The sequence below is a fragment of the Curvibacter lanceolatus ATCC 14669 genome (assembly GCF_000381265.1).
GTDB classification, from domain to species: Bacteria; Pseudomonadota; Gammaproteobacteria; order Burkholderiales; family Burkholderiaceae_C; genus Curvibacter; species Curvibacter lanceolatus.
On sequence record NZ_KB906277.1, the window covers coordinates 1 to 55,140 of the forward strand.

General features: G+C 67.9%; 53 protein-coding genes and 1 pseudogene (1 of these 54 only partly in view). 32 read left to right on the forward strand and 22 right to left on the reverse strand.

Annotated features, from left to right (window positions below):
• Positions 1-469: 469 nt before the first annotated feature.
• The 5 genes from F624_RS0126825 to F624_RS0126845 are packed head-to-tail and all read left to right on the forward strand — an operon-like array spanning position 470 to position 4,978.
• Positions 470-1,327 (forward strand): 3',5'-nucleoside bisphosphate phosphatase, encoded by an 858-nt coding sequence (locus F624_RS0126825; protein WP_031256427.1) that lies wholly within the window; start codon positions 470-472, stop codon positions 1,325-1,327.
• Between the two features lie 43 nt (positions 1,328-1,370).
• Positions 1,371-2,252 carry a DMT family transporter gene (locus tag F624_RS0126830; RefSeq protein ID WP_019577477.1) on the forward strand — a complete coding sequence of 294 codons (882 nt, stop codon included), beginning with the start codon at positions 1,371-1,373 and terminating at the stop codon, positions 2,250-2,252.
• A gap of 17 nt (positions 2,253-2,269) precedes the next feature.
• The gene (locus tag F624_RS0126835; protein ID WP_019577478.1) at positions 2,270-2,905 is read left to right on the forward strand and encodes an L-threonylcarbamoyladenylate synthase; all 636 of its coding nucleotides are present in this window, start codon (positions 2,270-2,272) and stop codon (positions 2,903-2,905) included.
• 47 nt (positions 2,906-2,952) lie between these two features.
• Positions 2,953-3,627, forward strand: a complete 675-nt coding sequence (locus F624_RS0126840; RefSeq protein ID WP_019577479.1) for a site-2 protease family protein — start codon at positions 2,953-2,955, stop codon at positions 3,625-3,627.
• 52 nt (positions 3,628-3,679) lie between these two features.
• Positions 3,680-4,978, forward strand: coding sequence for a tryptophan--tRNA ligase (locus F624_RS0126845; RefSeq protein WP_019577480.1), 1,299 nt, complete (start codon positions 3,680-3,682; stop codon positions 4,976-4,978).
• Between the two features lie 103 nt (positions 4,979-5,081).
• Here F624_RS0126845 and F624_RS0126850 read toward each other — a convergent pair whose 3' ends face one another.
• The 5 genes and pseudogenes from F624_RS0126850 to F624_RS0126865 all read right to left on the reverse strand — a co-directional run bounded on the left by F624_RS0126850 (position 5,082) and on the right by F624_RS0126865 (position 10,352).
• The gene (locus F624_RS0126850) at positions 5,082-6,194 is read right to left on the reverse strand and encodes a methyl-accepting chemotaxis protein (RefSeq protein WP_245573748.1); all 1,113 of its coding nucleotides are present in this window, start codon (positions 6,192-6,194) and stop codon (positions 5,082-5,084) included.
• Between the two features lie 81 nt (positions 6,195-6,275).
• Positions 6,276-6,707: pseudogene (locus F624_RS36075) on the reverse strand (MCP four helix bundle domain-containing protein); the annotation flags it as partial.
• A 169-nt stretch (positions 6,708-6,876) separates the two neighbouring features.
• Positions 6,877-8,604 carry a mechanosensitive ion channel family protein gene (locus tag F624_RS0126855; protein WP_019577482.1) on the reverse strand — a complete coding sequence of 576 codons (1,728 nt, stop codon included), beginning with the start codon at positions 8,602-8,604 and terminating at the stop codon, positions 6,877-6,879.
• Between the two features lie 4 nt (positions 8,605-8,608).
• Positions 8,609-9,628 carry a Tll0287-like domain-containing protein gene (locus tag F624_RS0126860; protein ID WP_019577483.1) on the reverse strand — a complete coding sequence of 340 codons (1,020 nt, stop codon included), beginning with the start codon at positions 9,626-9,628 and terminating at the stop codon, positions 8,609-8,611.
• 220 nt (positions 9,629-9,848) lie between these two features.
• A complete protein-coding gene (locus F624_RS0126865; RefSeq protein ID WP_027476052.1) occupies positions 9,849-10,352 on the reverse strand; it encodes a MarR family winged helix-turn-helix transcriptional regulator in 504 nt (167 codons plus the stop codon).
• Positions 10,353-10,482: 130 nt separating this feature from the next.
• Here F624_RS0126865 and badH point away from each other — a divergent pair, with 130 nt between their 5' ends.
• The 7 genes from badH to F624_RS0126900 all read left to right on the forward strand — a co-directional run bounded on the left by badH (position 10,483) and on the right by F624_RS0126900 (position 17,875).
• Positions 10,483-11,250, forward strand: a complete 768-nt coding sequence (badH, locus tag F624_RS0126870) for a 2-hydroxycyclohexanecarboxyl-CoA dehydrogenase (protein WP_019577485.1) — start codon at positions 10,483-10,485, stop codon at positions 11,248-11,250.
• A gap of 33 nt (positions 11,251-11,283) precedes the next feature.
• Entirely contained in the window at positions 11,284-12,066 is a 783-nt protein-coding gene (gene badI, locus F624_RS0126875) for a 2-ketocyclohexanecarboxyl-CoA hydrolase (protein ID WP_019577486.1), read from the forward strand.
• 16 nt (positions 12,067-12,082) lie between these two features.
• Complete coding sequence (gene aliB / locus F624_RS0126880; RefSeq protein ID WP_019577487.1) at positions 12,083-13,237, forward strand: cyclohexanecarboxyl-CoA dehydrogenase; 1,155 nt, start codon at positions 12,083-12,085, stop codon at positions 13,235-13,237.
• 76 nt (positions 13,238-13,313) lie between these two features.
• Complete coding sequence (aliA, locus tag F624_RS0126885) at positions 13,314-14,969, forward strand: cyclohexanecarboxylate-CoA ligase (RefSeq protein WP_019577488.1); 1,656 nt, start codon at positions 13,314-13,316, stop codon at positions 14,967-14,969.
• 37 nt (positions 14,970-15,006) lie between these two features.
• Positions 15,007-15,993 (forward strand): Bug family tripartite tricarboxylate transporter substrate binding protein, encoded by a 987-nt coding sequence (locus F624_RS0126890; protein ID WP_031256431.1) that lies wholly within the window; start codon positions 15,007-15,009, stop codon positions 15,991-15,993.
• The gene (locus tag F624_RS0126895) at positions 15,983-16,786 is read left to right on the forward strand and encodes an enoyl-CoA hydratase (protein WP_019577490.1); all 804 of its coding nucleotides are present in this window, start codon (positions 15,983-15,985) and stop codon (positions 16,784-16,786) included. Before F624_RS0126890 ends, F624_RS0126895 begins: the two co-directional genes overlap by 11 nt.
• Before the next feature lie 57 nt (positions 16,787-16,843).
• Positions 16,844-17,875 (forward strand): zinc-binding dehydrogenase, encoded by a 1,032-nt coding sequence (locus tag F624_RS0126900; RefSeq protein ID WP_019577491.1) that lies wholly within the window; start codon positions 16,844-16,846, stop codon positions 17,873-17,875.
• Positions 17,876-17,886: 11 nt separating this feature from the next.
• On the opposite strand, the gene F624_RS0126905 is transcribed toward F624_RS0126900, so the two are convergent.
• Together F624_RS0126905 and F624_RS0126910 are read right to left on the reverse strand one after the other, a co-directional pair.
• Positions 17,887-18,105 carry a hypothetical protein gene (locus tag F624_RS0126905; RefSeq protein ID WP_019577492.1) on the reverse strand — a complete coding sequence of 73 codons (219 nt, stop codon included), beginning with the start codon at positions 18,103-18,105 and terminating at the stop codon, positions 17,887-17,889.
• Complete coding sequence (locus F624_RS0126910) at positions 18,102-19,016, reverse strand: helix-turn-helix domain-containing protein (RefSeq protein ID WP_019577493.1); 915 nt, start codon at positions 19,014-19,016, stop codon at positions 18,102-18,104. The genes F624_RS0126905 and F624_RS0126910 overlap by 4 nt, the downstream gene beginning before the upstream one ends.
• A 111-nt stretch (positions 19,017-19,127) precedes the next feature.
• Here F624_RS0126910 and F624_RS0126915 point away from each other — a divergent pair, with 111 nt between their 5' ends.
• The 10 genes from F624_RS0126915 (at position 19,128) to F624_RS0126960 (ending at position 29,759) form a co-directional block, all read left to right on the forward strand.
• A complete protein-coding gene (locus F624_RS0126915) occupies positions 19,128-19,952 on the forward strand; it encodes an SDR family NAD(P)-dependent oxidoreductase (protein ID WP_019577494.1) in 825 nt (274 codons plus the stop codon).
• Between the two features lie 20 nt (positions 19,953-19,972).
• Complete coding sequence (locus F624_RS0126920; protein WP_019577495.1) at positions 19,973-21,679, forward strand: FAD-dependent oxidoreductase; 1,707 nt, start codon at positions 19,973-19,975, stop codon at positions 21,677-21,679.
• On the forward strand, positions 21,676-22,053 hold the full coding sequence (locus F624_RS0126925; RefSeq protein WP_019577496.1) for an NIPSNAP family protein: 378 nt from the start codon (positions 21,676-21,678) through the stop codon (positions 22,051-22,053). Before F624_RS0126920 ends, F624_RS0126925 begins: the two co-directional genes overlap by 4 nt.
• A 175-nt stretch (positions 22,054-22,228) precedes the next feature.
• Entirely contained in the window at positions 22,229-23,086 is an 858-nt protein-coding gene (locus F624_RS0126930) for an SDR family NAD(P)-dependent oxidoreductase (protein WP_019577498.1), read from the forward strand.
• Positions 23,087-23,094: 8 nt separating this feature from the next.
• The gene (locus tag F624_RS0126935) at positions 23,095-23,946 is read left to right on the forward strand and encodes a branched-chain amino acid ABC transporter permease (protein WP_019577499.1); all 852 of its coding nucleotides are present in this window, start codon (positions 23,095-23,097) and stop codon (positions 23,944-23,946) included.
• A gap of 35 nt (positions 23,947-23,981) precedes the next feature.
• Positions 23,982-24,968: a branched-chain amino acid ABC transporter permease gene (locus F624_RS0126940; protein WP_019577500.1), complete on the forward strand. Its 987-nt coding sequence runs from the start codon at positions 23,982-23,984 to the stop codon at positions 24,966-24,968.
• Between the two features lie 20 nt (positions 24,969-24,988).
• Positions 24,989-25,711: an ABC transporter ATP-binding protein gene (locus tag F624_RS0126945; RefSeq protein WP_027476037.1), complete on the forward strand. Its 723-nt coding sequence runs from the start codon at positions 24,989-24,991 to the stop codon at positions 25,709-25,711.
• Positions 25,708-26,421 (forward strand): ABC transporter ATP-binding protein, encoded by a 714-nt coding sequence (locus F624_RS0126950; protein ID WP_019577502.1) that lies wholly within the window; start codon positions 25,708-25,710, stop codon positions 26,419-26,421. Before F624_RS0126945 ends, F624_RS0126950 begins: the two co-directional genes overlap by 4 nt.
• Positions 26,422-26,460: 39 nt before the next feature.
• Entirely contained in the window at positions 26,461-27,648 is a 1,188-nt protein-coding gene (locus F624_RS0126955; protein ID WP_019577503.1) for an ABC transporter substrate-binding protein, read from the forward strand.
• A gap of 155 nt (positions 27,649-27,803) precedes the next feature.
• Positions 27,804-29,759 carry a putative bifunctional diguanylate cyclase/phosphodiesterase gene (locus F624_RS0126960; protein WP_019577504.1) on the forward strand — a complete coding sequence of 652 codons (1,956 nt, stop codon included), beginning with the start codon at positions 27,804-27,806 and terminating at the stop codon, positions 29,757-29,759.
• Positions 29,760-29,789: 30 nt separating this feature from the next.
• On the opposite strand, the gene F624_RS0126965 is transcribed toward F624_RS0126960, so the two are convergent.
• On the reverse strand, positions 29,790-31,697 hold the full coding sequence (locus tag F624_RS0126965) for a bifunctional sugar phosphate isomerase/epimerase/4-hydroxyphenylpyruvate dioxygenase family protein (protein WP_019577505.1): 1,908 nt from the start codon (positions 31,695-31,697) through the stop codon (positions 29,790-29,792).
• Between the two features lie 88 nt (positions 31,698-31,785).
• Complete coding sequence (locus tag F624_RS0126970; protein WP_019577506.1) at positions 31,786-32,874, reverse strand: porin; 1,089 nt, start codon at positions 32,872-32,874, stop codon at positions 31,786-31,788.
• Positions 32,875-33,490: 616 nt separating this feature from the next.
• Between F624_RS0126970 and F624_RS0126975 the strand changes: the two genes are divergently transcribed.
• Positions 33,491-34,345, forward strand: coding sequence for a shikimate dehydrogenase family protein (locus F624_RS0126975; protein ID WP_019577507.1), 855 nt, complete (start codon positions 33,491-33,493; stop codon positions 34,343-34,345).
• 1 nt (position 34,346) lies between these two features.
• On the opposite strand, the gene F624_RS0126980 is transcribed toward F624_RS0126975, so the two are convergent.
• The 6 genes from F624_RS0126980 to F624_RS0127005 form a co-directional block, all read right to left on the reverse strand.
• The gene (locus F624_RS0126980) at positions 34,347-35,009 is read right to left on the reverse strand and encodes an HAD family hydrolase (protein WP_019577508.1); all 663 of its coding nucleotides are present in this window, start codon (positions 35,007-35,009) and stop codon (positions 34,347-34,349) included.
• A complete protein-coding gene (locus tag F624_RS0126985; protein WP_019577509.1) occupies positions 35,006-35,791 on the reverse strand; it encodes an IclR family transcriptional regulator domain-containing protein in 786 nt (261 codons plus the stop codon). The genes F624_RS0126980 and F624_RS0126985 overlap by 4 nt, the downstream gene beginning before the upstream one ends.
• 60 nt (positions 35,792-35,851) lie before the next feature.
• Positions 35,852-37,462, reverse strand: a complete 1,611-nt coding sequence (locus F624_RS0126990) for an acyl CoA:acetate/3-ketoacid CoA transferase (RefSeq protein WP_019577510.1) — start codon at positions 37,460-37,462, stop codon at positions 35,852-35,854.
• An 8-nt stretch (positions 37,463-37,470) separates the two neighbouring features.
• The gene (locus tag F624_RS0126995; protein WP_019577511.1) at positions 37,471-38,631 is read right to left on the reverse strand and encodes an acyl-CoA dehydrogenase family protein; all 1,161 of its coding nucleotides are present in this window, start codon (positions 38,629-38,631) and stop codon (positions 37,471-37,473) included.
• A gap of 104 nt (positions 38,632-38,735) precedes the next feature.
• Positions 38,736-38,876, reverse strand: a complete 141-nt coding sequence (locus F624_RS35125) for a hypothetical protein (protein ID WP_019577512.1) — start codon at positions 38,874-38,876, stop codon at positions 38,736-38,738.
• Positions 38,877-38,961: 85 nt separating this feature from the next.
• On the reverse strand, positions 38,962-39,885 hold the full coding sequence (locus tag F624_RS0127005; protein WP_019577513.1) for a LysR family transcriptional regulator: 924 nt from the start codon (positions 39,883-39,885) through the stop codon (positions 38,962-38,964).
• 116 nt (positions 39,886-40,001) lie between these two features.
• On the opposite strand from F624_RS0127005, the gene F624_RS0127010 reads away from it, so the two are divergent.
• The 3 genes from F624_RS0127010 (at position 40,002) to F624_RS0127020 (ending at position 42,825) form a co-directional block, all read left to right on the forward strand.
• Complete coding sequence (locus F624_RS0127010; protein ID WP_019577514.1) at positions 40,002-41,051, forward strand: Gfo/Idh/MocA family protein; 1,050 nt, start codon at positions 40,002-40,004, stop codon at positions 41,049-41,051.
• A gap of 55 nt (positions 41,052-41,106) precedes the next feature.
• Positions 41,107-41,553 carry a type II 3-dehydroquinate dehydratase gene (aroQ, locus tag F624_RS0127015; RefSeq protein WP_019577515.1) on the forward strand — a complete coding sequence of 149 codons (447 nt, stop codon included), beginning with the start codon at positions 41,107-41,109 and terminating at the stop codon, positions 41,551-41,553.
• Positions 41,554-41,874: 321 nt separating this feature from the next.
• Entirely contained in the window at positions 41,875-42,825 is a 951-nt protein-coding gene (locus F624_RS0127020) for an AEC family transporter (RefSeq protein WP_019577516.1), read from the forward strand.
• Between the two features lie 242 nt (positions 42,826-43,067).
• On the opposite strand, the gene F624_RS0127025 is transcribed toward F624_RS0127020, so the two are convergent.
• Together F624_RS0127025 and F624_RS0127030 are read right to left on the reverse strand one after the other, a co-directional pair.
• Positions 43,068-43,904: a shikimate dehydrogenase family protein gene (locus F624_RS0127025; RefSeq protein WP_019577517.1), complete on the reverse strand. Its 837-nt coding sequence runs from the start codon at positions 43,902-43,904 to the stop codon at positions 43,068-43,070.
• Between the two features lie 119 nt (positions 43,905-44,023).
• Positions 44,024-45,415 carry an MFS transporter gene (locus tag F624_RS0127030; RefSeq protein ID WP_019577518.1) on the reverse strand — a complete coding sequence of 464 codons (1,392 nt, stop codon included), beginning with the start codon at positions 45,413-45,415 and terminating at the stop codon, positions 44,024-44,026.
• 229 nt (positions 45,416-45,644) lie between these two features.
• Here F624_RS0127030 and F624_RS0127035 point away from each other — a divergent pair, with 229 nt between their 5' ends.
• From F624_RS0127035 to F624_RS0127045, 3 genes are all read left to right on the forward strand, one after another.
• Complete coding sequence (locus F624_RS0127035; RefSeq protein WP_019577519.1) at positions 45,645-46,415, forward strand: IclR family transcriptional regulator domain-containing protein; 771 nt, start codon at positions 45,645-45,647, stop codon at positions 46,413-46,415.
• Positions 46,416-46,611: 196 nt separating this feature from the next.
• The gene (locus F624_RS0127040) at positions 46,612-47,496 is read left to right on the forward strand and encodes a 4-hydroxyphenylpyruvate dioxygenase (protein ID WP_031256435.1); all 885 of its coding nucleotides are present in this window, start codon (positions 46,612-46,614) and stop codon (positions 47,494-47,496) included.
• Positions 47,497-47,507: 11 nt separating this feature from the next.
• Positions 47,508-48,395 carry a sugar phosphate isomerase/epimerase family protein gene (locus F624_RS0127045; RefSeq protein WP_031256436.1) on the forward strand — a complete coding sequence of 296 codons (888 nt, stop codon included), beginning with the start codon at positions 47,508-47,510 and terminating at the stop codon, positions 48,393-48,395.
• 228 nt (positions 48,396-48,623) lie between these two features.
• On the opposite strand, the gene F624_RS0127050 is transcribed toward F624_RS0127045, so the two are convergent.
• Positions 48,624-49,400 (reverse strand): IclR family transcriptional regulator domain-containing protein, encoded by a 777-nt coding sequence (locus tag F624_RS0127050; RefSeq protein ID WP_019577522.1) that lies wholly within the window; start codon positions 49,398-49,400, stop codon positions 48,624-48,626.
• 169 nt (positions 49,401-49,569) lie between these two features.
• Between F624_RS0127050 and F624_RS0127055 the strand changes: the two genes are divergently transcribed.
• Positions 49,570-49,818: a type II toxin-antitoxin system Phd/YefM family antitoxin gene (locus F624_RS0127055; RefSeq protein WP_019577523.1), complete on the forward strand. Its 249-nt coding sequence runs from the start codon at positions 49,570-49,572 to the stop codon at positions 49,816-49,818.
• A complete protein-coding gene (locus F624_RS0127060; protein ID WP_019577524.1) occupies positions 49,808-50,089 on the forward strand; it encodes a type II toxin-antitoxin system RelE family toxin in 282 nt (93 codons plus the stop codon). Before F624_RS0127055 ends, F624_RS0127060 begins: the two co-directional genes overlap by 11 nt.
• Here F624_RS0127060 and F624_RS0127065 read toward each other — a convergent pair.
• The 4 genes from F624_RS0127065 to F624_RS0127080 are packed head-to-tail and all read right to left on the reverse strand — an operon-like array spanning position 50,078 to position 54,153.
• Positions 50,078-50,902, reverse strand: a complete 825-nt coding sequence (locus tag F624_RS0127065; RefSeq protein WP_019577525.1) for a sugar phosphate isomerase/epimerase family protein — start codon at positions 50,900-50,902, stop codon at positions 50,078-50,080. The genes F624_RS0127060 and F624_RS0127065 overlap by 12 nt on opposite strands.
• Positions 50,903-50,912: 10 nt before the next feature.
• Positions 50,913-51,539, reverse strand: a complete 627-nt coding sequence (locus F624_RS0127070; RefSeq protein ID WP_019577526.1) for an NIPSNAP family protein — start codon at positions 51,537-51,539, stop codon at positions 50,913-50,915.
• Between the two features lie 46 nt (positions 51,540-51,585).
• Positions 51,586-53,307, reverse strand: coding sequence for an FAD-dependent oxidoreductase (locus F624_RS0127075; RefSeq protein WP_019577527.1), 1,722 nt, complete (start codon positions 53,305-53,307; stop codon positions 51,586-51,588).
• 18 nt (positions 53,308-53,325) lie between these two features.
• Complete coding sequence (locus F624_RS0127080) at positions 53,326-54,153, reverse strand: IclR family transcriptional regulator (RefSeq protein ID WP_031256437.1); 828 nt, start codon at positions 54,151-54,153, stop codon at positions 53,326-53,328.
• Positions 54,154-54,350: 197 nt separating this feature from the next.
• Between F624_RS0127080 and F624_RS0127085 the strand changes: the two genes are divergently transcribed.
• A protein-coding gene (locus F624_RS0127085) for a shikimate dehydrogenase family protein (protein ID WP_019577529.1) crosses the window boundary here: on the forward strand, positions 54,351-55,140 show its 5' portion. Its footprint extends 17 nt past the window's final position; only the first 790 of its 807 coding nucleotides appear in the window; its start codon is at positions 54,351-54,353; its stop codon lies beyond the right edge, outside the window.

Below are 55,140 nucleotides of genomic sequence, written 5' to 3' on the forward strand. Positions count from 1 at the left end.
GAGCCTCGAATTATACATCGCTTTTTACAGCAGCAAACTCAAAACCAGAAAACTTCTCAAACCACTCACAACAACCAACCCAACCAAGCACCAGAGGCTTCTCACCTCCGCCACTCGTAGAGCACTGTTCTGTGCAGTCGAGCCCGCTAGTATACACAGAGAAATGCGGCGGAAAGATGAATCGGCACAGAATTCATTAATACCCATGTTACCAATTTGGTTATTTAGTATCAAATCATCCCCTATGGAGCGCAGAGGATTCACACAGTGCTGCCAAGCCCACTTCAGCGTGCTGGTTGCCCTGAGGTGTGGGGTCGCGGCCTCTATATATAGAGAGCAGCAAACACCGCACCCAGAAAGCGCTCGCAGCCAGAGTCGCAGTGCCGCATTCACCTGCAACGCATGAGCGCCAAGCCCCTCTGGCCACAAGGGCCGGCGAGAAAAGGCGCGCGCGCCCTAAAATGGGCCTGTGACTACTTCTATCCTCAACGCAGACCTGCACTGCCATTCCGTTGTTTCAGACGGCACCCTGACCCCAGAAGCCCTGGCTGCGAGAGCCAAGGCCAATGGCGTTGAACTCTGGGCCCTGACTGATCACGACGAAGTGGGTGGGCAGTTGCGTGCGGCAGCTGCCGCGCGCGAGTTGGGGCTGCGCTACCTGACAGGCGTCGAGATCTCTGTGACCTTCGCCGGGGAAACGGTCCACATCGTGGGTCTGGGTTTCGATGCAACGGATACCCGGATGACCGATGGACTGCACCTGACCCGAGGGGGCCGCGAACAACGCGCCAGGGAGATGGCAGATCAGTTGGCCAAAGTGGGTATCGCGAATGCCTACGAGGGGGCACTGCGATTCGTGGGCAATCCCGAGTTGATTTCACGCACGCATTTCGCGCGGTTCCTGGTCGAATCAGGGGTTTGCAAAGACACCGGTGAGGTGTTCCGGCGCTTTCTCACCGAGGGGAAGCCTGGTTACGTGCCCCATCGCTGGGCCAACTTGCAGCAAGCGATTCAATGGATCACCGACGGTGGCGGGGTGGCTGTGATTGCCCACCCGGGGCGGTACCGCTTCACGGCCAACGAACAGTACGCGCTGTTCTCCGAGTTCAAGGCCCATGGCGGGCAGGGCGTCGAAGTCGTGACAGGCAGTCACTCCACCTCAGAGTACCTGACCTATGCCGACATGGCCATTGAGTTTGGTCTGGCCGCCTCTCGCGGCAGCGATTTCCACAGCCCGGATGAATCCCACACCGACCTGGGCGCCTTGCCCTACCTGCCGGGCAAGTTGACGCCGGTCTGGGAACTGCTTGCCGATCGGATCCAGTGAGAGCGACATCGTGAGTCTGGCTTCGGGATACACGCCCCGCGGCATGCTGGCGGGCATCGGACTGGCCATCGCGGCCACGGCCTGCTTTGCCACGCTGGACACCACCACCAAATTCATCAGCGCCTCCGTGCCCTTGATGATGGCCTTGTGGGTTCGCTATGCCTCGCAGGCCGTCGCCACCACCCTGGTCGCCCTGCCGGCCCGGGGCAAGGCCTTGCTGAAGACGGCCAACCCCAAGTTCCAGCTCTTGCGAGGACTGCTGCTGATGGGCAGCAGCATGTTCGCCTTTTTCAGTCTGAAACACATGCCCGTGGGCGAATTCACCGCCATCGTCATGATTGCTCCGTTGGTGATCACCGTGCTGGCAGCCATCGTGTTGCACGAAAAGGTATCGGTGCTGCGGTGGCTGCTCGTGCTAATGGGTTTTGCGGGCACGCTGCTGATCATCCGCCCCAGCGGCGCCAGCAGCAGTGGCTGGGCCGTTCTGCTGCCTCTGGGGCTGGTGAGCACGAATGCGGCCTTTCAGATCGTCACCAGTCGCCTGGCCAGGACTGAAGATCCGCTGACCATGCACTTCTACACAGGCTGGGTCGGCACCTTGCTGTCCTCCTTGATGCTGCCTTTTGTCTGGGCGGCCAACCTGCCCTGGCAAGCCTGGGCAGGCATGTTGCTGATGGGTCTGATGGGTTGCGTAGGCCACTTCATGCTGATCCTGGGCTACAGCCGAACCCCTGCGGCCATCCTCACCCCCTACCTTTACGCCCAGATCGGCTTTGCCATGCTGGGCGGTTGGTTGATTTTTTCCCACCTGCCGGACACCTGGTCGCTCACGGGCATCGCCTTGATCGCCCTGTCCGGTGCCGCCGGCGCCTGGCTCACGCTGCGTGAAGGGCACATTCCCTCACGCCAAGCCGACCAGGTCTGAGCACCCAGAGAAACACCATGGCTCAATTCTTCGAAGTTCACCCCGACAACCCCCAACCCCGCTTGCTCAAGCAAGCTGTGGCCCTGTTGCAGGCCGGTGAGGTGATCGCTGTGCCCACCGACTCCAGCTATGCCCTGGTGTGCCAGCTGGATGACCGCAACGCCACCGAGCAGATGCGCCGCATCCGCCAGGTCGACGACAAACACCACCTGACCCTGCTGTGCCGTGACCTGAGCGAACTGGCCAGCTACGCCAAGGTGGACAACAAGCAGTACCGTCTGCTCAAGGCGGCAACGCCTGGCGCTTACACCTTCATCCTGGAAGCCACCAAAGAGGTGCCACGCCGCGTCAGCCACCCCCAGCGCAAGACGATCGGCCTGCGGGTGCCCGAACACAAGGCCCTGCAGGCACTGCTGGAGTTGCATGGCGCCCCGCTGCTGGCCACCACGCTGATCCCCGCGGGCGAATCCGAACCCCTGAACGATGCCGCCGAGATCCGCAGCCGCTACGAGAAGGCCCTGGCCGCCGTGGTGGATGCCGGTGCCTGCCCGCACGAGCCCACCACCGTGGTCGACCTCACCCCCATCGACCAGGGCGACGAGCCCGTGGTGATTCGCGAGGGGCGCGGGTCCCTGGCCGCACTGGGGTTGTGACGAATCTGCCCCGCGCCGCACCTCGGCGCGTCTGAGACAATGCCGCCGTGAACTCCTTTTCCGACCTCATCCAGACCGTTCTGATCTACGCACTGCCGGTGCTGTTCGCCATCACGCTGCACGAAGCAGCGCATGGCTATGCCGCCCGGTATTTCGGTGACAACACCGCGGCCATGATGGGGCGCATCTCGCTCAACCCCACCCGCCACATCGACCCCATGGGCACCATCGTGATGCCCTTGCTGTTGTACTTTGCCACCTCGGGGGCCTTCCTGTTTGGCTACGCCAAGCCTGTGCCCGTCAACTTCAGCCACCTGCGCAACCCCAAGCGCGACATGATCTGGGTGGCGCTGGCCGGCCCAGCGGCCAACTTCGCCCAGGCCATGCTCTGGGCCCTGGTGCTGGTGCTGCTGGCGGGCACCGGCATCCATGAACGTTTCTTCCTCGAGATGGCCCGCGCCGGCGTGCTGGTCAATCTGGTGATGTGGGCCTTCAACCTGTTTCCGCTGCCCCCGCTCGACGGCGGCCGGATCCTGGTCGGCCTGCTGCCCTGGAAGCAAGCCCAATGGCTGGCCCGGCTCGAACCCTGGGGCTTCTTCATCGTGATGGGCCTGGTGGTGGCCGGCGTGGTCGGCTCCGTGTGGCTGCGCCCCCTGATGGCCATCGGCTACGGCGTGATCGAAACCCTGGTGGTCGGCCCCGCTTCCGCCCTGTTCCGCTGACGCCTCCCCCCCCTTCCTGTTTTTTGTTGACTGCAACCGAACTGTTTCCGCCATGAGCATCAAGCGCGTCCTGACCGGCATCACCACCACCGGCACCCCTCACCTCGGCAACTATGTGGGGGCGATTCGCCCGGCCATCGAAGCCAGCCGCCAACCGGGTGTTGAGAGCTTCTACTTTCTGGCCGACTACCACGCGCTCATCAAATGCGACGACCCTGCGCGCATCCAGCGCTCCACGCTCGAAATCGCCGCCACCTGGGTGGCTGCGGGCCTGGACCCCGAACGCGTCACCTTCTATCGGCAATCCGACATCCCCGAGATCCCCGAGCTGACCTGGCTGCTGACCTGCGTCACCGGCAAGGGCCTGCTCAACCGCGCCCACGCCTACAAGGCAGCGGTTGACCGCAACGAAGCCGCCGGTGTCGACCCCGATGCCGACGTCAACGCCGGCCTGTTCATGTACCCCGTGCTCATGGGCGCCGACATCCTCATGTTCAAGGCGCACCAGGTGCCGGTGGGCCGCGACCAGATCCAGCATATCGAGATGGCGCGCGACATGGCCCAGCGCTTCAACCACCTCTATGGCGAGCACCTGGTCCTGCCAGAAGCCCTGATCGAGGAATCGGTTGCCACCTTGCCCGGCCTCGACGGCCGCAAGATGAGCAAGAGCTACGACAACACCATCCCGCTGTTCACCCCGCCCGAGCAGATGCGCAAACTGATTGCCGGCATCCTGACCGACTCACGCGCGCCCGGTGAGCCCAAAGAGGTGGAAGGCTCGGCCCTGTTCCAGATCTACCAGGCCTTTGCCAGCGCCGAAGAAACCCAGGCCCTGCGCCAGGCCTATGCCGACGGCATTGCCTGGGGCGATGCCAAGCAACTGCTGTGGGAGCGCGTGACCCGTGAAGTGGCCCCCATGCGCGCCACCTACGAAGACCTGATCGCCCACCCCGAGCGGCTGGAAGACATTCTGCAGGCCGGCGCCGCCAAGGCCCGCAAGCTGTCCACGGCCTTGATCGCCGACCTGCGCCAGGCCGTGGGCCTGCGCCGCCTGGGCAGCAGCGCCAGTCCGGCCCGCGCCGCCCAGGCCGAGAAGGTGAGCCTGCCCAGCTTCAAGCAATACCGCGAAAACGACGGCCGCTTCTACTTCAAGCTGCAAGATGGCCAGGGCAAGCTGCTGCTGCAAAGCACCGGCTTTGAAGCCCCCAAGGCCGCGGGCCAGGCCATTGCGCAACTCAAGCAAAGCCCCGAAGCCACGCTGAACGCCCTGCAAGGCCAGTGGGCTGCAGCCGATGGCGTGAGCACCGCCCAGATCATTGCCGCCCTGCAATCGCTGGCAGAAGCCGCCTGAGCGGCTACGGCATCTGCTGCAGCGAGCAGTTGCCCATGAAAAAAGCGGCCGTCCCTGCCAAGGGCGGCCGCTTTTTCAATGTCTGACGGCGAAATTGCGGTCTTCAGGCCGCGCTCAGGCGAGGCTGTTGGGCATGGCCCAGGGCGGGCACTGCCGGCGCGTCATCGGCATCCAGCTTGAACTCACCCACCACCGCCTGCAACTGCGCCGCCTGGCTCGACAGCGAAGCCGCCGCCTGGGCCGCCTGCTGCACCAGCGCCGCGTTCTGCTGGGTCACCGAGTCCATGTGCGCCACGGCCTGGTTCACGTGTTCGATGCCGGTGCTCTGTTCATTGAGGGCGCCCGAGATCTCTGCCAGCAAACCCGTCACCTGGCCCACAGCCGAAACGATCTCGGCCATCGTGTTGCCCGCCTGGCCGACCAGATCGGCGCCACTTTGCACCTGCTCCACCGAGTCGCCGATCAGCGACTTGATCTCGCGTGCCGCCACGGCACTGCGCTGCGCGAGCGATCGCACCTCGCTGGCCACCACCGCAAAGCCGCGCCCCTGCTCACCGGCACGGGCGGCTTCCACGGCGGCATTCAGCGCCAGGATGTTGGTCTGGAAGGCAATGCCTTCGATCACCTGGATGATGTCCACGATCTTTTTCGAGCTGCCGCTGATGGCGTCCATGGTCTTGACCACCTGGTCCACCACCTGCCCGCCACGTTGCGCGATGCCCGACGCATTCACCGCCAGGCCACTGGCCGATCGGGCCCGCTCGGCGTTCTGGCGCACGGTCGAGGTCAGCTCTTCCATGCTGGCCGCGGTCTCCTCCAGAGAGGCCGCCTGGTCTTCGGTGCGGCGCGACAGGTCCGAGTTGCCGGAGTCGATCTCGTGCGAGGCCAACGCGATCGAATCGGTCGATTGCTTGATGCGGCTCACCAGATCGGTCAGCGTGTCCTCCATGGTGCCCAGAGACCCCAGCAAGCGCCCGAAATCGCCGCCCAGCTCGGTTGAAAACTCCTGGCTCAAGTCGCCCGAGGCCACCGTCTCGGCAATCAGCAAGGCGTCGTTCAAGGGCTTCACGATGCTGCGGCGCAAGGACCACACCGCCACCACCGCCACGATGGCGGCCAACAACCCGATCGCCAGCATCCAGTAGCGGGTGGCCACGATGTCGCTGTCGACCTGCTCCACGCTCTGATCCAGGCGCTGGCGCTGCACGTCGGCCATCTGCACGCCCAATTCACGCAAACCGTCCAGGGCCGGCAACACCTCGCCCAGCAGCTTGCGCACGCCGCCGTCGTGGTCCCCCTGTCCCAACTGAGCCGCCACAGCCCGCACGGCCGTCTGGGCACGCATCGCGCTTTCGCCCAGGCGCCGGGCCAGATCCTTCTCGGCGCTGGGCAGGTCCATGGCACTCAATTCGCGGGAGGCGTCCGTTGCAGCCTTCAACTGGGCGTCCAGTTGCTGCGCCGACTGGGCCAGCTTGGACTTGTCGGCATCCACCTGGGCCATCACCAGCGCGCTGCGCGCCGCAGCCTCGGTGCCCTGCACGATGCCGTTCAAGGCATCACGCTCCACCCGGCTGAGCTTGCCCACAGCTTGGTAGCTGCGATCCACATCGCCCAGGCGACTCACGCCCACCAACACAATGGCCGCGGCCAGCGCCACCACATACCCGAAGGCCAAAGCCAGGCGGGTGCTGATCTTCAAGTTGTCCAGAAAAGCCAAAATGGTCTCCAAGGCTGCTGAGGTTCACCGCCATCCACAAGCCACCCTGGGCCCCCAAGGGGGGGCGCCTGCCATGCCGGATGTTCATCATACGAGCGGAAAAGACCGGCAGTGTCCCAAAAAGTGCCACTCATGCCACCCCCTCCGGGACAACCCTAGGTTCCCGAGCCCACCCAGTGGCTCAAACCGACTGAAATGGCATGGGCGAGACCAACCAGTGCGCCCACTGCCGGGCGCTCAGGCCATCGGCACCGACAGCGCGCCAGGCCAGCAACTCGCCCACGGCCCATTGGTCGGCCTGCGACAAGCCTTGCAGCACCGCGTGCAACACCTGTGGGCGCCAGGTCATCAGGGTACAGCCCTGGCTGGCCTGGCAGTAACGCGCATCAGCCGTCAAACCCAGCACAGCCCCCGACACCAGCCAGGCGCCAGGGTGCAGGGTGCGCGAGCGCTCGGCAGGCGCTTGCTGCAGCAAGGCCGCCCGGGCCTGAGGCTCATCCACCGAATGCGCCAGCGCTTGCCAGGCCAGCCAGGGGTCCTCGGTCAGCGCCCCCAGGCGGGCACACAGGCGCTGTGCCACCGGCCCCAGCACCAGACTGCCTTGTTGAACCAGTTGGTGCATCACCGCCGTCTCCAACCGGCAGGCCACGCCGTCCGGCTCAGGCTGCTCAGCCAACGCCTTCAGCAAGGCCTCCAACTCTGCCTGGGCGGCTTCGGTAGAGCCCTCGTCCTTCCAGGGTCGCACTTCGCGCAGGCGCCCCTGCAGCAAGAGTTTGAAATCGGGCCCGCCACAGCGTTCATCCCGGCCAAAGTGCTGCAGCCGCCCGGCCTGCAGCAATGCCTCGCGGCCCTGCGCACTCAAGGAATGCAGGCCGCCGATGCGCCCGGCATCCAGGGCGGCCCCTTGGCCACGGCGCCCCGTGGTGCGCGCCCCGACGGGCACCGGAGGCACCACCCGGGCAGGCGTGCCACCAGGCGCTTGCCCCGTCGCCTCTGAAGCCACCGAGGCCTTGTCGCTGGCAGGCGCGGCCTCGCCCTGAGGTGGCCACAGAGCCCACGGGGGTGGCGTCTCGAAAGCCAGCCCCTCGCGCGACATCGCGTACCAGAAGCGCTCCAGAAAGGCCGAGGACAGCGTGCCCCGGTCCAGAAAGCGCGTGGTGTAAAAACGCGCCCCGTAGCGCAAGGTGCCGCTGCCGGGGTCGTTTGACATCAGCACCACGCTGGGTGCGGGGTGGCTGCAGATGCCGGGCAGGTCACTGCCCAGCACCTGCATCACGATGCGCATCACCTGGCCGGGCGGCCACTCACTGCTCACCTGCAACGGCACCAGATGCCGGTAGGGCTGCTCGCGTGGCACCAGCTCCAGTGACCGGCTGGTGAAATCACTGTTGGGCATCACCACCAGCGAGCCCCGATCGGTGCGCAGCGTGACCGAACGCCAGCCCAGCGACACGATCTGCCCCTCCAGCTCGTCGCGACGCACATAGTCACCCACCTTGAGTCGCCGCTCGACTTCGATCGACACCCCGGCAAACAAGTGCCCCAACAGCGGCTGCAGTGCCAAGCCCACAATGGCCGACAGCAGCGCCGACGTGGCCAGCAGACGGCCCAGATCCTGCCCCAGGCCCCAGCCCATGAACACCAGCGCCAGCACGCCGAACAGCAGCATCGACAGCACCGACTGCAGCAGATCCGAGCCCGAACCCACGCGAAAGCGATGGCTGCCGCGCAGCAGGTGCACCAGCAGACGGCGCAGCACCAGCCCGAGCGCCAGTGCGCTGAAGCCCATGGCCAACGGCTTCAGCCAGGCGCCCTCGGCCAGCCAACCCGACAATTCGGGGTCGCTGCCCAGCGTCACCTGCATCAGCCACAACAGGGCCGCCAGGGCCAGGGTGATCAAGGGCCACATGAGGTCAGCTCCGAGGGTCTGTGCCCGCCACGGGCGGCACATCAGATGGCCCGCCCGGCGCCGATGCAGGCACCGACACCGGTGCTGAGGCGCTTGCCGGCACCGGCACCGGCACAGGCGCTGCCGACACGGCCGGGCGCCGCTCGATCAGACGCAGCGCATGGTCCATGCTGGCCTTCAGGCGCTGAATCGCACGCTGCAGCTCCTCGAACTGGCCATGCCCCGGCGGCAGGGGCACCTCCTCCTGCGCCTTGTCCAGCGGCTTGTCCAGGCTGGTGGCCAGCGCCACCCGGGTCAGCGCCTCCAGCGGGCTGGTCACATGGCGGCGCAACAGCAGCAGCATCACCGCCGCGGCCAGCACAAACACACTGGTGATCGAGCCAATCGTCACCACCACGCTGTTGAAGGCCTTGGCCTCGGCCGGCGCCGTGCTCACCCGCACCAGCTGCAGCCCCACCACATCACCCATGCGCCAGCCAAAGCCATTGCCGGCGCCGTAGCGCGCCACCATGGCTTTTGGAGCCGCCTCCGGGGTGCTGTGGCAATACAGGCAGGCGGGCGAGCCCATGCGGATCGGGCGCGCCACGTAGTACTGCCGGTCCTGGCCCGCACCCAGTTCGCCGCTCAGTTCCGTGCGCTGGGGATCAGCCTGGAAGGCGCGCAGCAGCCCCACTTCCCAGTCGGTGGCCCGGTCATTCAGGTTGGTGGGGTTGAGCGAGCTCTCCCGGTACTGGTACTCGGGCAGTTTCTGCGCCAGCCGGCGCATGGCACTCTGCGCCGCAAAAGACGGCACCTGGGCCGCGTGGAAGCTGCCCTTGTCGTCCAGGGCCTGCAAAGCCACGGCCACCTCTTCCGAGGTGTAGGCCCGCACCGCCATGGCCGTCTCCAGCACCATGTCGGCCTTCTGCTTGACCTCTTCACGGGCCTGGCGCGCCTCCAGTCGGTACGAGATGTAGCCGGCCGTGCAGATACCGAACACAAAACACGAGGCAATGATCCCGGCGAAGCGGGTTTCCAGACGCATGACATCCCCTGAGCACCCCTGCCAGCCTGCGGAGGCCACGGCCGCAACGGTCCCATCGTGGGCGTCGGCGACGACAGGGGTTCTTGATTCTTAGAACCCGCCGATCATCCTCGTCTCACTGCCGTCTGCAAGCTTTTTGCCCGCAACAGGGTGCACAAGCAACACCGACGGATAGGCCTAGACGTCGGTCATCAAGCCGTCACATTCACCCCCGCCGCTTTCATGATTCGTCTGCCGCCGCATCCAGCCCATCGAGCGCGCGCATGTTGTCCAGCAGCTTGAGCAGGTAGTGCAGGGTGTGTGTGAGGTCCCCCACCGAAAAGTCGTGCAGGGCCTGCTCGTAATAGGCATGGATCTTGGGCTGAGCCTTCACCGACCAGACCTGCTGCCCCACCTCGGTCATGGTCACCAGGCGCGAGCGGCGATCGCGCCCATCAGGCGCGGTCTGGATGTGCCCGTCACGCTCCATGCGGCTGATCAGTCCTGACAGGTTCTGCCGGCTCACCATCAGGTAGCGCGCCAGGTCGCCCACGCTCATGCCGCCCTGCGCCTCCGGGCGCGACAAAGCCCCCAACACCGCCCATTGCTGCGTCGTCAGGCCCTCATCCTCCACCGCCCTCGACCCCGTTTTATGCAACATGTTTGCACATTGATAGAGCCTAAAGAACAACCTGTTGGCCAATTCCATGCGGGCGATATCGGTATTTTTACTAGGGTTTTCCATAGTTATTCCAGCCAGAAACCGGATTGCAGCCCACAACAGACCGAACCCATAATACGTCCATATGTTTACGTATTTAAATGCAAACATTCATTGAAAGCATAGGGCCAAAGCCCCCATCCAGGAGAAACACATGCAAGGATTGACAGACAAGACCGTGATCGTCACCGGCGGCGCCGGCGGCATTGGCAGCGCCACCTGCCGGCGCTTCGCGCGCGCCGGTGCCAAGGTGGCGGTGTTCGACCTGAATCTCGAAGCCGCCCAGAAGGTGGCCACCGCCATCCAGGCCGATGGGGGGGTGGCCCTGGCCGTGCGCTGCGACATCACCTCGCGCGCCGAGGTCGATGCCGCGGTGGCCACCACCGAGGCCGAACTCGGCCCGATTGATGTGCTGGTCAACAACGCCGGCTGGGACATCTTCAAACCCTTCACCAAGACGGTGCCGGCCGAATGGGATCGCCTGATCGCCATCAACCTCACCGGCGCCCTGCACATGCACCACGCGGTGCTGCCGGGCATGGTGGCGCGCGGCAGCGGCCGCATCGTCAACATCGCGTCCGACGCGGCCCGCGGCGGCTCCTCGGGCGAGGCGGTGTATGCCGCCTGCAAGGGCGGCCTGGTGGCCCTGAGCAAAACCCTGGCGCGCGAGCACGCGCGCCACCAGATCACGGTCAACGTGGTCTGCCCCGGCCCCACCGACACGGCCCTGCTGGCCGGCGTGGCCGAAGGCGCCGCCAACCCCGAGAAACTGATCGACGCCTTCAAGAAGGCCATCCCGCTGGGCCGCCTGGGCCAGCCCGACGACCTGGCCGGCGCCATCGCCTTCTTTGGCAGCGACGACGCGGCCTTCATCACCGGCCAGGTGATCAGCGTCTCTGGCGGCCTGACCATGCACGGCTGAGCGGCCACCCAACCCCACCCCTTGGAGCAACACATGCAATTCGAAGACATCCTGTACGAGGTCCGCAACGGCGTGGCCTGGATCACCATCAACCGGCCCGAGAAGATGAACGCCTTTCGCGGCACCACCTGCGATGAACTCATCAAAGCCCTGAACAAGGCCGGCTACGACCGCGAGGTGGGCTGCATCGTGCTGGCCGGCGCCGGCGATCGAGCCTTCTGCACCGGCGGCGATCAGTCGGCCCACGACGGCAACTACGACGGCCGCGGCACCATCGGCCTGCCCATGGAAGAGCTGCACACCGCCCTCCGCGACGTGCCCAAACCGGTGATCGCCCGGGTGCAAGGCTTTGCCATCGGCGGCGGCAACGTGCTGTGCACGATCTGCGACCTGACCATCTGCTCCGACAAGGCCATCTTCGGCCAGGTCGGCCCCAAGATGGGCTCGGTGGACCCAGGCTACGGCACGGCCTTCCTGGCCCGCGTGGTGGGTGAGAAAAAAGCCCGCGAGATCTGGTACCTGAACAAGCGCTACTCCGGCCCAGAGGCCGTTGCCATGGGCCTGGCCAACCTCTGCGTGCCCCCTGAGCAACTCGACGCCACCGTGCAGGAGTGGGCCGAGACCATCTGCGAGCGCAGCCCCACCGCCATCGCCATCGCCAAGCGCAGCTTCAACATGGACACCGCCCACCAATCGGGCATTGCCGGCATGGGCATGTACGCACTCAAGCTGTACTACGACACCGAAGAGTCGCGCGAGGGCGTGAAAGCCCTGCAGGAAAAGCGCAAGCCCGAGTTCCGCAAGTACGCCAAATAAGACCGGGAGCCCCGCGATGAACAACCCCTACATCGATGAAGACCTGCAGGCGCTGGCCGAACACGCGCGCCGCTTTGCCAACGGGCGCGTGGCGCCCGGCTTTCTGGCGCGCGACCAGACCCGCGTGCTCGACCGCAGCCTGATGCGAGAGATGGGCGAGATGGGCTTCATCGCGCCCGAACTGCCCGAGCGCTTCGGCGGTCAGGGCCTGGGCAGCCTGGCCGCCGGTGTGATCCACGAAGAGATCGCCCGCGCCGATCTGAGCCTGTCCTACATCAACCTGCTGGCCTCGTTGAACGGCCAGATCCTGGCCGAGCACGGCCGCCCCGAGGTGGTCCAGCCCTGGCTGGAAAAACTCACCCAGGGCCAGGCCCTGTTCGCCATCGCGCTGACCGAGCCCCGCGGCGGCTCGGACGCGGCCAACCTGCGCCTGCGCATCGAGCGCGTGGGTGACGAGTACGTCATCAACGGCGAAAAGACCTCCATCTCGGCGGCCGACCAGGCCGACGCCTGTGTGGTGTTCGGTCGCACCGGGGCGGTGGACAGCGGCGCCCACGGCGTCACCGCGCTGCTGGTACCCACCGACGTGCCCGGCCTCACCCGCAACCGCTTCGACTGCCATGGCCAGCGCGCCATCGGGCGCGGCTCGCTGTTCTTCGAGAATGTGCGCGTGCCCGTCAGCCACCGCCTGGGCGACGAGAACAAAGGCTTTGTGCAGGTCATGCAGGGCTTTGACTTCTCGCGCGCCCTCATCGGCCTGCAGGTGCTGGCCGTGGCCCGCGTGGCCCTCGAAGAAACCTGGGACTACGTGGCCCAGCGCGAGGCCTTCGGCAAACCGCTGTCGGCCTTCCAGGGCGTGTCGCACCCGCTGGCCGACTTCGACACCCAGGTCACCGCCGCGCGCCTGCTGTGCCTGCAGACCCTGTGGCTCAAGGACCACCACCAGCCCCACACCGCCGAGGCCGCCATGTGCAAGTGGTGGGCACCCAAGCTGGCCTACGAGGCCATCCACCAGTGCCTGCTGATGCATGGCCACGGCGGCTACGACCGGGGCCCCATGGAGCAGCGCCTGCGCGACGTGCTGGGCTTCCAGATCGGCGACGGCACGGCCCAGATCATGAAGACCATCGTGGCCCGCACCCGCGCCGGCCGCCAGGCCGTGCCCGCCTGAGCCCCAGCGCATCCAGGGCGACCCGCGCCACAGAACGCGGGCGCCCTCCAACAAGAAACCAACCAGGAGACAAGACATGGAATTCGACGCCCTGCTGCTGCCCGCCCGGCGTGCCACCATGGTGGCCCAAGGCCTGTGGCACGACCGCACCATCAACGACGCGCTGGCCGCCTGCGTGGCCGAATGCCCGGACAAGCTGGCCCTGACCGCCGTCCAGGTCAGCGGCGGCGCGCCCAAGCCCCAGACCACCCGCTTCACCTACCGCGAGCTGTCACGCATGGCCGACCGCATCGCCGTCGGCCTGGCCCGCCTGGGCGTGGGCCGCAACGACGTGGTGGCCTGCCAGTTGCCCAACTGGTGGCAGTTCACCCTCACCTACCTGGCCTGCACACGACTCGGGGCTGTGATGAACCCGCTGATGCACATCTTCCGCGAGCGCGAACTCAGCTTCATGCTGCAGCATGGCGAGGCCAAGGTCATGATCGCGCCCAAGACCTTCCGCGGCTTCGACTTCGAAGCCATGCACAGCGCCCTGCAACCCAGCCTGCCGCACCTGAAGCACCTGGTGATCGTGGATGGCACTGGCGCCAACAGCTTCGAAGCCCTGCTCAGCGGCCCCGAGTGGGAGCGCAGCCCCGAGGCCGCCGACGTGCTGAGCCGCTCGCGCCCTGGCCCCGACGACATCACCCAGCTGATCTACACCTCGGGCACCACCGGCGAGCCCAAGGGCGTGATGCACAGCGCCAACACCACCCTGGCCAACATCATCCCCTACGCCCAGCGACTGCAGCTGGGCGCCGATGACGTGGTGCTGATGGCCTCGCCCATGGCCCACCAGACCGGCTTCATGTACGGCCTGATGATGCCCATCGAACTGCGCGCCAGCGCCGTGCTGCAAGACATCTGGGAGCCGCGCACCGCCATCGAGGTGATCAACCGCGAGGGCTGCACCTTCACCATGGCCTCGTCCCCCTTTCTGAGCGACCTGTCCAAGGCGGTGATCGACAGCGCCACCCCCGTGCCCACGCTGCGCAGCTTTCTGTGCGCCGGTGCGCCCATCCCCGGCCCCCTGGTCGAGCAGGCCCGCCAGTCGCTCGGCGCCAAGATCGTGTCGGCCTGGGGCATGACCGAAAATGGCGCCGTCACCCTGACCCGGCTCGACGACGCGGACGAGCGCTCGGTCCACACCGACGGCTGCCCGCTGCCCGGCGTGGAAATCAAAGTGGTCGATATCGACGGCCAACCCCTGCCGCCCGACCAGATCGGCCACCTGCTGCTGCGCGCCTGCTCCAACTTCGGAGGCTACCTCAAGCGCCCCCACCTCAATGGCACTGATGCGCAGGGCTGGTTCGACACCGGCGACCTGGCCCGCATCGATACGCATGGCTATGTGCGCATCACCGGCCGCAGCAAGGACGTGATCATCCGCGGCGGCGAGAACATCCCGGTGGTCGAGATCGAAGCCCTGCTCTTCAAGCACCCGGCGATTGCCATGGCCAGCATCGTGGCCTACCCCGACGAGCGCCTGGGCGAACGGGCCTGCGCCGTGGTCGTGCCGCGCCCCGGCCACAGCATCGACCTGCCCGCCATCGTCGAATTCCTCAAGAGCCAGCACGTGGCGCTGCAGTACATCCCCGAAAAGCTGGTGCTGCGACAGGAGATCCCGTCCACGCCGTCCGGAAAGATCCAGAAGTTCCGCCTGCGCGAGCTGCTGCGCGAAGGCCAACTCTGACTCGGGGCCAGGCCCCGCATCCAACACGGAGACAACCATGATTTCAAACACCTTGAGCGGCCTGCGCCGCAGCACTCTGGCCTTGATCGGCACCCTCCTCTGCGCGGGTCTGGCCCAGGCCCAGACACCGGCCTGGCCGAGCAAGCCCCTGCGCGTCGTGGTCGGCTTCGCCCCCGGTGGCACCACGGATGTGATGGCCCGGCTCATCTCGCAACAACTGGCCGAGGCCCTGGGCCAGCCCGTGCTGGTCGACAACAAACCCGGCGCCAGCGGCAACATCGCGGCCGCCGAAGTGGCCCGCGCTGCGCCTGACGGCCACACCCTGCTAATCGCCCCCACCTCGGTCGAGACCGCCAACCCCTGGCTGTTCAAGTCCAACCTGCTGCCCTCGCGCGACCTGACCCCCGTGGTGGCCGTAGGCCGCACCCAGATGTACCTGGTGGCCAAGCCGCAAAGCACCGCCCGCGATGTGAAAGAGCTGGTGGCCCAGGCCAAGGCCGCGCCCGGCAAGATGTCCTACGCCTCGTCGGGCGCCGGCACCGCACCCCACCTGGCCTGTGAGTTGTTCAAGGTGGCCACCGGCACCTTCGTCACCCACATCCCCTACCGGGGCGCCGCCCCCGCGCTGCAAGACGTGCTGTCAGGGCAGGCCGACTTCGTCTGCGACCCCGGCATCGCCTTCCCCCACATCCGCAGCAACAAGGTCAAGCTGCTGGGTATCGTCAGCGCCCGCCGCTCGCCCTTCTTCCCCGATGTGCCCACCGTGGCCGAGCAGGGCTTCCCCGGCGCCGACCTCGACATCTGGTTCGGTCTCTGGGCCCCCAACGGCACAGCACCCGAGGTGCTGGCCCGCCTGGGCCGCGAGGTGGCGTCCATCCTGAACCAGCCCAACGTCAAGGCCCGCTACGCCGACCTGGGCGGCGAGACCGCCTACCTCGACAACGCCGAGTTCCGCAAGCTGCTGATCGATGAGAACAAGCGCCTGGCCGCCCTCATCAAGCAGCAAAAAATCAATGTGGATTGAGCAGGAGACCCCGGTGCAAGACGACACCCCCATCCTCAGCGAAACCCAGGGCCGGGTGGCCCTGGTCCGGCTGAACCGGCCACGCCAGATGAACGCCCTCAACGACGCCCTGATGGACGCCCTGGGCGCCGCCCTGCTCGGCTTCGACGCCCGCGACGACATCGGCGTGATCGTCATCACCGGCAACGACCGGGCCTTTGCCGCCGGGGCCGACATCGCCCAGATGCAGGGCGCGGGCTATATGGACATGCTCAACAGCCAGTTCATCACCCGCAACTGGGAGACCATCCGCCAGGTGCGCAAGCCCGTGATCGCGGCCGTGGCCGGCCTGGCCCTGGGCGGCGGCTGCGAGCTGGCCCTGGCCTGCGACCTGGTGCTGGCGGCCCAGGGCGCGCGCTTCGGCCTGCCCGAGATCAAGCTCGCCCTGCTGCCCGGCGCCGGCGGCACACAACGCCTGCCACGTGCCATCGGCAAGGCCAAGACCATGGACATGTGCCTGAGCGCTCGCACCCTGAGCGCCGACGAAGCCGACCGCTGCGGCCTGGTCTCGCGCGTGCTGCCCGACGATCGCCTGCTGCCCGAGGCCTTGGCCCTGGCGCAACAGATGGCCGCCTATTCGGCGCCCGCGCTGATGGCCATCAAGGAATCGGTCAACCGGGCCTTCGAGGGCCCGCTGTCCGAAGGCATCCTGTTCGAGCGCCGTGCCCTGTACGCCCGCTTTGCCAGCGCCGATGCGCAAGAGGGCATGAACGCCTTCCTGGAACGCCGTGCGCCCGAGTTCAGCCACCGCTGAGACGCCCGCGCGCTGCGTCAGAATCTGACGTCAGGACCAGAAGCCCCAGGAGATCCCATGAAAGCAGCTTTCATCACCGGCCACGGTGGCAACGAGGTGGTCAGCGTGGGCGAACGCCCCCTGCCCCCACGGGGCCCCGGCGAGGTGCTGGTGCGCCTGCGTGCGGCAACGCTCAACCAGGTCGACCTGTACATGCGCAACAGCGGCGCCGGCATTCGCCACCAACTGCCCCAGATCATGGGGCTGGACGGCTGCGGTGTGGTCGAAGAGGTGGGGCCCGATGAGACCCGGCTGCGCCCAGGCCAGCGCGTGCTGGTCTACCCCGGCATCACCTGCGGGCGCTGCGAGTTCTGCCTGGCCGGCCAGCCCGTGCTCTGCGCCAGCATGAGCCTGCTGGGCGAGCACCGCGACGGCACCTTTGCCCAGTACCTGAGCGTGCCGGCGGCCAACCTGTTCCCGGTGCCCGCCCCCCTGGGCGATGCCGAGGCCGCGGCCCTGGGCGTGAACCACCTCACCGCCTGGCGCATGGTCAACACCCAGGCCCGGTTGCAGGCCCATGAGACGGTGCTGATCTTCGGCATCGGCGGCGGCGTGTCGCTGGCCGCACTGCAACTGGCCCGCCTGATCGGGGCCCGCACCATCGTCACCTCGCGCGACGAGCTCAAGCTGCAGCGCGCCCTGGCCCTGGGCGCGCACCACGCCATCCACAGCCAGCGCGAGGACGTGGCCCGCCAGGTGATGGCCCTGACCGACGGGCGCGGGGTGGACGTGGTGATCGAAAACGTGGGCGCCGCCGTGTGGGACAGCGCCCTGCGCTCGCTGGTGCGCGGCGGGCGCATCGTCACCTGCGGCGCCACCACCGGCGACCAACCCCCGGCCGACCTGCGCCGGGTGTTCATCCGCCAGCTGCAGGTGCTGGGCTCCACCCTGGGCAACCCGGGCGAACTGGCCCAGGTGCTGGCCCTGTGCCAGCGCGGCCTGCTGCGCCCGGTGATCGACAGCGTCTACCCGCTGGACGAGGTGCACGCCGCTCTGGCACGCCTGGAGTCAGGCGCCCAGTTCGGCAAGATTGCGCTGCGCATCGATTAGCGTCGAAGCCATCAGGGCTTGGGGTGCGGCTCAACCACCTCTTGTGCCATGCTGCACGCCTCGGGTCGCTGGGGACGGGGGAGGCCTGTGGGCCTCAGCATCTCCTGGGCCAGGGCCTTGCCAAACAACTGCGGCAACACCTCATGCGTTGGCCGGGCCTGGGCAAAAACCTCATCGGTCCATTCGGGGTTGTCGTCATCTATCCACTCAGGGTTGGGTCTCTTTGTCATGGTGATTCTCCTGCCCCACCGGGCGCCATGGCCTCCAGCGTGCGGGTGCGGAACTCACGCGGGGTCTGGCCGGTGTGCTTGCGGAAGAAGCGGGTGAAGTAGGCCTCGTCCACAAAGCCCAGGTGGTCGGCCACCTGCTTGATGCTGTTGCGCGTGTAGACCAGCTCGCGCTGGGCCTCGTGCACGATGCGGGCATTGATCACCTCCAGGCTGGAGTGGCCCAGCAGCTCGCGGCACAGGCGCGTGAGCTGGCCCGGTGAAATGCCCAGGTGCTCGGCGTAGGCCTGCAAGGGCCAGCGTTGGCGGAAGTGCGCATCCACCAGGCTGCGAAAACGCTCGATCTGCTGCGCCTTGCGCGAGTTGGCGTGCGGGCCGGCACCCTGCTGCAGCTGTTGCACACGCGCGATCTGCACCAGCACCGCCATCAGCAGCGACAGCCCCGCCGCCACCTGCCCCAGGGCGCAGGCCCGGGCCTCGCGCTCCACCGCCAGAAACAGCGGCATCAGGTTGTCCAGCGCCCGCTCCTGCCCCTGCAGCGACAGCACGGCGGGGCGGCGCAGGGTCTGCAGCAGCTCGGGCATCACCACCGCCGCCAGCGACTCCAGCGGGCGCTGCGCCGCCGTCACCACCGGGCCATCGACATCGGGCGTGAAGTGAAAACCATGCACGGTCTGTGCAGGCACCAGCAGCAGGCAGGGGGCCTGCACCTCGGTGCGGCTGTGGTCGATGAAGACCTCGCCACCGCCACGTTGCAACAGCAGGATCTGCAAAAACGCGCCATGCGTGTGCGGCTTGATGTCGAAGTTGTAGGGCACCGAGCGCTGCGGGATCCATTCGAAATCGAAGCCGGCCTCCCAGCCCGGGGGGTCCTGGTCGCCGTACAGCGCGTAGTTGGGAATGATTCTGGACATGCGGGAGAGGGTGGCTTGATTTGCACGAATTGTCCAATTGTTGGCCCGAATCGTCAAAGGCGGAATCGGCCTGCAATCCAACAATCCGCCGGGTCAAACCAAGGAGACAAGATGAAGCAAGAAGCCGAGGCCGGCCGCGACTGGCTGGGCCTGCAAGAACGGGTGTGCGTGGTCACCGGCGCGGGCAGCGGCATTGGCGCCGCCATCGCCGAGAGCCTGGTGGCCGCCGGTGCCCAGGTGGCCCTGCTGGACCGCCAGGCCGAAGCCGCCCAGGGCGTGGCCGCCCGCATCGACCCCACCGGCCGCAACACCCTGGTGGTGCCCTGCGATGTGAGCGACACGGCCAGCGTGGCCCGGGCGGCCAGCGCCGTGCGCCAGCGCTTCGGCCCCTGCCAGAGCCTGATCAACAACGCCGGCCTGCTGCGCGCCGGCCCACTGCAAAGCGTGAGCCTGGACGACTGGAACACCGTGCTCGCCGTGAACCTGACCGGCTACTTGCTGTGCGCGCGCGAGTTCGCCCCGGCCATGTGCGAGCAGGGCGCGGGCAGCATCGTCAACGTGGCCTCGATCGCGGGGCAGTTTCCGCAGACCGGCAGCGGCGCCTACAGCGCCAGCAAGGGCGGCGTGCTGCTGCTGTCGCGCCAGATGGCGGTGGAATGGGGCCCGCGCGGTGTGCGCAGCAACGCGGTCTGCCCCGGCATGATCCGCACGGCGCTGTCGGCCAAGTTTTATGAAGAACCGGGCTTCGAGGCCAAACGTGCCGCCGTCACCGCCAGCCGCCGCATCGGCGAGCCGCAGGACATCGCCGACGTGGTGCTGTTCCTCGCCAGCCCGCGCAGCGCCTATGTCAACGGTGCCGAGCTCAATGTCGACGGCGGCATGAGCTCGATGCTGATGGACATGGTGCCCCGCCCCGGCTTCAACCAGACCGCCTGACCCCCGCCCCGGAGACCCCCATGACCCCTCAATACGAATGCGACCTGATCGTCGTCGGCTCCGGCGCCGCCGGCCTGGCCACCGCCATCACCGCCCAATCCCGCGGCCTGAAGGTGGTGGTGCTGGAGAAAGAACCCGTCTTCGGCGGCACCACCGCCTTGTCGGGTGGTGTGCTGTGGATTCCACTCGGCCCACACGGCCGCCAGCAGAACGCCACCGACCACCGCGAGGCCGTGCGCCAGTACCTGATGAACGAGACCGGCAAGTTCTATGACGAGGCCAGCGTCGAGGCCTTCCTGGACAACGGCCCGCGCATGGTCGAGTTCTTCCAGCGCGAGACCGCCATGCAGTTCGTGCCCACGCTCTACCCCGACTACCACCCCGACGTGGGTGGCGGGGTGGACATCGGCCGCTCCATCCTGGCGGCGCCCTTCGACATCCGCACGCTGGGGGCCGACATGGCCCGGCTCAAGCCGCCGCTCAAAACCATCACCTTCATCGGCATGATGTTCAACTCGTCGAACGCCGATCTGAAGCACTTCTTCCGCGCCACCAAGTCACTGACCTCGTTCGTCTACGTGGCCAAGCGCCTGGTCACCCACCTGAAGGAACTGGCCCTGTACCGGCGCGGCATCCAGGTCACCAGCGGCAATGCGCTGGCGGCCCGGCTGGCGCACTCGGCCCTGCAGCGCGGCATCCCCATCCGCACCAGCACCCCGGTGCGCGAACTGCTGATCGAGGACGGCCGCGTGCAAGGCGTGGTGGCCGAGGGCGAACACGGGCGCCAGACGCTGCGCGCCCGCCACGGTGTGGTGCTGGCCTGCGGCGGCTTTCCGCATGACGCCAAACGCATCGCCCAGGCCTACCCCCATGTGCAGCGCGGCGGCGAGCACCTGTCGCCCACCCCCACCAGCAACACAGGCGACGGCGTGCGCCTGGCCGAGGCCGCGGGCGGCGTGGCCGACATCCGCTTTGGCGACAGCGCCGCCTGGATGCCCGTGTCACGCGTGCCCTTCGGCCAGGGCGAGTTCGGCGTGTTCCCGCACCTGCTGGACCGCTACAAGCCAGGCGTGATCGGCGTGCTGCGCAACGGTCGGCGCTTCACCAATGAGTCCAACTCGTACCACGACGTGGGCGCCGCCCTGATCCGCGCCTGCGAGGGCCAGAGCGAGACCGCCATGTGGCTGGTCTGCGACAAGAGCACGCTGGCCAAGTACGGCCTGGGCTATGTGAAGCCGGCACCGATGCCGATCGGCCGCTTCCTGCGCAACGGCTACCTGTTCGAGGGCCGCACCCTGGCCGACCTGGCCCGCGCCACCGGCATCGATGCGGCGGGCCTGGAGGCCACCGTGCGCGCCTACAACGTGGACGCGGTGCGCGGTGAAGACCCGGCCTTCGGCCGTGGCCGCACCAGCTTCAACCGCTACCTGGCCGACCCCGAGCACCGCCCCAACCCCTGCGTGGCCCCGGTGCAGACCGGGCCCTTCTATGCGGTCAAGGTGCTGATGGGCGACCTGGGCACCTTCGATGGCCTGCAGACCCGCGTCACCGGCGAGGTGCTGAAGCGCGACGGCAACGTGATCGAGGGCCTGTACGCCGTGGGCAACGACCGCGCCAGCATGATGGGCGGCAACTACCCGGGCGCCGGCATCACCCACGGGCCCAACATGACCTTCGGCTTTGTCACCGCCCACCACATCGCCGACCAGGCTGGAGCCCGCGCATGAACCTGCAAATGCCCCCCCTGTCCACCCCCGCCAAACCCTTGGTGGACCACCGCATCTACACCATCGCGCTGCGCAAGATGCCCGAGTTCCTGGAGGTGTTCAACCGCCTGGCCCTGCCGGTGCTGCTGCAGACCCTGGGCCATCCGCTGGGCTTCTACACCAGCCTGGTCGGGCCACAGAACCAGTTCGTGCACCTGTGGGGCTACGACAGCCTGGCCGACTACGAGCAGCGCTGCGCCGCGCGTGACAGCCACCCCGACTTTGCGGCCTACCTGGCCGCCTCGGGCCACCTGATCACGGCGCAGGAGACACGCTTGATCCGTTCCACCGCCCTGCCTTCGGTGCCCCCGCTGCCCGCTGTGCGCGCAACCTAGGGAAACCCCGAGTCACCCATGCACGATTTGTCCTGCTTTTTGCGCCAATCGTGATGGGTCGCCCAGGGCACGAAAAACACAATCTGCCCAGACCCCAGGCCCCCGCCAGGGCCCACAAGAGCCCACAAGAGCCGCCCCAAGGCGGCCACACCCAACCCTCCCAGAGGAGACAAACATGAGTTCACACCTCGCCCCCAACGGGGCGCCGGTCGCTGCACGCCCGGTGGCGCTGATCACCGGCGCCGCCCAGGGCATCGGCTGGGCCAGCGCCCAGGCCCTGGCCTCCCAGGGCTGGTCCGTGGCCCTGCTCGACCTGGACGGCACCAGCGCCGCACAGCGCGCCGCCGAGCTGGGCCCCGAGCACCTGGGCCTGGCCTGCGACGTGACCCAGGCCGAGGCTGTGGAAGCCGCCGTGCAGGCCGCGCTGGCCCGCTTCGGCCGGCTCGATGGCCTGGTCAACAACGCCGGCATCGGCGACCAGACCGGCCCCACCGTGGCGCAGAGCGCCGCCGCCTTCGACCGCGTGCTGGCCGTGCACCTGCGCGGCAGCTTTCTCATGAGCCAGGCGCTGGGCCGGCACTGGCTGGCCAAGCCTGCCAGCGCCAGCGCCAGCACCAACCCAGGCCGCGGCCAGCGCGGCGCCATCGTCAACCTGGCCTCCATCGCCAGCCTGGGTGGCCTGCCCACACGCAACGCCTACAGCGCGGCCAAGGCCGGCGTGCTCGGCCTGACCCGGGCCCTGGCCTGCGAGTGGGCGCGTGCCGGCATCCGCGTCAACGCCGTGGCCCCCGGCTATGTGCAGACCGCCCTGGTCGCCGAGCTGGCGCGCCAGGGTGCGCTCGACGCAGCCGCCATCGCCCAGCGCACGCCCCTGGGCCGCCTGGCCGAGCCCGCCGAGGTGGCCGCCGTGATCGCCTTCCTGCTGTCGCCGCAGGCCAGCTACGTTACCGGCGCGGTGCTGCCGGTGGACGGCGGCTGGAGCGCTTTTGGTGCGCCCGACAACACCCTGCCCCCTCTCTCTTTGACCCCCTGAAAGCCGACATGCTGACCATCAACTTGTTCAACGGCCTGGTCTACGGCGCATTGCTGATCGTGATGTGCTCGGGCCTGGCCCTCATCTACGGCCTGCGCCGGGTGGTGAATTTCGCCCACGGCTCGCTCTACATGCTGGGCGCCTACCTGGGCTACTCGATTGCCGCGCACAGCAACTTCTGGGTCGCGCTGGTGGCCGCCCCGGCCCTGATGGCGGTGCTGGGCGTGCTGCTCGACCGCTATGGCTTTCGCCTGCTGCAAGACCGCGACCCGCTCAGCGTGGTGCTGGTCACCTTCGGCCTGCTGCTGGTGATCGAGGACGTGGTGCAGACCGTCTGGGGCAAGAGCAACCTCTCGATGGCCGTGCCCGAGCTGCTCAACACCTCGCTCGACCTGCTGGGCACCCCCGTGCCGGCCTACCGCCTGGCCGTGATCGGCGCCGGCCTCACCGTGGCCCTGGGCCTGAGCCTGTGGCTGCGCTTCAGCAAGATCGGCCTGTTCGTGCGCGCCGCCAGCACCGACCCCGTGACCACCGCCATGCAGGGCGTGAACACCGATGTGCTGAGCGCCGGCGTGGTGGGCCTGGGCACCGCCCTGGCCGGCCTGGCCGGGGTGGTGGCCGCGCCCTTTCTGTCGCTGTCGCCAGCCATGAGCAGCGACGTGATCATCGATTCCTTCGTGGTCGTGGTCGTGGGCGGGCTGGGCTCGCTGGCCGGCGCCTTCATCGCCGCCATGGTGCTCGGGATGATCCAGGCCCTGGGCGCGGTCTACCTGCCCGATGTGGCCGTGCTGCTGCCCTTTGCCGTGATGGTGGGCGTGCTGATCTGGAAGCCCGCAGGCTTTGCCGGCAGCCGCACCTGAACCCCCTTTTTCCTGGATTTCCCTGGATCTGTCCCATGACCTTCTTCAACTCCCTTCCGATTCGCCTGCTGGCAGGCGCCGTGGTCGGCGCTGCGCTGGCGCTGTCGATCAGCTCGGGCACCGTGCTGTCCCTGCTCACCCAGGCCACGATTTATGCCGTGTTCGCCCTGGGCGTGGGCCTGCTGCTGCGCCAGAACGGCATGGTCAGCTTCGGCCATGCCTTGTACTTCGGCAGCGCCGGCTATGGCGTGGGCCTGCTGCTGCAGCAACAGGTGATGCCGGCCGAGCTGGCCCTGCTGCTGACCCTGCTGGGCCTGGGCCTGGGGGCCTTCCTGATCGGCCTGGTGATCGTGCGCGTGCCGGGCGTGGCCTTCGGCATGCTCACGCTGGCCATCGGCCAGGTGTTCTACCTCAGCGCCTCGCGCTCGCGCGGCCTGACCGGTGGGGCCGACGGCATGAACATCGACTGGCCGGCGCGCCTGTTCGGCGTCGAACTGTCGCTGCTGCTGCAGCCCAAGGGCCTGTTCCTGCTAAGCTGGGCGGTGCTGCTGTTGGTGATGGCCGGGCTGACGCTGCTGCTGCGCACCCGCTTCGGCGCCATCACCGAGGCCGTGCGCGACAACGAGGAGCGCGCCCGCTTCATCGGCATCCGCACCCTGGTGCCGCGTGCCGCCATCTATGCGCTGTCGGCCATGGTGACCGGCCTGGCCGGCCTGCTGGCGGCACTCAACACCGGCTTTGTGTCGCCCGAGAACCTGCACTGGAGCCTGTCGGGCGTGGCCCTGATGATGGTGGTGGTGGGCGGCTACAAGGCCTTGTGGGGCCCGGCCCTGGGTGCTGTCGTGTACTTCCTGGCCAAGGACGTGCTGGGCGACTACGCCAACCACTGGATGGCCATCTTCGGCATCGCCCTGATCACCGTCATCGTGTTCGCCCCCACCGGCCTGGCCGGTGCGCTGGGCCAACTCCTGCGACCGCGCGCCGCCAAGCCGGCCCGCCGCACCGCCCCCGCAGCCCACTGAGAGCACGGAGAGAAAGCCCCATGAACCCTTCATACGCATTGCAGGCCGAGGACGTGGCCATCCACTACGGCGGCGTGAAAGCCCTGGACGGCGTCTCGCTGACGCTGGAGCCGGGCCAGATCCGCGGGCTGATCGGCCCCAACGGCGCCGGCAAGAGCACGGTCATCGACGCCATCACCGGGCGCCGCCGCCTGACCCGCGGCACGGTGCACCTCAAAGGCCAGGACGTGAGCGCCCTGGGCGCCACCGAGCGGCGCCAGCGCGGCCTGTCGCGCAGCTTCCAGCGCACCAGCGTGTTCAGCCAGATGCCGGTGCGCAAGCAGGTGGAACTGGCCTCGCACAAGATGGGCGTGGCCGACTCGCACGCCGATGCCGACGCGGTGCTGCGCGAGCTCGAACTGCTGGACCTGGCCGACATCACGGCCGACGAACTGGGCTACGGCGAACAACGCCGCCTGGACCTGGCGTTGGCCCTGGTGGGCCGCCCCGGCGTATTGCTGCTCGACGAGCCCATGGCCGGCCTGTCGGTGAAAGAGTCGCACGACCTGGCGCGCCACCTGAAGGCGCTGACCTCGCGCTGGGAGGTCTCGGTGCTGCTGGTCGAGCACGACATGGACGTGGTGTTCGGCATCTCGGATGCCGTCACGGTGTTTGAACTCGGGCGCGTGATCGCCAGCGGCGAGCCCGCCGCCGTGCGCGCCAACCCTCGCGTGCGCGAGGCTTATCTCGGGAGTGCCGCATGAGCGCCTTGCTGAACCTTGAACAGGTCGATGCCTTCTATGGCTCGGCCCACATCCTGCACCGCCTGAGCCTGACGGTGCAGCCCGGCGAACGCGTGGCCCTGATCGGGCGCAACGGCGTGGGCAAGACCACGGTGGTGAACACCATCCTGGGCCTGGCCAGCCTGCGGGGCGGGCGCATCCGGCTGGGTGCGCGCGAGCTGCCCCGGCCCCGCCCCTACCTGGCGGCGCAGAACGGCGTGGTGGTGGTGCCCCAGGGGCGGCGCATCGTGGCCAACCTGACGGTGGAGGAGAACCTGCTGCTCGGTGCCGCAAGCAATGGCAAAGGTCGCAAAGGCCCCTGGACCGTGCCCGAGATCTACCGCCTGTTCCCCATCCTGCAGGAGCGTGCCCACACCCCGGGCACGGCACTGTCGGGCGGCCAGCAGCAGATGCTGGCGGTGGGCCGGGCGCTGATGGCCAACCCCTCGCTGATCCTGCTCGACGAGCCCACCGAGGGCCTGGCCCCGGTGATCGTCGACCAATTGGGTCAGATCTTCAACGCCGTGGCCAGGCAGGGCACGGCCCTGCTGTTGATCGAACAGAACATGAGCCTGGTGGTGCGCGTGGCCGAGCGCTACTGCGCCATGGCCAAGGGCTCGGTGGTGGCACAGGGGCCGGTCGAGAACTCGCCCGCCGGTCTGCGCGACCTCGAAGCCCATGTGATGGTCTGACCCCCCTTTTTTGCAAGCAAAACCCCAAGGAGACAACCCATGATCCAAGCCAAACCCCTGACCCTCGCCCTGGCCGCCGCCCTGCTGGCCTCTTCTCCCCTGGTCGCCCTGGCCCAAAGCAAAGACCCGGTGCGCGTCGGCCTGGTCACCTCCAAGTCGGGCGTGTTCGCCCAGCAGGGCGAAGAGGTGCTGCGCGCCGTGCAATTCGCCATCGACGAGGCCAATGCCGCGGGCGGCGTGGATGGCCGCAAGGTCGAGGTGCAGATCGCCGACGACGAGGGCACGCCCGATGCCGGCCGCCGCGTGGCCGAGAAGCTCGCGCGCGACGGCTACAACCTGCTGATCGGGGCCATCCCCTCGTCGATCTCGCTGGCCATTGCGCAAAACCTGGAGCGCTGGGACGCCGCTTACTTCGTGGTCGCCAGCAAATCGGACAAGCTCACCGGTGACACCTGCAAGCCACGCAGCTTCCGCACCAACCATGCCGATGCGATGGACATCGCCATGATCAACCTCTGGGCCAAGGACCTGAAGGAGAAGTCGTTTGCCGTGCTGGCGGCCGACTATGTGTGGGGCCGCGACTCGGGTGAATCGTTCAAGAAGGCCGCCGAGGCGGCCGGCAAGAGCGTGCCGCTGTCGCTGTACGTGCCCATGGGCACCAAGGATTTCTCACCCTACATCGCCCAGTTGAAGGCCGCCAATGTCGAGGCCATCTGGGTGGCCGAGATCGGCCGCGACGCGATCGCCTTCGTCAAGCAGGCGCAGGAGTTCGGCCTGATCCCGGCCAAGAAGCTGATCGGCCACGCGCTGATCCTGAACTTCATGGTCAACGCCACCGGCGACGCCTTGAAGGACACGGTGGGCACCACCGGCTACACCCCCGACATCGCCACCCCGCGCAACAAGGCCTTTGTGGCGGCCTGGAAGGCCAAGTTCAACCGCCTGCCCACCGACAACGAAGGCCAGGCCTACAACGGTGCCCAGGTGATGTTCGAAGGGGTGCGCAAGGCGGCCAGCGCCAAACCTGGCGACATCAGCAAGGCCTTGCGCGGCGCCAGCTTCGACAGCCTGTACGGCCCGGTCACGATGCGCAGCCAGGACAACCAGCTGCTGCTGCCCAACTTCGTGGGCCGCGCCAAGGTGGTGGACGGCGTGCTGCGCCCCACCATCGAGCGTCAGTTCGACGCCTCGATCACGCCGGCGCCCTCGCCGCTTTGCAAAATGTGATACCTGCCATCCGGAGCGACGGGAGAGCTCAAATTCCGTCAAATCCAATTCAAATGAGGTGAAAAGGCGGGGTTTCCACCAACTTCTTCACACGCCGACGGTTCCGAGGGGGCCCCAGAATAGGATCATCAAGGCGATGACCCGGCCCCCTCCTCATGGATCGCAACACACTGATTGATCGCCTGTTCCGTCGGCTGGAAACACTCCCCCGGCAGCACATCTGGCTGCTCGGTGTGGGCCTGAGCGTGCTGATGGTGGAATTGCTCGTCGCCCCCATCGGCTACCTGATCAAGGGCCGTGTTCCGCCCGACTACCTGTTCACCGGCCTGGTGACTGCCGTGCTGGTCGCCTCCGTGGTGCTGTGGCTGGCCGACCGCGTGTTGCAGCGCGCAGCGCGGCAGAACCTGCGCAAACAGCTGCGGATGCAGCACCTGATCTTTGAGACCACGCCGTTGGGCGTGCTGACCCTGAACGCCCAGCTCCAGGTGACCCGCATCAACCCCGCCGCCCTGCAGCGCATGCAGCCTCTGGGCTTGAGCATGCAGTCCGCCTTGGCCGATTGGTGGCACCCCGATGACCTGCCCACCGTGCGCCGGCATCTGCAGCAGCTGAGCACGGAGAGCGGTCGACTGATTCTGCAGAACCAGCGCATCACCGGCCCCACCGGGCGTGTGATCTGGGTCGATCTGGCCCTGAGCAGCCTGGTGCGCAGCAGCGGGGAGGGCGAAGGCGTGCTGCTGATCCTGACCGATGTGAGCCAACGCCACGAGGCGGAGCAGGCGATCCAGAAACTGGCCTATTTCGACGCCCTCACCGGCCTGCCCAACCGGCGCCTGATGCAGGACCGCCTGCAACAGGCCCTGGCCAGCCGCCAACAGGGCGAAGGCCACGCCCACGGGGCGGTGATCTTCATCGACCTGGACAACTTCAAGACCATCAACGACACGCTGGGCCACCAGGTGGGTGACCGCTTTTTGCAGACCGTGGCCGAGGCGCTGGGCCGCTGCCTGCGCCAGGGCGATACCCTGGCCCGCCTGGGTGGCGACGAGTTCGTGGTGATCCTGCCCGAACTGGATGCCAGCCCCGCCGTGGCCGCCCTGGACACGGCCCGTGTGGCCAAGAAGATCCTGGCCCAACTGGAACAGGTGCTGGGCCAGGCCTACCCGGGCTTCCCGACCAGCGCCAGCCTGGGGGTGGTGCTGTTCCGCCCGGGTGGCCCCGATTGCGACGAACTGCTGCGCCGCGCCGACATCGCCATGTACCAGGCCAAGGCCGCCGGGCGCAACACCTTCCGCTTCTTCGAAGAGGCCATGCAAAACGAGGTGAACCAGCGGGCCGCGCTGGAGACGGAGCTGCGCCAGGCCCTGCCCGGGCAACAGCTGTTCTGCCTGTACCAGCTGCAGGCGCGCGAGGTGGGGGGTCTCTGCGGCGCCGAGCTGCTGCTGCGCTGGCGCCACCCGCAAGCGGGCGTGCTGTTGCCCGAGCAGTTCATCGGGCTGGCCGAGCAGAGCCAGCAGATCCAGGCCATCGGCCAATGGGTGCTGGAGCAGGCCTGCGGCCAGCTGGCGCTGTGGCGCGGCCAGCCCCTGCTGCAGGACCTCAGCCTGAGCGTGAACGTGAGCCCGGTGCAGTTTGCCCAGGCCGATTTCGTGAGCCAGGTGTTGCAGGCCGTGGAGCGCCACCAGGTGCCCCCGGGGCGCCTGTGCCTGGAAATCACCGAAAGCCTGATCCTGCAAGACCTGGAGAGCTGCGCGCGCAAGCTGGCCCAGTTGCGGGCGCATGAGGTGCGCTTGGGGGTGGACCACTTCGGGGCGGGCCACTCTTCAGCCGCCGATCTGTCGCGGCTGCCACTGCATCAGCTCAAGCTCTCACGCCGCATCGTGCAGGGCCTGCCCGACGACCGCCAGGCCATCGTGGTGGTGAAGACGCTGATCGACACGGCCCACAACCTGGGGCTGGAGCCCGTGGCCGTGGGGGTGGAGACTGAGGCCCAACGCGAGCAACTGCTGGCCCTGGGCTGCAGCACCTTCCAGGGCCACGCCCTGGGCCAGCCCGTGCCGGTGGACGAATTGGCGCAGCAGCTCATGGTCAGGCAACTCGCCGCAGACTGAGCCACCGCGACCTGCAGGCCACAGTGCCGCTCAGTGCCCGACCGGGTCGTCCACCTGGGCCACCATGCGGGCCGAGGCGTTGAAGCCGCCCTGCCCGTCATAGCCCCCGATGCGCTGCACAAACTCGAAGAAGAATCGGCCGTCAAAGCGCTCGGTGTAGATGTGCAGGTAAGCGCCATCGGCACTGGCGTCGTACAGGATGCCGGCCTCGCGCAGGCTTTGCAGCAGGGCGGGCTCGATGTCGAGCCGGGTCGGCAGGTCGTCGTAGTAGTTGGGCGACACCGGCACAAAGGCCACGCCCCGCTCGCGCAGGCGCCGCACGGTGCTGACCAGGTCGGCGCAGGCGAAAGCAATGTGCTGCACCGCCGCCCCGCCCTGCTGGCGCGCGTCGCGGGCCGTGCGGGTGCGCTGGCTGTCGGACACATTGAGCACCAGGCGCACGCTGCGGGCTGCGTTGAACACCGCCTGGTTGCGCACCAGGCCAAAGGGGTCGGCGATGTTGACGCTGTCGCCGGTCTCCAGGCCCAGCACGGCACGCGAGAACAGCACCCAGGTGTCGCGCTGGTCCAGCGCCAGGCCCAGGCCCAGGTGGTCGATGTGCTGCAGATCGGCCACGGCGGGCTGCTCAGGCACGGGCGCCAGCTCGAAGTCGGCCTCGAACAAGCCCATCTCGCCCAGGGCGGCCGGCACAAAGTAGTTCAGGTTGCCACCGGGCACCACGATGGCGGGCACGTGCATCTCGCTCGGGCCGATGGGGCCGTCGTAGCGTTGCGAGCACATGGCGGTGGCGCGGTTCACCGCGGCCAGCGGGCTACCGGTGCGCAGGCCCCAGGCGCACACCGAAGGGCCATGCGCCTCGAAGCGCTGACTGGCCACCGAGCCGGGCTGGGCATTCACGATCAGGTTGACGCCGCCCTGGCGGTACAGGTCCACCGCCTTGGAGCGGTGCCGGCCCACGCGCTCGAAACCCATCTGGCCCAGCCAGCGGCCGAGGTCGGCGGCCGACTCGCCCTGGGCGGCGAATTCGAGGAAGGAAAAGCCCTCCAGCTCGGGCGCGGCCGGCGGGCTGAACAGCTCCACCTGCAGCGGGGCGGCGGCCGGGGTGCCGGGCGCTGCGGCCTCGCGCAGCTTGCGCACCTCGCTTTCCAGGTGCAGCAGCGAGCGCATCGCATCCACCGCGATGCGACGGTTGGGCGTGCCACGGAACACGTCGTTGAAGATCTCCAGCGACAGCGGTCCGCTGTAGCCGGCCTCCAGCACGCGCTGCAGAAAAGGCACCACAGGCAGTTGGCCCTGGCCCGGAAAATTGCGGTGGTGGCGCGCCCAGTGCAGCACATCGAGCTGCATCCAGGGCGCATCGGCCATCTGCAGGAAAAAGATCTTGTCGCCCGGGATGTCGGCGATGGCACTCGGGTCATCGCGCAGCGACAAGGTGTGGAAGCTGTCCAGGATCAGGCCCAGGTGCGGGTGATTGGCGCGGCGCACGATGTCCCAGGCCTGGCCATACAGGTTCGTGACACGGCCCCAGGCCAGGGCCTCGAAGCCCACGCGCAGGTTGCGCCGGGCGGCCCGCTCGGCCAGCTCGTACAACTGGGCGGCCGCCAGATCGGGGTCGTCGATCACGGCCGGCGAGGTGTTGGAGCAGCACAGCATCAGCTGGGCGCCCATCTCCTGCATCAGGTCGAACTTGCGCTCGGCCCGGTCCAGGCTTTTGCGGAACAGCGCCTCGGGCATGGCCTCGAAATCGCGAAAGGGCTGGAACAGATCGATGCCCAGGCCCAGGTCCTGCGCCATGCGGCCCAGATCGCGGGCAGAGCCGGTGAAATGGGTGAAATCATTCTCGAACAGCTCGATGCCATCAAAGCGGGCGGCGGCAATGGCCTCGAGCTTTTCACGCAAGGTGCCGCTGAGGGAGACGGTGGCAATGGAACGGCGCATCGGAGTCAGGCCCGGAAAAACAATTCATGAAACGACAAGGCCTGGAGCACAGCCCCAGGCCCTCCAAGAGGCCCCAAGGGGCCCTTGATCAGAAACGATGAACAACGCCCACCTGGAAGCCGCTGATGGTGCGGCCGTTCACGTCGGTGCCGGCGAAGTTGGGCGCCAGGCCTGCCGAGCCCGAGGGGCGGAAGCCGGCGTTGGTGTCGTTGCGCATGGTTTCCCACAAAGCCGACAGCGTGGTGCGCTTGGACAGCGCGTAGTAGGCGCCGATCGAGCCACCGTTGGCGTTCTGGCCCGCCCCCGACTTGTCGCTGATGCGGCCGTACAGAGCGCCCACGCGCAGCTGCGGGGTGACGTTGTAGTCGGCCGAGACCTGGAACACGTCAAAGGTGCGGTTCACGCTGGCGCTGGTCCAGCTGACGGCGCCGCCCACATTGCCCAGCACCTGGGCAGCGTTGTTGCCGTTGGCGCTCGAGGCAATGTTGTTCGACTTGATGTACACGGCGTAGACCTTGCCCTTGCCGTAGTCGTAGTTGGCGTACAGGTTGTGATAGAACACATTGGCGTTCAGCGCTGCGTTCTGCGGTGCCTTGGCCTGCAGGCCGGCGTAGCCGACACGGAACGGGCCGTTCAGGTAGTCGGCGGCCAGTTGGGTGATGGGCGTGGTGACCTGGCCGGTGGTGGCGCTGGCTTGCTGCTGCGCGAAATGGCCTTCGAGTTGCAGGCCGGCCCAACGCGGCGAGATGTAGGCCACGTCGTTGTCGTAGCGCGAAGGCACGCCGAAGTTGTTGACGATCGAGCCCAGCGTGCGCGAGGTGTAGTCGATGTAATCGCCACGGTAGAAGATGGCGGTGTTCTGGCGACCGATGCGGACTTCACCCAGGCTGCTGTCGGCCAGGCCGACCCAGCTTTGGCGGTCGAAGGCGCGGCTGGCGTCTGCGGTGGCGCCCGACACGGCAGCAATGCCCATTTCGAGCTGGAACTTGGCCGACAGCCCGCCGCCCAGGTCTTCCACGCCGCGGAAGCCCAGACGGCTGCGCAGGTCCTTGCCATCTTGCAGGGTGTTCAGCTTGGCACCGCTGCTGCTGGTCATGTGGTTGAAGTATTGGTCGATGCTGCCGTAGAGGGTCAGGCTGGATTGGGCCTGGGCGGCACCGGCCAGGCCGAGGGCCATGACGGCGGCGATGATGGGGTTTGTCTTCTTCACGGAGTGCTCCTGGTGACTTTGTTTTGACTTGCTTGTGCGTTTCAATCGGCGCGTTGCTCAGACTCATCACCCGTTTGCGTGCCGGGTGAACAAAACAGCGTCGGCACGCGGGCCGGCGCTCTTTTGCAGGGGGCCCGGGCTGCTGCCGTCAGCAACCCGGGGGAACAGGTATCCAGGCATCGTTCCCCCTCGCCCGCGGTGGCAGCCGCAGAGCAAAAGACCAGTGGGGCACCGCCCCCTCGCGAAGGCACGGCGCCCCACCCGGCACCTTGGATGGCTGAATGCTAGGCATCGCCCCGGGTCAATTCAATGCAAGCCCGCAGCCACCGTGCGCATAGCGCGCAAGTCGAGCGCCTCACACCCGATTCAGGGGATATCCCTAGCGTTCGCGGGCACCGGCAAACAACACCCACCCAGCGCCAAGTCCTTGCCACTGAAAGGAAAAACCCTGTGATGAAGGCATTGCCGCACGCCCTGCGCGCTGTGCGCCCACCCGCTGCGGCACGCGCTTGAAGCCCGGCCACCGAGCCACTATCGTGCGAGCCTGGTTCATTGACGGGCCGCCTCCGGCCCCTTTTCTTGCATGCTCATCGACGGACACACCCAGGTCTTTTTCGTGCTCGGCCACCCGGTCACCCAGGTGCGCGCGCCCGAGGTGTTCAACCCCTTGTTCCAGGCGCATGGCGTGAACGCCGTGCTGCTGCCCGCCGAGGTGGCGCCCGAGCGCTTTGAGGGCTTTGTGCGCAGCGCCCTGTCGGCCGCCAACGTGCCGGGCCTGTGGCTCACCATCCCGCACAAGACGCCCGCCGTGGCCCTGTCTCAACACGTGGACCGGCTGGGCCGGCGCGCCGGGGCGGTGAACGCGCTGCGCCGCGAGCCGGATGGCAGCCTGCGCGGCGCGCTGTTCGATGGCCTGGGCCTGTCGAAGTCGCTGGACCATTTCGGGCTGGCGCCCGAAGGCCGCCGGGTGCTGGTGCTGGGCCTGGGGGGCGCGGGCACGGCCGTGGCCACGTCGCTGGCCGAACGCCGCCTGGGCGAATTGGCCCTGTGGGACCGCGACCTGGCCCACACCCAGCGGATCGCGGCGCGCCTGGCCGAGGGGGCCGCCGGCCCGGTGTGCGCCGTGGCCACGCCCGACGCCAGCGGCTTTGACCTGGTGGTGCACTGCACCTCGCTGGGCCTGAACCGCGACGACCCGCTGCCCTTTGATGTGGCCGCCCTGGCACCAGGCGCGGCAGTGGTCGACATCCTGATGAAGCCCTATGCCACGCCCTTGCAACAGGCCTGCGAAAAGCGCGGCATCACCGTGCACCCAGGCTTCGAGATGCTGACCCAGCAGGTGCCCGAGTACCTGCGCTTCTTCGGCTTCGAGGCCATGGCCGATGCGCTGGCGGCCGACCTGACGCCCGTGCGCCAGGCGTTGCAACGCGTGGCCTGATTCAGGGCAACAGCTCGCTGAGCCGATCGATGAAGTGCACACGCTGCACCAGGGCCTCGGGCAAGCCGGCGCGCGGGTGCAGTGAAAAAGCCCGCATGCCCGCGGCCAGGGCGGCCTGCAGGCCTGGCAGGCTGTCTTCGACGACCGCGCAGTGTTGCGGCGCCACGCCCAGGGCCTGGGCCGCATGCAGGAACAGACCGGGCTCGGGCTTGAAGCTGCCCACCTCGTAGGCGCAGTAGACGTGGGCGCCAAAGGGCTCGCGCAGGCCCGTCAGGCCCAGCGACAATTCGACCTTTTCGCGCGGCCCGTTGGTGGCCACGGCCATCGGCCGGCCTTGCGCGTGCAGGGTGGCCAGCAATTCGGGGGCGCCGTGCATGGGCTGCAGGCCCTGGCGAAAGCGCAGCTCGGTCTGGCGACGCACCCGGGCCATGAAATCGGCTTCGAAACCCACCGGCCGGTCGAGCCGTTGGGCCGCGATCCAGGCCACGCAGTCGGCCATGCGCACACCGCGAAAACGCTGCCGGGCCTCCGCCAGACTGAGGCTCAGGCCTTCTTCGAGCGCCAGCGCATGCAGCACCTCCAGCCCGGGCTCCTCGCTGTCGACCAGGGTGCCATCGCAATCGAAGATCAGCGCCTCGATGCCGTGCAGCAGGGCGGTGCTCACACCAGATCGCGCAGCACGTTGGCCACCTCGGTCAGGCGCGGCAGAAAGCGCTGCACCATCTCGTCATGGGTGTAGGGCTGGGCCGGCATGGTCGAGCCGATGGCGCCGCGGCATTCGCCCTTGCGGTCTTTCACCGGCATGGCGATGCCGCGCAGGCCCAGGGTGAGCAGGCCTTCGCTGGTCCAGTAGCCCTGGTGGCGGGCGGCGGCCACGGTCTGCAGAAACTGCGGGGCATTGGCCGCGCTGTTCTGGGTGAAGGCATTGAATTCGTGCACCGCGGCCCAGGCCTCCAGGGCTGCCGGGGTGAAGGTGGACAGCATGGCAATGCCTGGGGTCACCAGGTGGGCCGGTACGCGGGCGCTCACGGCAAAGCCGATGGATTCCATGCGGTTGCTGGCGCTGCGCGCCACGTACACCACCTCGTGGCCGTCGAGCACGCTGAAGTTGAAGGTCTCGCCGCAATCGGCCGACAGGCGCTGCAAGAAGGGCTGCACCAGGCGCGGCAGGCGGGCCGAGTCGAGGTAGCTCTGGCCCAGGCGCAGGATGCGTGGCATGAGCCAGAAGCGTTTGCCGTCGGTGTCGGCATAGCCGAAGTGCACCAGGCTGAGCAGGTAGCGGCGCGCCGCCGTGCGGGTGATGCCCGAGCGGGCGGCCACCTCGGACGAACTCAGGCGCGGGTGCGCGTCGTCGAAGGCTTCGATGACGCGCAAGCCCCGGCCCAGGCTGTCGATGATGTCGCTGGATTCAGCGTTGTCTTTGGAAGCGGCGGGCGCAGTGGACATGGCGGTATGGCATTCAGGGTAGACGGGGCGGCACCCGCTGGAGTGCCGCCATGGGCTGCATCATGCCTCAAGCGCCGGCACTTTTGACTCGCAAAAATGGGCCTGCGCCATGGTGGCGAGCGCGCTGGCGATCCGAGGGCGGAAGTCCATCTGATCGAGCACGTCGCGCTGCAGGTCGATGCCCGGCGCCAGTTCGAACAACTCCAGCCCCTGCGGCGTGAGTCGGAAGCTGGCGCGCTCGGTGAGGTACAGCACCTGCTGACCCCGCACCAGGCTTTGCGGCCCGCTGAAGGTGATCTGGTCGACCTGGCGCACCAGCTTGCGCACGCTGCCCTGTTGCAGCACGCGCATCTGGCCATCACCGGTCTGCAGCTTCACCCCCTTGGCGGCAAAGGTGCCGCAGAACACCACCTTGCGGGCGTTCTGTGCGATGTCGATGAAGCCGCCGGGGCCCACGGTCAGCCCACCCAGGCGCGACACATTGACGTTGCCCTGGGCATCGAGTTCGCCCAGCCCCAGGAAGGCGATGTCCAGACCGCCGCCGGCATAGAAGTCGAACTGCGTGGCGGCATCGAGCATGGCGCTGGCGTTGCGCGCATAGCCGAACAGCACGCCGTCGAGCAGGGTGCCGCCATAGGTGCCGTGTTCGATGGTCTGGTACAGGCGGTGCTGCTCGCCCCGCGCCGCGATCAGCTTGGCCACGGCATCGGGCACGCCCACGCCGAAGTTGACCACCGGGCGCGGCTTGCCGGTGTTGAACAGCTCTTCGGCCGCGCGCCGGGCCACGGCCTGGCGTTCGCTGAAGGTCTGGGCGGCGGCCGCTTGCTCGGCCACCTGGTCGGCCTGTTCGCTGGCATGGCGGGCCTCACCCGTCAACTCGCCGCTCAGGGCCGGGTCGAAGGGGATGTCGTAGCTGGCGCGTTGCTGGGGGTCGACCACGATGGCATCGACCCAGGCGGCCGGGATGCGCACCTCGCGCGCCTTGAGGGCGCCGCGCGGCAGCCGCTCCTTCACCTGCACGATCACCCGCCCGCCGCTGTTGCGCGCGGCCAGGGCCAGCGACTGGGCGTCGAGGTTGGCCGCCTCGTGCTCGAAGCTGATGTTGCCGTCCTCATCGGCCGCGCTGGCGCGCACCAGGGCGATGTGGATAGCGAAGGGCTTGTAGCGCAGGTATTCGCGGCCATCGAGCTGCAGCACCTCGGCCAGATCGTCGCGGGCGCGCTCGTTCATGCGGCCGCCGCCCTGGCGCGGGTCACACACCGTGCCCAGCCCCACATGGGTCAGCAGGCCGGGGCGGCCGGCGCCGATCTCGCGCATCAGCTGGCTGGACACGCCACCGGGCAGGATGTAGGCCTCGATCTTGTTGTCCAGCGCCAGCTGCTGCATGGCCGGCGACCACACCCAGTGGCCGCCGATGACGCGGCGCACCAGGCCCTCGTGGGCAAAGCAGTTCATGCCCTTGCTCTTCTTGTCGCCGATGCCCAGCGCATGCACCACGCTGAGGTCGCGCGGTGCGCCACTGGCCAGAAAGCGGGCCTGCACGGCCTCGAACAGGCAGGTGGCCTCCATCAGGCCACCGCCGCCGCCCATGAGGCCCACGGTGTCGCCATCGCGGATAAGGGCCGCGGCCTGGGCCGCGCTCATGAATTTGGATGCGTTGTGTTCGCTCATGCCAGGCCTCAGCGGTGCAGGTCGAACAGGGCGGCGCCTTTCTTGAGCACGCTGCGCGCGATCACCGTGCGGTGGATCTCGCTGGTGCCGTCGAAGATGCGGTAGATGCGGGCGTCGCGGTAGTAGCGCTCGATGGGCAGCTCCTTGCAGAAGCCCATGCCGCCGAACACCTGCACAGCGCGGTCGACCACGCGGCCCAGGGTTTCGGCCGCATGCACCTTGACCTGGGCAATGCTCTCGCGGGCGTCCTGGCCCTGGTCGAGTTGCCAGGCCGCGTGCAGCACCATCCAGCGCGCGGCGTTGATCTCGATCACACTGTCGGCCAGCATCTGCTGCACCAGTTGAAAGTCGCCGATGGGCTGGCCGAACTGCTGGCGCTGCGCGGCGTAGTCGACCACCTGCTCCAGCACATGACTGGCCTTGCCCACGGCGCGCGCGCCCACCTGGGCCAGGCGCACCACATTGAGCGCGCCCATGGCCAGCTTGAAGCCCTGGCCCTGCTCACCCAGCAAGGCCACGGGCTCGAGCGCCACGTTGTCAAAGAACAGCTCGACGTGGGGCGTGCCACGCAGGCCCATCATCTTCTGGTCCTTGCCCACGGTGAAACCGGGCAGGCCCTTGTCGACCATGAACATCGAGATCTCGCGCTCGCCGGTCTTGGCCGAGACCAGGAAGAAATCGCTCCACTCGCCGTCGCTGATGAAGTGCTTGCTGCCATTGAGCACCCAACCGCTGTCGGTGCGCCGGGCATGGGTGCGGATGCCCTGGGCATCCGAGCCGGCGCCGGGCTCGGTGATGGCAATGGCACAGGTGCGCTCGCCCCGCACCGTGGGGCGCAGCCAGCGCTCGACCTGCTCGCCCTGGCACTTGAGCAGGGGTTCGTAGATGTTGCCGAAGGCGCGGCGGATCAGGATGTCGCTGGTGTGGCCGAACTGCTCCTCGCACAGGATGCGGTCCACCACGCCCAGGCCACCGCCGCCATGTTCGGCCGGGATGTTGAGGCCGTACAGGCCCAGGGCCTTGGCTTTTTCGTGCACGGCGCGGGCCTTGTCGGGGGCCAGAAAACCCTGCTGCTCGACCTCGTCTTCGAGGGGCTGCAGTTCTTCGGCAATGAATCGACGCACGGTGTCGATCATCATTTTCTGTTCGTCATTGAGGGCAAAGTTCATGGGGGGCTTTCAGATTCGGGAGACAGCAGGCCCCGGCGCCGCCGCTGTGATGACACAGCGGCGGCACGGCAGGCCCGGGATGGCAAGAGCAAGACAGGCGCCGCTCAGGCGCTGCTGTACCAGCGGGCTCCGAAAAAGAAAGGCAGGCGCGAAAGCGCCTCCCCTCGCGACACCGGGGCAGCGCGGCCCGACACCCGCCCGGCCATCAGCAGGCGGTGCAGGGGGAAGGTCGGGAGCGCAGGCATGGGTGATCGTGGAATGAATTCAATTTGTGGAATCTTATTCCATTTTTGAAGATCATTCCAATATCAACCCTCACGGGCCAGCGGATCAGGTGGTGAAGGTGTGCAGCGCGTTCGGGCCGGCGCGCAGTTCGTCCACCAGAAACGACAGGCAACGGCGCAGCTTGGGCGACTGCTGGGCCCGCGCCGCCGTCACGGCCCAGACATCGGCGTTCTGGCGGTAGTCGGGCAGCACGCGCACCAGGCTGCCGTTGCGCAATTGCTCATCCACATCCCAGCTCGACAGCAGCACGATGCCCTTGCCGGCCAGGGCCATGTGGTTCACCACATCGCTGTGGTTGGAGCCCAGGGTGCCGGTGACCTTGACGGTCTCGGGCCCGCGCGGCCCCTGCAGGCGCCACACGCCAAAGCTCTGGTGCCGCTCGCGAAACAGCAGGCAGTCGTGCTGCGCCAGGTCGGCCAGCTGGCGCGGGGTGCCGCGCCGCGCCAGGTAGGCCGGTGCCGCACACAGCACGCGCACGCTCGGCAGGATGGGGTGGGCGATCAGGTGCGGCTCGCTCACCTCGCCCATGCGGATGTCGATGTCAAAGCCCTCGTCGAGCAGGTCGATGCGGCGGTCCACCAGCTCCAGCCACAGCTCCAGCGCGGGGTGCTGGTCAGACAGCCTGGCCAGGATGGGCGAGAGGTGGTTGCGCCCCAGGCGCAGGCTGGTGGCAATGCGCAAGGTACCGGCCAGCGCCCCATCGCTGGCGGGGCCCTGGGCATGCCACTCGCCCGCCGTGTCCAGCACCCGCCGGGCCCAGGCGTAGGCGGCCTCGCCGGCGTCGCTGATCAGCACGCGGCGCGTGGTGCGGTGGAACAAGGTCACGCCCAGCGCCCGCTCCAGGCCGGCGATGCGCTTGGTGACATAGGCCGGCGAGATGCCGAGTTCGGTCGCAGCCCCCACAAAGCTGCCCCGCCGGGCCGCGAGGCAGAAGACCTGCAGGTCCACCAGATCCCAGGCTTGATTCATTTATTTATTCACCATCAGGAAATTGTGAATGGAATTTCAAGCGCATTGTGAATCGATCAAGCGGTTTTATCGTGGCGGGGCCGGCGCAAGAAGCCCCCTGAAAACGTGAGACCCGCATGACCCACCCCCTTCGCATCGCCGTGGCCGGCGCCGGCTATATCGGCCAGGCCCACATGGCCGCCCTGCAACAGACCCCAGGTGCTGGCCTGAGCGCCGTGGTCGACCCCTCCCCCGCCGCCCCGGCCCTGGCGGCAGCGGCCGGTGTGCCGCTCTACCCCAGCCTGGACGAGTTGCTGCGCCACGACCGGCCCGACGGCGTCGTGCTGGCCACCCCCAACACCCTGCACGTCCCTCAGGCCCTGCAATGCCTGGAGGCCGGCCTGCCGGTGCTGCTGGAAAAACCCATCGCCCCCAGCGTGGCCGAAGCCCTGACCCTGGTCGAGCGCGTGGAGGCCACCGGGGGGCGGGTGCTGATCGGTCACCACCGGGCCCACAGCCCCATCATGGCCAAGGCACGCGAGGTGGTGCAGGCCGGCACCCTGGGCCGCCTGGTGGCGGTGATGGGCAGCGCCACCTTCTTCAAGCCGGCACGCTACTTTGACGAAGGGCCCTGGCGGCGCGAGCCGGGTGGCGGCCCGATCCTGCTCAACCTGATCCACGAGGTGCACAACCTGCGCCTGCTGTGCGGCGAGGTGGTGGCCGTGCAGGCCCTGGCCTCGAACGCGGTGCGCGGCCACGCGGTGGAAGACACGGTGAGCATCAACCTGCGCTTTGCCAATGGGGTGCTGGGCAGCTTCATGCTGTCCGACACCGCCGCCTGCGCACGCAGCTGGGAGCAGACCTCGCAGGAAAACAAGGCCTATCCAAGTTACGATGACGAGGACTGTTACGTCATCACCGGCACACAGGGCAGCCTGTCGGTTCCGACGATGCGGCTCAAAACCTACCCCCGCACCGGCGAGGCCTCCTGGTGGAAGCCTTTTGAGGTGGGCGTGGTGGGCCTGGTGCGCGACGATCCGATCGTGCAGCAGATGGCGCATTTCGGGGCTGTGGTGCGTGGCGAAGTGCCCCCTTTGGTGAGTGCGCGCGACGGCCTGGCCAACCTGCGGGTGACCGAAGCCATCGCCCGTGCGGCCAGCAGCGGTGGCACGGTCGAACTTCTTTGAAGCCCCCGGATCACCACCCGATTCCATTCAATCCGTTCATTCAGAAAGACACCCCATGAAGATCCTCATGCTGCACGGCATCAACCACAACATGTTCGGCAAGCGCGACCCCAAGCAGTACGGCACCATCACGCTCGAACAGATCGATGGCCAGCTGCAAGACCTGGGCCGCGAGCTGGGTGCCGAGGTGGTCAGCTTCCAGACCAACCACGAAGGCGCCATGTGCGAGCGCATCCACCAGGCCTACGAAGAAGGCATGGACGCGGTGCTGATCAACGCCGGCGCCTGGACCCACTACAGCTACGGCATCCGTGACGCGCTGGCCATCCTGACCGTGCCGGTGGTCGAGCTGCACATGTCGAATATCCATGCCCGCGAGGCCTTCCGCCACGTCTCGGTGTTCGCCGAGATTGTGAAGGGCCAGATCTGCGGCTTTGGCGTGGACAGCTACCTGCTGGCCCTGCGTGCCGCCGTGTCGGCGGTGCAGCAAGCCCGTACCTGAAAGGCCCCCACGGTCGCGCACTGCGTGTCGCTCCCTGCCCCCCGAGGGGGCCGCAGGCCGCCTTCGGGCGGCCGGGCGGCGGCCTGGCCCCCACGGTCGCGCACTGCCTGTCGCTCCCTGCCCCCCGAGGAGGCCGCAGGCCGCCTTCGGGCGGCCGGGCTGTGGCCTGGCCCCCATGGTCACGCACTGCCTGTCGCTCTCGCTCCCCGAGGGGGCCGCAGGCCGCCTTCGGGCGGCCGGGCGGCGGCCTGGAATTAACCCTCCCCGCTCAGCGCCCGCCGGCCGAAGGCCGCGGGCGCTGAGCCGTTTTCAACCACCTTCATGCTCGACATCCTGGCCATCACCGGCCCCATCTACATCGCGATTGCCCTGGGCTTTCTCACCACGCGCGCAGGCCTGTTCAGCAAGCCCGACATGCGCGTTTTCGGCAAGTTCGTGATCAACCTGGCCCTGCCGGCCATGCTGTTCAATGCCCTGGCCAAGCACCCGATCGGCGAGATCCTGAACACCAGCTACCTGCTGGCCTACCTGGCGGGCTCGCTGTTGACCCTGGGCCTGGGCTACACCGCCTACCGCCGCCTGGCCCACACCCCGGCACTGCAGAGCACCTGCTACGCCATGGGCCTGTCGTGCTCGAACAGCGGCTTTGTGGGCTTCCCGATCCTGGTGCTGACCCTGGCCCCCGTGGCCGGCGTGGCCCTGGCCCTGAACATGGTGGTCGAGAACGTGGTGATGATCCCCTTGCTGCTGGCCATGGCCGAGCGCGCCCGCGGCCACGCCACGGGCTGGCGCCACCTGCTGGTCGACACCAGCCGCCGCCTGATCACCAACCCGATGGTGATCGGTCTGCTGCTGGGCTTTGGGGTGTCGCTGTCGGGCCTGCACCTGCCCACCGCGCTGGAACGCAGCGTGGGCCTGTTCGCCCAGGCCAGCGGGGCGCTGTCGCTGTTCGTGATCGGCGGCACGCTGACGGGGCTGTCATTCGGCGGCCTGCTGCGCCGGGTGGCCCCCATCGTGGCGGGCAAGCTGCTGCTGCACCCGCTGGCCGTGCTGGCCGCCGTGTCCGCTCTGCCGCTGATCGGGCTGGCCCCGCTGGCACCGCAACTCAAACTGGCCGCCGTGCTCAGCGCCGCCATGCCCATGATGGGCATCTACACCATCCTGGCCCAGGCCTATGGCGAGGAAGACACCGCCGCCGCGTCGCTGCTGGCCGGCACCGTGGCCTCGTTCTTCACGGTCAGCGGCTTGTTGATGGCGTTGCACACAGTGTGAACGCGCCGGCGACAGGCGGGGCAAGACGATGCTCGCCGGCCGACAGGGTGAAGGGCTTCGAGAGTCGCCACCCAACGGCCTGGGTTCCAATTCCCACGAATTCGAGGGAATTGGAACAAGCGCCAGGAACTCCAGAGACCCGGCTTTCAATCCAGGCGAATTCGCCCCAGTTGAAAGTCAGGCGCGCTTGAATCGTTTGAGCCCGGCACCGGGATGCCAAGGGCCGCCCCCGGCCTGAACCCTCAATACTGGATCTGCGCCACGGCGCGCAGTTGCTCGGGGGTGGCACTGCCGAAGCCGAAGAACTCCAGGTAGGCCGGGATCATCTCGAACAGCATGTCGGTGCCCAGCTGCACCGGGCAGCCCTTGGCCATGGCGGCTTGCAGCAAGGGGGTGTAGGCCTGCTTCATCACCACTTCACCGACAAAGGTGCCGGGGGCAATGCGGTCCACATCAAAGGGCAGCGGGTCGCCGTCCTTCATGCCCAGGGGGGTGGCGTTGACGACCAGTTCGAAGCCGGCCGGGTCGTTCGAGCCCGTGCTCACGGTGAGCGCCGGGTAGTGGGCACGCAGGCGGCCAGCCAGGGCCTCGCAGGCGGCGGTGTTGAAGTCGAACAAGGCCATGTCGGCCACGCCGGCGGCCGCCAGCGAGGCGGCGATGGCCGAGCCCACGCCGCCGCAGCCCGAGACCAGCACGCGCCGGCCGGCCAGGGCAAAGCCCTTGCGCTCCACGCCGCGCACAAAGCCGGCGCCATCGAACTGGTCGCCCAGCAGGCTGCCGTCGGGGCGCAGCAAGAGGGCGTTGCAGGCGCCGGCGATGCGGGCCGTGGGGGTGGCTTCGTCCACCAGGTCCAGCGTGACCACCTTGTGCGGCATGGTGATCAGGGCCCCGTGCAGGTTGGTGAAGCGGCGCAGCACCTGCAGGGTGTCGCGGTAGTCATCGGCCTTGACGCCCATGGGCACGACCACGGCATCGATGCCCTGCTGCTCGAACCAGGGGTTGTAGATCATGGGCGCCTTGAAGCTCTCGGTGGGGTAGCCGATGTGGGCGATGAGTCGGGTTTTTCCGCTGATGGGCATGTCAGTTCCAGGAGTCAAAGAGAGGTGGTGCGCCGGTGGTCAGGGTCCATGAAAAAAGGCCCGCCCAGGGCGGGCCCTCGGGCCAGCGCCCCCTGCCATGGCAGGGGGTGTGGCGGGTATCAGCGCTTGGCCGAGGCCAGGGCCTGGGCGCGGGCCTGGTTGTATTCAGCCGCCGGCACGGGGGCGGCATCGGGCTTGCCCAGGTCCTTGGTCTGCAGGCGGAAGGTTTCGCGGGCGGACCAGGCTGCCAGCGAGGCGATCACGGTGATGCCCAGGGCGATGGCGCCCACGGTGGTCGGGATGTCGGCCGCGCCGGGCGGGGCGACAGCAGCGAACAGGGCCGGCAGCAGGGCCGTGAACATGGTGCCGATGTTCTGCGAGATGGCCATGGCGGTGACGCGGGTGCGGGCCGGGAACAGCTCGGGGTAGAAGCTCGGGAACACGGCGTTGTAGCCTTGGTAGACCACGCCCCACATCAGCAGCGACATCACCACGGCCAGGGGCACGTTCTTGGTGCTGATGGCATACAGGTAGCCGAAGGACAGCAGGCCGGCACCGAGGGCGCCCACGATGATCGGGGGGCGACGACCGATGCGGTCGGACAGGTTGCCCACAAAGGGAATCACCAGCACGGCCACGATGTTGCCGAGCACCGGAATCCACAGGTACACGCTCTTGTCAAAACCGATGCCGTAGCCCGGCTGCACCGCATAGGCCGCACCGAACACGGTGGTGACCACGGGGATCACGTTCATCAAGGCCATGCAGACCACGCGCAGCATGTTGGGGCCGCTCTCGGCAAACGCCTGCACGATCGGGGCACGGGGCACGGCGCCTTGCTTGGCCTCCTCGGCGAACACCGGGGTTTCCTCGACTTCGCGGCGGATGTAGTAGCCCACGATGATGACGATGAAGCTCAGCAGGAAGGGCACACGCCAGCCCCAGCTGTTGAACTGCTCGCTCGGCAGGTAATAGGCCAGGGGCAGGAAGATGGCGGCGGCCAGGATCTGGCCGGCCTGCACGCCTTGCAGGGTGAAGCTGCCGTAATAGCCGCGACGGCCCAGGGGTGCGTGCTCCAGGATCATCGAGCTGGCGCCCGAGATCTCACCGGCCACGGCAAAACCTTGCACCAGGCGCATCAACACCAGCAGCGCCGGTGCCCACAGGCCGATCTGGTCATAGGTCGGCAGCAGGCCCACGGCCATGGTCGAGATCCCCATCAGGAACATGCACAGCACCAGCACCTGCTTGCGGCCATGGGTGTCGCCCCAATGGCCCAGGAAGAAGGCACCGATCGGGCGCGCCACATAGCCCACGCCATAGGTGGCCAGGGAGGCCACGATGGCCACGGTCGGGTTGCCCGAGGGGAAGAAGATCTGCGGGAAGATCAGCGAGGCGGCGGTGGCGTAGATGAAGAAGTCGTAATACTCCAGCACCGAGCCGATCCAGCCACTGGCGGTCGCTTTCTTGGTTTGTTGCAAGCCGTGCTTGGCGGCTTTTTGATCAGACATGGATGTCTCCAATCGTCGGTTGTGTTGTCGAATGCCGTCGTGGGGCTCCGCGTGCTGGCACGCCGGGGCCCCCGACACATCGAGGCGGCCGGCAAGCCGCTTCGGGGTGGAGGCGAATGTAGGTGGCGGGCCTGTGAAACACCAGTCCCAAGCCCTCTAATGCGTGCGATGATCGAACGCGCCTGTGCGCCAATGAATCACAATAGGGGTTTCACCCGAGGTCACCCTGATGAGTCAGCCCCCCGCCATCGACCGCCAGCACCTGATCGAAGGCCTGGGAAAAGGCCTGCGCGTGCTGGAGTGTTTTTCAGACGAACACCCACGGCTGACCGCCACCGAGGCGGGCGAACTGGCCGGGCTGACCCGCACCGCGGCGCGCCGCTACCTGCTGAGCCTGGTGCACTTCGGCTACGCCGACACCGACGGCAAACACTACTGGCTGCGCCCGCGGGTGCTGCGCATCGGGCAGACCTACCTCGAATCGGCCCGGCTGCCCAGGCTGGTGATGCCGTTTCTGCAGCGCCTGTCGATGCAGACCGGCGAGACCGGCAACCTCAGCGTGCTGGATGGCCACGACGTGGTCTACCTGGCCCGGAGCAACTCACCGCGGGTGCTGTCGATCGGCTTTCACACCGGGGCCCGCATCCCGGCGCATTGCGTGTCGCCGGGCCCGGTGCTGCTGAGCAGCCTGGAGCCCCCGGCGCTGGCGCACTGGCTGGGCGAGCACGATTTCAGCCGCTTCACGGCCAACACCATCACCTCGCAGCCCACTTTCGAGGAATCGGTGACCCAGGCCCGTCAGCAGGGCTATGCAGCCACCGACCAATTCATCAACCTGGGCATCTGCGGGCTGTCGGTGCCCCTGGTCAATCGCAAGGGCAGCAGCGTGGGGGCCCTGAGCCTGACCTTCCAGCGCGAGGCCTATCCGGGCGACGCCGCCCTGCAGAAACTGCTGCCGGGGCTCAAGGAGATCGCCGAGATCCTGCGCGGCCTGGTCTGAAGACCCGGCCGACCCGCATGTGCCAGAGCAGAAAATGAGCGACTATCGCGCAGTCTGCGCGGCGTGCGTTTGATGCTGGCAGCGCACCCGGCTTTCGTGCAGGCCCTTGGCAGCAATGGCGGCATACTCGCCCCATCGCCCTGCCAACGGCCGCACCAGGCCGCTGGACGGGCTGTTGCGAACCGAAGAGGACCGAATGACCCCACTTGGCACCGACCGCGAAGCCGTGCCCGACATGCCCAATCGCCTGGGGCTGAACGGCATCGAATTCATCGAATACGCCACCACACGCCCCCAGGCCCTGGGCCATGTGCTGGAGACCATGGGCTTCAAGCCGATCGCGCGGCACCGCTCGCGCGAGGTCATGCTGTACCGCCAGGGCGGCATGAACCTGATCGTCAACGCCCACAGCGAGGACGCGCGCGTGAGCGCCCTGGTGGATGAAAAACCCGTCATCTCGGCGGTGGCCTTCCGCGTCAAGGACGCCCTGCGCGCCCACACCCGCTGCGTGGAGCTGGGCGCCTGGCCGGTGCCCAGCCATGCCCAGGCCATGGAGCTGCACATCCCGGCCATCCATGGGCCAGGCGGCAGCCGCATCTACCTGGTGGATCGCTGGACGGAGTTCTCGATCTATGACATCGACTTCAAGCCTATCCCGGGCGTGGACCAGCACCCGCCGGCCCTGGCCGGCCTGGACTACTTCGGCCTGGTGCAGTACGTGGACCCGGGCCGCAGCGAGGACTGGATCCGCTACTACGAGACCATGTTCGACTTCAGCACCGTGCCGGAGGACGAGCGCTACGGCATCCTGCCCAAGGGCAAGGTGCTGAAGAGCCCCTGCGGTCAGTTCATGTGGCAGCTGATCGAGCCTGACCCCTGGATGGAAAGCGACCGCGCGCCCGAGAACCTGGAGCGCATCGGCCTGGGCACCCCCGATGTGGGCCAGGCCGTGGCCCTGCTCAAGAGCCGCGGTGTCGAGTTCATCGAAACCAGCAGCCTGCACCCCGAGGACCGTGGCGCGCTGACGCGGCGCGAACTGGGTTCGGTGTCCTTCGAGCTCGTGCACCGCACGGGTGGCTGACAGGGGCGCCCATGACGATGTTTGAAAGCTACAGCCTGGACAGCCGCACCCTGGCCGGCCCGCTGGAGGCCCGGCTGGCCGCCATCCGCCAGGCCGGTTTCGGCAAGGTGATGCTGGACGCCCGCGACGTGGTCAGCCACCCCGGGGGCGTGGCCGGCGCCGTGACCGCCCTGCGCGCCAGCGGGCTGCGCCCGGCCGGCCTGCAGACCCTGCACGACTTCGAAGGCCTGAGCGGGCCGCTGCACCAGTACAAGGTCGAGGTGGCCAAAGGCATGCTGCAAACCTGCGCCCAGCTGGGTGCGCCGCGGCTGCTGGTGAGCGCCAGCACCCTGCCCCACGCCAGCACCGATCTGGCCCGACTCGCCGCCGACCTGCACAAGCTGGCCATGCTGGCCGTGCCGCTGGGGCTGCAGGTGGCCTACAAGGCCTTGTCCTGGGGCCAGAGCGTGCGCGGCTTCCTCGATGCCTGGGATGTGGTGAGCGATGCCAACTGCAGCAACCTGGGCCTGGGCCTGGATTCTTTCCACATGTTCGCCAACGGTGACTCACTGGACGACCTGATCGAGCTCGAACCCGAACGCATCTTCCAGGTGCAACTGTCCGACTTCATGGGCGACATCCCCGCCCCCGAAATCCCCGGCCAGACCACGCGCAGCCTGCGCGTCTTCCCCGGCCAGGGCGCCCACAGCGAACAACTGGCCGACCTGGTGCTGCGCCTGGCCCGCCTGGGCTACACCGGCGACTACAGCCTGGACGTGAGCAACGACGACTACGCCCAACTCCCCGCCGAACACGTGGCCGCCCAAGCCCGCCAAAGCGCCGGCTGGCTCAACGACGACGTCCTCCACCGCGCCGCCCCCCTGCCCCACTGGACCCGCAGCCAGGCCAACACGCGCTGAAACGCAGAGCCTCCGATATCGCAAGATCTGGTGCCACTGCGGCCAGATGAAGCGAAAAAGGGATCTCAAACTCGAAAGTGCGCAAGGGCCCATACCGTCTGCCCTCACCCCGCCCGCACCGTTCAAAAGGCTGCGGAGCAAGCCACACCAGCAGACACCGCGGAGCTGGCTTTGCCAGGCCGCTGGTGTCGTCCCTTGAGGGATGACGCCGAAGGCGGCTCAGGGTGGTCAAAGAACTTGTTGCAGTTGCATCGCCACATCCATCACCCGCGGCAGCAAGCGCGCCACCATGGCTTCGCGGCTCTGGTGCATGGTCATGGTGGCGCCCACGGCGCCCACGCATTCGCCGCGCCGCGTCTTGATGGGCACGGCAAAGCCGCGCAGGCCCGAGCTGAGCTGCTGCTCGGCCACCCAATAGCCCAGTTCGCGCGCAGCCTCCACATCGCGGCGGAACACCTCGGCATGGGTGGGTGTGTTGGCGGTGAAGGTGCTGAATTCGTGCTCGGCCACCCAGGCCTCCATGGCGGCGGGCTCCCAGGCCGACAGGATGGCCGGCCCCGGCGTGACCACATGGGCCGGCACGCGGGCACCGACCGGGAAGCCGATCGTCACCATGCGGTTGCTCTGGCTGCGCGCCAGGTACACCACCTCATGCCCATCGAGCACGCTGAAATTGAAGTTCTCGCCGCATTCCGCCGCCAGCCGCTGGATGAAGGGCAGCACCAGGCGCGGCAGCCGCGCCGCGCTGAGGTAGCTCTGCCCCAGCATCAGCACCCGGGGCGACAGCCAGAAGCGCTTGCCATCGGTGGCGGCGTAGCCGAAGTGCACCAGGCTCAACAGATAGCGCCGAGCCGCCGTGCGCGAGATGTCGGCCCGGATCGCGGTTTCAGAGGCCGTGAGCCGGGCGTGCTCGTCGTCAAAGGCCTCAATGACCCGCAGCCCCTTGCCCAGGCCGTCGATGATGTTCTTGCGCGCAACTTCCATCACCGATTCTGTGCCGCGCATCGCCGCGCCAACCCCTGGTGATATCCCTCAAAACAGCCATAGTGCGCACAGATTGCGCGCACGTCGCCCACCTGTCGGCGATGGCATGGTGCGGCGGGCGCTGAAAGGCACTTTTAAAAACACCTTTAAAAGCATTAATATCAGCACCCATCTGACCACAAGGATCCCCATGACCCATCTCATCCTGGCGGACATGAGTGCCAGCGTGTCCGAGCTGAAAAAAGACCCCATGGGCACCGTTGCGGCTGGCGAAGGGCTGCCCGTCGCCATCCTGAACCGCAACGCGCCCGCGTTCTATTGCATCCCTGCCAAGGCCTATGAAGCCATGCTGGAGAGGCTGGAAGACCTGGAGTTGAACGCCATCGCCAACGCCCGTGAGGGCCAAGCCATCATTGGCGTGACGCTCGATGAGCTATGAGCTTGCCTTTCTGGACGAAGCGCTGAAAGAGTGGCGGCGGCTCGACAGCACGACACGGGAGCAGTTCAAGGCGAAACTGGCGGAGCGCCTCGCCGCCCCCCGCGTGCCAGCGGCCAAGCTCAGCGGTCACCCCGATCGCTACAAGATCAAGTTGCGCAGCGCGGGTTACCGTCTGGTCTACGAGGTGCGCGACCAGGTGCTGCTGGTGCTCGTCATCGCCGTAGGCAGACGGGACCGCAATGCGGTCTACCGGGCCGCCTCACGGCGCTGACTCACACGGATCATTCAACACCGAACGGCTGGCCTCCAAGGCAGCCCGGGCCCAGGCCGTCTGGCCCAGGCGGGCCACTCGCACCTGGTGGGGCACTTCGACGCTGATGGGCAGGTCGGCCGGCAAGGCGGCAAAAATGCCGGCCAGGTCGATCACGCCCTCACCCGGCAGTTGCCGCTCGCATCGGGCGGTGTGGATCATCTGGGGCACGGTCAGGTCGGGGCCGCCAGGGGCATCGCAGATCTGGGCGTAATGCAGCAGCTCGCGCGGCAGGGCGCGCAGGTCGTCCAGCGTGGTGCTGGAGCGCCCCACGTGCAGTGCATCGACCAGGATGCCCGCCACCCGAGGCGTGCCGGCAGCCTGCACCACGCGCAGCGCGGCACGGGCGTCGGACACCGCCGTCCAGGGCATGAACTCCAGATCGCAGCTCAGGCCATAAGGCGCGGCCAGCTCGCACAGGCGGGCATAGCCGTCGACCAGGCGGGCCTCGTCGGTGTCGTCGCCGGCCACCAGCAGGGCCTTGGCCTGCAAGGCGGCACCGGCTTCGAGCAGGGGGCGGTAGGCCAGCGGGTCAAAACCCTCGCCGATGCGGATGATCTCGAGGTCGAACACGCCCACCCCCGTGTCGCGCTGGGCGGCCAGGGTTTCGCGCTGCTGCACCGGGTCGTCCAGCCAGGCCTGAAAGGGGCCTCCGAGGCCGTTGGGCAGCAAGCGCAGCCCGACATGGGCATAGCCCAGTTCGGCGCCCAGGCGCAGCATCGCCGCGGGGGTGAGGGCCCCCGCGGTCAGGTAGGCCAATGAGTAGGTCCGCATGGCCCGGGCCTCACTTCAAAGGCGACACCACGGTGGGCAAGGCGATGGTCGAGACCATCTGCGTGGTCAGGTGGGCTGGCCCGCCCTTGGGCGGCCAGATGCCCTGGGCCACCGCATCGGCGCGGGCCTGGCTGCGGGCGTCCAGCGTGGGGTAGGCCCAGATGTTGGTAAAGCGCAGCGGGCCATCGAGCGCCACCATGGCCACCACGCAGGGCGACAGGGCTTCGCGCGGGGGCACGTACTGCTCCCACAGGTCGATGGTGGCCTGCACGCCACCGGGCTTGATGCCGTAGGTGCGGATCTCGTACACCGGGCCCACGATGCCCGATTCGGCGCTGGGGCGCACCGGCTTCATCCAGGGGAAACCGCGAAAGCTCTCCAGGCTCAGGCTTTGGTAGAGGTCGCCGCAGCCGAAGGGGCTGGCGCTGTGCTGCGTGCGCTGGCGCTCGGCCTCCAGCGTGGCCACATCGGCAAAGCCGCGCAGCACGATCATGCGGTTGAGTTCACCGATGTCGGTGGTCCAGCAGGCCAGCAGCTCGCCCTGGGCCTCGGGGGCGCTGGCAAAGGCCTGCACCTGGGCGGCGGCCTGGCCGGCGGTGCCAAAGGGAAGGGTCAGGGTGGCAAGTTCGTAGTACATGGTCAAACCAAGGGAGTGTGAGAAAGAAAAACGGAAACGGCAGGCCTCAGCCCGGCAGGGCCGCACCGGCGGCGTGGTGCGCCGCAATGAAGCCGAAGGTCATGGCCGGCCCCAGGGTGATGCCCCCGCTGGGGTAGTGCCCGCCCATGAGGCTGTTCATGTCGTTGCCGGCCGCGTACAGGCCGGGAATGGGGCGGCCCTGGGCATCCAGCGCCTGGGCCTGGGCATTGGCACGCAGGCCGGCAAAGGTGCCCAGGCTGCCGGGCTGCACCCGCACGGCATAGAACGGGCCTTGCTGCAGCGGCGCCATGCAGGGGTTGGCGCGGCCGGCCGCGGCGTCGCCCTGGATGCGGTTGTAGGGGGTTTCGCCCTTGGCAAAGTCGGCGTCCTGCCCTTGCAGGGCGGCCGCGTTGTAGCGCTGCACCGTGGCCTGCAAGCCGGCGGCGTCGATGCCGCAGGCCCGGGCCAGCTCAGCCAGGGTGTGCCCGCGCACCAGGTAGCCCTTGGCCAACCAGGGGCCCAGCGGCATGGGCGCGGGTTTGACGGCGCCCAGGCCGTAGTGGCGGATGAAGGCGTGGTCGCACAGCAGCCAGGCCTGGGCCGGCTGGCCGGCCGGGGTGGCGGCCAGCAGCGCGCTCATGAAGTCGTGGTACGAGTCAGCCTCGTTCACAAAGCGCAGGCCGTTGGCCATGACTGCGATCAGGCCCGGCTTGGCGCGCTCGATCAGGTGCGGAAAATGCGCCACCGAGCCATCGGAACGCGGCACCAGGGACACCGGGGCCAGCGCCGCCGCACTGTGCAGATCGCGCGCCACCACGGCGCCGGCCGATTCGCCCAGGCGCAGGCCGTCGCCGGTGTTGCCCCGCGAGGCAGCCGACCAGTGCTCGCGCCCGGTGGGGGCGTGCGGCAGCAACTCGCGCTTGCGCGCCTCGTCGTGCGGAAAGCCCCCGCAGGCCAGCACCACGCCGCAGCGGGCCCTCACGGTGCGCAGACCTTCGGGGCCCGCGGTCTGCACCCCGGCCACGCGCCCGCCTTCAATCAAAAGCCGCTTGACTGGTGTGTTCACCTGGATCGTCACCCCGGCCTCAAAAGCCGAGGCGGCCAGCGCACCCACCAGGGCATTGCCATTGACCAGGCGCAGGCCACGCCCATGCAGCAGGCAGTCGCGCCAGTAGCGCAGCACCAGTCGGGTCACATGCCAGAACGAGTGCGGGCTGTGCAGCGCATTCAGAAAATGCCGCAGCTCGGCCCCCGAGGCGATGCCCATGCCCCACAGCGTGGTCTCGGCCAGCGGGGGCTTCAGGCTGTTGATGTGGCGGCCCAGGCGGCGCGCATCAAAAGGGGCTGCGCACACCGAGCGACCGCCCAGCGCAGCAGCCGGGCTGCGGCCATGGAAATCAGGAATGCCATTGCCGTCGATGAACTGCAACGCCGTCTGACGCTGAAAGAACTCGACCATGCGCGGGCCCTGGCGCAAAAAGGCGCTCACGCGCTCGGCATCGAACTGGTCGCCCAGTTCATGGCGCAGGTAGGCCTCGGGCAAGGCCGGGTCTTCATCGATGCCGGCCGCCAAGGCCAATGGGTTGCGCGGGATCCACATCCAGCCACCCGACCAGGCGGTGGTGCCGCCGTACTGGGGGTCTTTTTCCAGCACCTGCACCTTCAAGCCCAGGTGGGCCGCGGTCACGGCCGTGGCCAGCCCCCCGGCCCCTGAGCCCACCACCAGCAAATCGACATCGGAGCTTGAAGCAGTGCTGGCAGGGTTCATGGAGGCGTGGTGGGGCCCTCAGGCCGCGTAAATGGGTTTGGCACCCGCCGTGGCGCGCAGGCCCTGGGCAGGTTTGCTGAAGAAAGGCGAGCTGCCGCTGGCCGCCGCCAGTTGGGCGGCACAGGCCAGCAGTTCGTCGCCCAGGGCCTGCATGCGCTCCGGGGTGAAGCGCACGGTGGGGCCCGCGATGCTGAGCGTGCCCAGGGGCGGCTGGCCATGCAGGCGCACCGGGGCCGCCATGGCGTTGAGGCCGGCGGTGTAGGTTTCGCAAGTCAGGCTGTAGCCGCGCTGGCGCGTGGCCTGCACCTCGGCCACCACGGCCTGCAGGCTGGTGGGGGCGTTGGGGCCGTACTTGCCGGGTTCGCCCAGGCCTTGCTGGGCCAGCAGCGCCAGGGCCTCGTCGTCGCTCAGGCCCGACAGCCAGGCCAGGCCCGAAGACGAGCAGGCCAGCAGCGCATCGCTGCCCATGTCGGGGTCGTAGCGCAGGCCTTGGCGGGCCCCTTGGGCACGGGCCACCCAGGTGAGGCGGTGGCCATCGACCACGGCCAGGCGCACCAGCTCGCCCGAGATCTCGGCCAGGCGGTCCAGCAGCGGCTGGGCAATGTCCACGATGCCGGTGCTGCTGAGAAAGGACAGGCCCATGGCCACCAGCTTGGTGGTGAGCATGTAGTCGCCATGGTCGCGCAGCTGGCGCACATAGCCACAGCGCACCAGATCGGTCAGCAGGCGGTGCACCGCGCTGCGCGGGATGTCCAGGCGGTCGGCGATGACCGCCAGCTCCAGCCCGTCGCCATGCTGGGCCAGCAGTTCAAGAATGCCCAGGGTTCTTTCCAATACGCCACTCATTGCTCAACTCTCCATGCGGGAAGGAGCCTGAGCGTACCCGAGCCGCGGCCAGCGGCGGGGGTGAGTGACAGGGCGTGGCATGACAGCATGGGGCGATCATACCCATGAATTGGAATTAAATTCAATAGTTGAATTGCATTCCACTTTCAAATACGATCACGGCTTCAATTCATTTCATCAGCCAGAACCCTCCAACCATGACAGACAAGCTGAGCCTTTCGCTCGACGGTGCCACCCGCGTCCATTACATCGTGGGCGACCCGATCGCCCAGGTCAAATCCCCTGCCGGGGTCAGCCTGGCCTTGCAGGCACGGGGCCAGCATGCGCTGGTGGTGCCGGCCCATGTGCCGTCGGCCGAGCTGGCGGCCTGGGCGCGCGGCGTGTCGCTGGCGCGCAATGTGGACGGCATCATCGTCACCGTGCCGCACAAGTTCGCCAGCTTCGAGCTGTGCAGCGCGCACTCTGAACGCGCGGCCTTTCTGCACACGGTGAACGTGATGCGCCGCCTGCCCGACGGCAGCTGGTACGGCGACATGTTCGACGGCCTGGGCTTTGTCAGCGCCATGCAGGGCCGGGGCTGCCAACCTGCCGGCAAGAAGGCCTTGCTGGTGGGCGCCGGCGGCGCCGGCTCGGCGATCGCCCACGCCCTGGTGCTGGCCGGCGTGAGCGAGCTGGCCATCCATGACGAAGACAACACCCGGCGCCAGACCCTGGTGAGCCGCCTGGCCGGCCTGGGCCGCTGCCCGGTGCGCGACGGCAGCGCCGACCCGAGCGGCTTTGACGTGGTGCTCAACGCCACCCCGGTGGGCATGAAAGACGGCGACCCCTACCCGCTGGACGTGAGCCGGCTCCACGAACAGATGTTCGTGGGCTGCGTGATCACCCAGCCCGCCATCACCCCGCTGATCGCGCAGGCGCGCAGCCTGGGCTGCGCGACCATGACTGGGGCGGACATGTTTGCGCAGGTGCGGGACTTGATGGTGGAGT

What these genes read in the sequence shown, in the direction of transcription:
- F624_RS0126965 (WP_019577505.1), bottom strand. Translation starts at nt 31,697, where the DNA reads ATGCGCCGTTCCATTGCCACCGTCTCCCTCAGCGGCACCTTGCGTGAA.
- F624_RS0126985 (WP_019577509.1), bottom strand. Translation starts at nt 35,791, where the DNA reads ATGTCCACTGCGCCCGCCGCTTCCAAAGACAACGCTGAATCCAGCGAC.
- F624_RS0127010 (WP_019577514.1), top strand. Translation starts at nt 40,002, where the DNA reads ATGACCCACCCCCTTCGCATCGCCGTGGCCGGCGCCGGCTATATCGGC.
- F624_RS0126950 (WP_019577502.1), top strand. Translation starts at nt 25,708, where the DNA reads ATGAGCGCCTTGCTGAACCTTGAACAGGTCGATGCCTTCTATGGCTCG.
- F624_RS0126865 (WP_027476052.1), bottom strand. Translation starts at nt 10,352, where the DNA reads ATGGAAAACCCTAGTAAAAATACCGATATCGCCCGCATGGAATTGGCC.
- F624_RS0127030 (WP_019577518.1), bottom strand. Translation starts at nt 45,415, where the DNA reads ATGTCTGATCAAAAAGCCGCCAAGCACGGCTTGCAACAAACCAAGAAA.
- F624_RS0127040 (WP_031256435.1), top strand. Translation starts at nt 46,612, where the DNA reads ATGACCCCACTTGGCACCGACCGCGAAGCCGTGCCCGACATGCCCAAT.
- F624_RS0127050 (WP_019577522.1), bottom strand. Translation starts at nt 49,400, where the DNA reads ATGCGCGGCACAGAATCGGTGATGGAAGTTGCGCGCAAGAACATCATC.
- F624_RS0126945 (WP_027476037.1), top strand. Translation starts at nt 24,989, where the DNA reads ATGAACCCTTCATACGCATTGCAGGCCGAGGACGTGGCCATCCACTAC.
- F624_RS0126905 (WP_019577492.1), bottom strand. Translation starts at nt 18,105, where the DNA reads ATGACAAAGAGACCCAACCCTGAGTGGATAGATGACGACAACCCCGAA.
- F624_RS0126855 (WP_019577482.1), bottom strand. Translation starts at nt 8,604, where the DNA reads ATGTGGCCCTTGATCACCCTGGCCCTGGCGGCCCTGTTGTGGCTGATG.
- F624_RS0126915 (WP_019577494.1), top strand. Translation starts at nt 19,128, where the DNA reads ATGAAGCAAGAAGCCGAGGCCGGCCGCGACTGGCTGGGCCTGCAAGAA.
- badH (WP_019577485.1), top strand. Translation starts at nt 10,483, where the DNA reads ATGCAAGGATTGACAGACAAGACCGTGATCGTCACCGGCGGCGCCGGC.
- F624_RS0127065 (WP_019577525.1), bottom strand. Translation starts at nt 50,902, where the DNA reads ATGCGGACCTACTCATTGGCCTACCTGACCGCGGGGGCCCTCACCCCC.
- F624_RS0127070 (WP_019577526.1), bottom strand. Translation starts at nt 51,539, where the DNA reads ATGTACTACGAACTTGCCACCCTGACCCTTCCCTTTGGCACCGCCGGC.
- F624_RS0127005 (WP_019577513.1), bottom strand. Translation starts at nt 39,885, where the DNA reads ATGAATCAAGCCTGGGATCTGGTGGACCTGCAGGTCTTCTGCCTCGCG.
- F624_RS0126895 (WP_019577490.1), top strand. Translation starts at nt 15,983, where the DNA reads ATGTGGATTGAGCAGGAGACCCCGGTGCAAGACGACACCCCCATCCTC.
- F624_RS0126995 (WP_019577511.1), bottom strand. Translation starts at nt 38,631, where the DNA reads ATGAACTTTGCCCTCAATGACGAACAGAAAATGATGATCGACACCGTG.
- F624_RS0126900 (WP_019577491.1), top strand. Translation starts at nt 16,844, where the DNA reads ATGAAAGCAGCTTTCATCACCGGCCACGGTGGCAACGAGGTGGTCAGC.
- F624_RS0127035 (WP_019577519.1), top strand. Translation starts at nt 45,645, where the DNA reads ATGAGTCAGCCCCCCGCCATCGACCGCCAGCACCTGATCGAAGGCCTG.
- F624_RS0127075 (WP_019577527.1), bottom strand. Translation starts at nt 53,307, where the DNA reads ATGAACCCTGCCAGCACTGCTTCAAGCTCCGATGTCGATTTGCTGGTG.
- F624_RS0126860 (WP_019577483.1), bottom strand. Translation starts at nt 9,628, where the DNA reads ATGCGTCTGGAAACCCGCTTCGCCGGGATCATTGCCTCGTGTTTTGTG.
- aliB (WP_019577487.1), top strand. Translation starts at nt 12,083, where the DNA reads ATGAACAACCCCTACATCGATGAAGACCTGCAGGCGCTGGCCGAACAC.
- badI (WP_019577486.1), top strand. Translation starts at nt 11,284, where the DNA reads ATGCAATTCGAAGACATCCTGTACGAGGTCCGCAACGGCGTGGCCTGG.
- F624_RS0126940 (WP_019577500.1), top strand. Translation starts at nt 23,982, where the DNA reads ATGACCTTCTTCAACTCCCTTCCGATTCGCCTGCTGGCAGGCGCCGTG.
- F624_RS0126845 (WP_019577480.1), top strand. Translation starts at nt 3,680, where the DNA reads ATGAGCATCAAGCGCGTCCTGACCGGCATCACCACCACCGGCACCCCT.
- F624_RS0127055 (WP_019577523.1), top strand. Translation starts at nt 49,570, where the DNA reads ATGACCCATCTCATCCTGGCGGACATGAGTGCCAGCGTGTCCGAGCTG.
- F624_RS0127045 (WP_031256436.1), top strand. Translation starts at nt 47,508, where the DNA reads ATGACGATGTTTGAAAGCTACAGCCTGGACAGCCGCACCCTGGCCGGC.
- aroQ (WP_019577515.1), top strand. Translation starts at nt 41,107, where the DNA reads ATGAAGATCCTCATGCTGCACGGCATCAACCACAACATGTTCGGCAAG.
- F624_RS0126970 (WP_019577506.1), bottom strand. Translation starts at nt 32,874, where the DNA reads ATGGCCCTCGGCCTGGCCGGTGCCGCCCAGGCCCAATCCAGCCTGACC.
- F624_RS0126930 (WP_019577498.1), top strand. Translation starts at nt 22,229, where the DNA reads ATGAGTTCACACCTCGCCCCCAACGGGGCGCCGGTCGCTGCACGCCCG.
- F624_RS0126890 (WP_031256431.1), top strand. Translation starts at nt 15,007, where the DNA reads ATGATTTCAAACACCTTGAGCGGCCTGCGCCGCAGCACTCTGGCCTTG.
- F624_RS0126990 (WP_019577510.1), bottom strand. Translation starts at nt 37,462, where the DNA reads ATGAGCGAACACAACGCATCCAAATTCATGAGCGCGGCCCAGGCCGCG.
- F624_RS0126960 (WP_019577504.1), top strand. Translation starts at nt 27,804, where the DNA reads ATGGATCGCAACACACTGATTGATCGCCTGTTCCGTCGGCTGGAAACA.
- F624_RS35125 (WP_019577512.1), bottom strand. Translation starts at nt 38,876, where the DNA reads ATGCCTGCGCTCCCGACCTTCCCCCTGCACCGCCTGCTGATGGCCGGG.
- F624_RS0126850 (WP_245573748.1), bottom strand. Translation starts at nt 6,194, where the DNA reads ATGGCCGACGTGCAGCGCCAGCGCCTGGATCAGAGCGTGGAGCAGGTC.
- F624_RS0126925 (WP_019577496.1), top strand. Translation starts at nt 21,676, where the DNA reads ATGAACCTGCAAATGCCCCCCCTGTCCACCCCCGCCAAACCCTTGGTG.
- F624_RS0126975 (WP_019577507.1), top strand. Translation starts at nt 33,491, where the DNA reads ATGCTCATCGACGGACACACCCAGGTCTTTTTCGTGCTCGGCCACCCG.
- F624_RS0127060 (WP_019577524.1), top strand. Translation starts at nt 49,808, where the DNA reads ATGAGCTATGAGCTTGCCTTTCTGGACGAAGCGCTGAAAGAGTGGCGG.
- F624_RS0127080 (WP_031256437.1), bottom strand. Translation starts at nt 54,153, where the DNA reads ATGAGTGGCGTATTGGAAAGAACCCTGGGCATTCTTGAACTGCTGGCC.
- aliA (WP_019577488.1), top strand. Translation starts at nt 13,314, where the DNA reads ATGGAATTCGACGCCCTGCTGCTGCCCGCCCGGCGTGCCACCATGGTG.
- F624_RS0126955 (WP_019577503.1), top strand. Translation starts at nt 26,461, where the DNA reads ATGATCCAAGCCAAACCCCTGACCCTCGCCCTGGCCGCCGCCCTGCTG.
- F624_RS0126920 (WP_019577495.1), top strand. Translation starts at nt 19,973, where the DNA reads ATGACCCCTCAATACGAATGCGACCTGATCGTCGTCGGCTCCGGCGCC.
- F624_RS0126935 (WP_019577499.1), top strand. Translation starts at nt 23,095, where the DNA reads ATGCTGACCATCAACTTGTTCAACGGCCTGGTCTACGGCGCATTGCTG.
- F624_RS0126910 (WP_019577493.1), bottom strand. Translation starts at nt 19,016, where the DNA reads ATGTCCAGAATCATTCCCAACTACGCGCTGTACGGCGACCAGGACCCC.
- F624_RS0126835 (WP_019577478.1), top strand. Translation starts at nt 2,270, where the DNA reads ATGGCTCAATTCTTCGAAGTTCACCCCGACAACCCCCAACCCCGCTTG.
- F624_RS0127025 (WP_019577517.1), bottom strand. Translation starts at nt 43,904, where the DNA reads ATGCCCATCAGCGGAAAAACCCGACTCATCGCCCACATCGGCTACCCC.
- F624_RS0126830 (WP_019577477.1), top strand. Translation starts at nt 1,371, where the DNA reads ATGCTGGCGGGCATCGGACTGGCCATCGCGGCCACGGCCTGCTTTGCC.
- F624_RS0127020 (WP_019577516.1), top strand. Translation starts at nt 41,875, where the DNA reads ATGCTCGACATCCTGGCCATCACCGGCCCCATCTACATCGCGATTGCC.